Here is a 46595-nt window from a genome sequence, read left to right as displayed (position 1 = left end):
GACTAATTATGAAATGGAACCGAAAAATAAAAAATAAAGGTAACTTAGTTAATGCAGTTTAGATGTTTGACAGCTTAGGCATCTTATACCTAGAAAATAATTTAACAGCGGGCGCTTTTACGCGCGATCGCTTAGAAGTCCTCAACATCATTTCCGCCCAAGCTGCGATCTCCATCGAAAATGCCCGTCTCTATCAAACTTTAGAAGAAAAGGTGCAACAACGCACCGCCCAACTCGCCCAAGCAAACCAGGAAATTAGCAGTCTCAATAACAAACTTAAAGCCGAAAACCTCCGCCTCAGTGCTGAGTTAGAAGTCACGAAACGACTGCAACAAATGATCTTGCCCAAACAATCAGAACTTGATAAAATTAAAGGATTAGAAATAGCTGGATATATGGAACCTGCCGATGAAGTGGGTGGCGACTACTACGACGTGCTAACCCAAAATGATAAGGTAAAAATTACCATCGGCGATGTTACGGGACATGGTTTAGAAAGTGGCGTATTAATGATTATGGCGCAAACCGCCGTCCGCACTCTCCAACAAATGAACGAAACCGATCCGGTGAAGTTTCTTGATGTGTTAAACCGCACCCTTTATGCCAATATCGAGCGCATCGACTCGTCTAAAAACATGACCTTGGCTTTGTTAGATTATCAAGATAGTAACTTTACCCTCAGCGGTCAACATGAAGAAATAATTGTAGTCCGTACTGATGGTAACATCGAACGGATAGATACCACGGAACTCGGCTTTCCTCTGGGATTAGAGGAAGATATTGCTGATTTTGTTTGCCAAGTTGAAGTGCATCTTAATCCAGGGGATGTAGTAGTTCTTTACACAGATGGAATTACCGAAGCTGTAAATATAAATAAAGTGTATTACGGCATAGAAAGATTGTGCCATGTGGCCAAAGAAAATCGCCACAAAACGGCTGAAGAAATTCGACAAGCAGTAATTGATCATCTGCTGCAACATATTGACAAACATAAAGTTTTTGACGACATTACGTTGGTAGTCATAAAACAGAAATAACGCAAGTTGGTAATTGGTAATTGGTAAATTGTTTGAGCGTCCGACGATCGAAACCGACTTCACGCCCAACAATTTTGGAAATGGTGCGCGGACTCATACCAATTTTTTATGAGGCTGCATAGAATTCGATCCCCCCTAGCCAAGAGGGCGGGCACGGGGGCACCGCCCCTACTAAGGGGGGGACCGGAAGCTTCTTGAAGTCAACCCCTACTCCCCTTTTTAAGGGGGATTTAGGGGGATCGATATCTGTGCAACTTCACATTAAATTGGTATCAGGAAGGTGCGATCGAAAGCTGAGCGCCACGTCTGTGCTAAAATCCAAAATTCCTCAAACACATCAACCAACTTGTGGTAAAGTTTTGTGTCGATCGCCCGTTAGCGGAGTCCTCCCAGAGGATCGGTCAAATATCAATGCAAGTTCAGTTAAACGCGCTCACAGCAATGTTTTTGCCAATTTTCCCCCTAGCTCAAACAATCGCCGCACCTCCCGCCCAACAACAACTGCTGATCCAGCCAGAAGCCCCCCTACCCGAAAACCAACTGGATTTACCACCACAGCCAAGCAGCAGCTTGCTAAAAACGATAACTGTGCCCCAACAAGTGCGCGTTTTACCGGGAAAACTCGACAACATCCCGGTTTTCAACAGCAACAGTCCGGAAGTCGTGCAAACCGAAGGCATTTTGCTCTCCACATTTCCCCAGGAATCAAAACAAGTACCTTCGGCTCATTTAAACTTTGCCTTCAAAGGCCGATTTGACATCTTTGCCCACCACATCGCCAGGGCTAAAAATCGCGAAGAAACTCGCACCTTATTTCAAGGAATAATTGTCCACAATCCTAACTCCGAACCTGTTACTTTAAATGTCTTGCAAGGAGCAACTTATTTAACTCGGCCGGATGCCTTGTTTGTCGATTTGCCGTCGTATTTAGAAAATAGATTCGGCACTGTGTTTGCGGGGCCTGGAAGCCGCATCACGAGCGATGTATTGCGGGGGTTCAGACAAGCCATTTTGCCCGCTGCGATCGAGATTCCGGGCAATCAGAGCCGAATGCTGATGAATTTGCCGATACCTGTGGGGAATGTCACGCCTTCTTCCAACGGTCGATCGACCTTAATGCGAATGTCGAGCAGCAATTCGGTTTATGTAGCGTCATTAGCAATGTTTGCTCCTCAAAGTCAAGGAGGAGTCGAACAATATCCGACTTTAGAAGAGTGGGAAAATATTTTAAATACCAAAGGTTTAGCAGGGCCCAGAGATTTAGCACCAACTCCGAAAGGCGAAAATCCGGTGCAAAAAATTTATGGCCGCGTGGCAGGAGTCGCTGAAGGTTCCCAGTGGCAAGCTAAAATTACGGACAATTCGAGAACCGATTATTTAACTATTCCCAAGCGCGGCGAGTCATTTTCCTATGCTTTGAGCACAACGGATACGGGGACTTTTGGCACCGGTCAAATTCAAAGCGCTAAAATGTTAGCTCGCTATCCCGATACTGCTTATTCTGCTCACGGTAATTACGGGATTCAATACAACTTAACTTTTCCGCTTTACAACAAATCTCGTGAATCCCAATCTGTTAGCATTAAAATGCAAACACCCGTCAAGGCAAATACAGAAGCGGGGGGATTGATGTTTTACGATCCTCCTGAAAATCGGATATTTTTCCGAGGTACGGTGCGGGTGATGTTTAAGGATGATACGGGCAAGACTTTGACGCGCTACATTCACATCGTGCAGCGCAGGGGACAGCAGGGGGAACCTTTGGTGAATGTGAATATGAAGCCGGGGGAACGCCGTTTGGTGCAGGTGGATTTCTTGTATCCGCCGGATGCGACGCCGCCCCAAGTTTTGACTGTGCGATCGAGTAATTAGTTATTGGTTGACGGTTGGCTGTTGACGGTTGACGGTTGACTTTTGACTGTTGACTGTTAACCTTTTGGTTTTTGTGTTAATGAGTTAAGAGAAGCATTACAGTGGCTTGCAGCCGCATGAGGTACACTAAGCCAAACATTTTCAACAGCTTGCTGCGAGCTGACCGGTCAGATCGCACATGGGACGGATTTAGCCCAGAACTTATTACTTTTTTCATAAGCCGAAGTGTTTTTTAAGACAAGACCTTAACGCCATCTTTTGCCGCTTGCGAGTGTAAATCATCTTGTTGACAGCCAAGCAGCTTGTCATCTACCATAGGTATGGAATTTGATAGGACTTGAATTACTGGCAAGGTATAGAGAAATATCTGTTAGCTCTGACCAACAGAAGTTTGCCACCGGGTGTTCTATATCTCATTGCCCGAATTTTACATGAACTTTTTTAATATCTGGTTCCACACTAAGCATGGATGAGCTTTGAGCATTCAGTAATCATTAATGCCGTCTGGCAGGTAGAACGTTGAGTTGATATGAATACAGCACCTTTATTCGTGAATCATTATCAGACTAAACTTCAGATTGATAATCCTTTTTTCGATGTTTTTTTGGTAGTTGCTTTAATTGTCTTATTTTTCATTACTTTACGTCCGTCTTTTAATGACGATACACTATCTTCTTTGCAGACGAATCAGTTGAAGGGTTTTGCAATTATTCTGATCCTCTTTAATCACTTATGCTATTACACTGAACCTGCACCCTCTCTGTATGGAATTTGGTCAGAAGCTGGCATGGTTGGAGTTGCTATCTTTTTAATTTTTTCTGGGTATGGATTATCTATATCTATGCAAAATAAAGGAATTAAAGGGTTCTTCTTAAAAAGAGTATCCAGGATATTAATTCCCATAGTATTTGCTCTAGGGTTGCTGCTTTTTTTGAAAATATTATTAGAAGGAGTCGAGCAAAATATTTTGCTTGAGCTTCCACGAATATTATTTTTTATGTATAGCTTAGATGGTAAAACTTGGTTTATAATTTTTATTTTATTCTGGTACTGTCTCCTTTATTTAACTTTCAAATTTGGTCTTTCAAATCAGCATAAATTAATATTTTTATTCTTGATATCGCTGGCGCTAATTTCTATCCCAGAAACTATGTTTTTGGCAAAAGTAAATGCTTTCAGCTTTCCTTTTGGTTGCTGGATGGGACTAAATTCATCCTTGATCAAAGACAAAATTAATAAAATATTGAATGACAAAATATTAAGTTATATAGGTTGTATAGTAGGTAGTATTTTATTGTCCACATTCCTATTTAAGGCATCAGAGATATTCCACTTTCGTGCTTACTCGGCAATTTGGTCAATTTTAGTTTTAACTGTTATACTGTCTGGTTCTTGTATTATCTATCTTAGTGCTTTTAGGAAGGTAAAATTTAATTTGCCTGCAGAATTAATAGCTTGCACTTTTGTCGTTTCAATTTTATATCTAAATTATTTGAGTATGGTTTTTGACCTCGCTATTGAAGGACCAGCAAATATCTATTGGTGTTTAATTCGTAGTATTTTACACATTTCAATAAGTCTCACCTTGCTTTTTTTGATTTCTTTATTGACAAAATTTAAAGTTTACTCTCTATCTCTCTGCTTTTTAGGAGATATTTCTTTTGAATTATTTCTGACTCATAATACGTTCCTTATTCATTTTGACTTTATTTTGTTTAGGGGGCCTGTAGCTATAACCTTGGTCATTTACTTCTTACTTGTTTGTTGTCTTAGTTTGGTTTTAAAGCGACTCAGTGCTAAGACTGTAAGGGCGCTGAGTACAGCCTACCAAAAATAGCTAGACCAGATCGCAGACCTAATCCACCCGTAGATTTTTTCCGTCCTCATTACAGCGCTTTTCAACCGCATGAGGTACAGTAACAGCAATTAACAAACCAATTTTGAATGTCTTTAAGGGAAATAAGATATAAAGCATCTTTAAGGACTATTTCTAAAGAGTCGCGGCTGCTAATAACAAGAGAACGTAAAATTTATTTAAGTTTAGACCAAGAATTTTCAATTGGATTAAAATCAGGAGAATAAGGAGATAAATAAATAACCCTAGCTCCGGCTGCTTCAATGAGTTCTTGAATACCCTTAACTTTATGAGCAGAAAGATTATCCATCACAACAACGCCTCCCGGTCAGAGGCAAGGAACTAATATATCCTTAGTCAACTGCCAACAGTCAACTGTCAACAGTCAACTGCGAACTGTCAACAGTCAACTGTCAACAATTAACTAATTAAAGCGTCAAAGACTGAGGATTTGTCTCAATCAATTTCGCTAAATCTTGCAAGAAAGACGCCGCGTCAGCACCGTAAATAATCCGGTGATCGCAAGTAATATTCACCTGCATTTGCCGCTTCACTCCCATCAAACCATCCTCGTTTGCCACTACTTGCGGCCGCGAAGAGCCGATCGCCAAAATCGAGCCTTGATTCGGCGGCAAAATCGCGTCAAACTTGTCTACTCCAAACATTCCCAAATTGGAAAGAGTGAAAGTTCCCGTGCTGTATTCATCCGGCTTCAACTGCTTGGTGCGGGCGCGATCGACTAAATCCTTCCAAGTGCGGGAGAGCGAATAAATATCGAGGCGATCGGCATTTTGCAACACCGGCGTAATCAAACCGCCGCCATCCATCGCCACCGCTACCGCCACATTAATATCAGCGCGGTGTTGAATACCCGACTCCACATAACAAGCATTCAGCAGAGGATGTTTTTGTAAAGTTACTGCTACAGCCTTCGCCAGCATAGCCGTCATCGTGACGCCCTTGGACTTAATTTGTTTGTAGAGTTTGTCCAGATTATCAGTAGTAATTGTGTAACCCACGCGGAAAGACGGCACGCTCAAACTTGCTTCCATATTCCGCACCACCGCATTTTGCAGCGCATTCATCGGTACTCTTTGGCCCGAAAGTGCGATCGCCGGGACTGGTGCGGGTGCGGGTTTGGCTGCTGCGGGGGCGGGTGCTGCAGATGCCGGTGCGGGTGCTGCGGGAACTGTTACCGCTTGCTGAACCGGAGCTGGTTGAGCTTTGCCGGCTGCTGCTTCCACATCCTCTGCGACAATGCGACCGTTGGGCCCGCTGCCTTTGATAGAATTCAAATCTACTTTAAACTCTTTGGCTAACTTGCGAGCGCGGGGAGAAACGACGCTGCGGCCGTTTTGGCGGCTGACATTTTGCTGCAAACCTGCTGAGGATGTAGCTGCGCTCACAGGAGCGGGGCTGGGAGCGGGGGCGGCGGCTGCGGTTGGGGCGGCGGATCCTTGCTGCTGAGCTGCGGCGATTTCGGCTTCTGTTTCTGCTACCAGGGCGATTGCCGCTCCTACCGGAGCAACTTCGCCCGCCGGTACGATAATTATTGCTAAATAGCCTTCGTAGAAAGACTCGACATCCATGTCGGCTTTGTCGGATTCAACCACTACCACCGTTTCGCCTTTTTCTACTTTGTCTCCGGCGGATTTGACCCAGGAAACAATTTTGCCCTCTGTCATGGTAGAACTCAGGGCTGGCATGAAAACTTCGCGAATCATCTGTAAAAAGTCCTTTTGTGTTGGTAATAGGTAATCGGTATTTGGCAATTGATAATTGGCGATCGGCCACCGGCAATACTTATTATTATGCCAGTCTCTCGCATTCTTGATGTGTGACTGTTGACTCAAAATCAATTGCCAATTACCGATCGCCAATTACCACTTACCAATTTCTAAATATCACCTCGAATTTCTTCGACTATGCCGTCGCGGAGGAGTATTTCTACTTGCATTTTTTGAATCAAGTTTTCTCCGAGCCCGACAGTGAATGTGCCGTCAATTTGACCTTGACTCACTTCTTGTTCCAGGTCTAGCACCTGCACTTGCTGAAGCTGTTGCAGGTTTTGGTTTTTCTGTTCTAGCAGTTCGCTTTTTCTTTGATTCACCTGCACTTGAATGTTTTCTATTTGCTGCATTACTTGCGGGCCTGGGGGCTGCAGATTTTGCTTTTGGATTTCTGAAATCATCCGCTGCCCTTGCATTTCTAACTGTTGTAGCTGAGAGTCTATTTGGTTGATTTGGGCTTGGAGTTGCTGTTGAGCTTCTTCTTTCCAGCGGGGAGTAACGACGACTTTAACGTTAATCGATCGCTTCAAGAGTAATTGTGGTTCCATAAAGTTGTTGCTTGTCAATTAGGAATTAGGCATTAGTCCTGGGCCATTAGTTGGTAAATATGAACTAATGGCCCAGGACTGAGGACTCGGACTCGGGACTCGGGTGTTGGGATAATTTTTTCTTTTCCATTCCCCAAGTCCTGCGAATATTTCAAAACATCCCGTCAATCATATCGCGGTAGTGTTGCGTCACAACCGGGCGCTTAATTTTCAGGGTCTGGGTCAACATTCCATTTTCCATCGAAAATGGCTCCTGAATCAACCGGAACGGGCCGATGCGATCGTCCGCGCGGTATCCGGGGCGATTTTGCACCTCTCGGTTCAATTCTTTTCGGAATAAATCTTGAATAGTCTTGCTATTCCAGTCAATTTCGTGTAATGGGGGATTCTGAGTTTCTGCCCATTTCTGCACGGCTTCTGCATTGGGGACAATTAAGGCGCCGACTGATTTCTGGTCTTGACCTACTAGCATAATTTGGTCGATGTAGGGGCTGCGGAGGCAGGCGTCTTCTATGGGCTGGGGTTCGATGTTTTCGCCGTTGGTGAGGACGATCGTATCTTTGGCCCGCCCGGTCAAGATTAAGTCGTTTCCCGGTGTCAGCCAGCCCAAGTCGCCGGTGTCGAACCAGCCCTCGGAGTCGATCGCCTTGGCAGTCGCTTGGGGATTAAGATAATAGCCCTGCATAATTTGCGGCCCCCGCGCCAATACTAAACCGCGCTGGCCTGTGGGCAGTTGCTGTCTGGTTTCTGGGTCTACTATTTTAATTTCCGTATGGGCTAGAGGCTGTCCTGCGGAACCTTTAAGATTGTGCCAAGGGCGGCGCACAGTTAAAACCGGCGAAGTTTCGGTTAAACCGTATCCCACTAACAAACCGATATTCGCTATTTCAAAGAAATTGTCTATATGCGCGGCCAAAGAACCGCCACCGCTAATCGCCCATTTTAAGCGTCCCCCTGTAGCTTCCCTGACTTTTTGGTAAACCAGTTTTTCGGCGAGGGCGTGTACGGGCGACAACACAATGCTTTTGGTGCGGGCGATTAGTTTTTCGGAAGCAGAAGCCGGTTTCAAACTAAGAGTTAATCCTTGGAAAATGCGGCGGTTCTCGATGTATTGCTGGCTGGCAGATAACAGGAAATCCACCAATTTTTGTTTGTTAGGTGGCTGTTCCCGAAATTGCTTTTGTACGGCCTCATAAATCGATTCCCAGATGCGCGGAACGCTGACCATGTACTGGGGTTTGTAAGTTTTAAAGTCTTGTTTGAAATAGCGAATATTGGTGTAAATTTGCGTGCATCCTTGGGAAAGCAGGAAGTATTCGACGCTGCGTTCGTAGGCGTGCCAACTGGGCAGAATGCTGAGGGCGCCCTCGCCGGCTTCGGGCTGGAGAACAGTGCCCAAGGTGGTGAGTTGGTGCAGCAGGTTCCCGTGAGTCAGCATGACGCCTTTGGGTTTGCCGGTGGTGCCGCTGGTGTAGAGGAGGGTGGCGAGGGTTTGAGGCTTGTGGTTGGTGGGTTTGAGGGGACGGTTTGCCCCTGTGGTCATCACTTGGGAAAATTTGACTGTGTTGAGGGTTTGGCTGGTTTCCGGTTCTTCGTCGGAGAGGAGGACGATGAGTTGGATGGGCAAATCTGGGAGGCGGTGTTGCAGTTTTTTCAGTAATGCCAGGTTTTCGACTACCAAGGCGCTGCTGCCGCTGTCTTGGATGATGTATAGGAGTTCTTGAGGGTCGGCGGTGGCGCCTCGAACAACGTTCGCGGCCCCGGCCATCATGATACCTTGGTCGGCTATCAGCCAGCGGGGGCTGTTGTCTGCGAAGAGGGCGACGCGGGGAGGGACTGCTTCTTCGGGATTTGGTTCAATGCCGAGGGCTTGGAGGCCGGCGGCGAATTGCTGGATTTGTTGGTAGAGGTCGGTGTAGGTGAGTTTGATTTCTGGCTGGCTGTGGGGGTCGTGGAGGGCGACGGTTTGAGGAAATCGCTGTTTGACGATCGCCCAAATTTCGGGTATCGATCGAATGGAACTGTAATCGATTAGCTTGCTGAGGTTCGCGCGTTCGCGATCGGTCATTTGGGATGATGTGTAAGATGCTGGGTTGTTCATAGTTATTTTTGCGAGTTGTGCGAGATTAAAGTGTTTTATCTAAATCTAGTATGAAATGTATCCTAACTGTATCTGCTTGGGTAGGGACAGTTTGCAAATCTGTCTCTACCTTTTAATTTTTATTTTCTCTTATTTGTTGCCTTTTAAGTTGACACTTTTGGTTTAATTTTGTTACAGAAATCGATGAACTGACGGAAAGTAGTCAGTTGTTCGGGCTGAATTTGAATCCTTGTCAATAGTTGTTCCAAATAAAATGGCTTGAGTACATCTCCCGGTCGTTTTTTTGAATAGGTAATATTTTTAGCTTCAAATAACGCTCTCAAATAAGCTCCGTGAAACTGAGCGTGAGTATTAAAGTCTTGATATCTGCCCATATTTTCGGGACAGTTAACTGAAACATCGTAATATTTAGTATAATCTAGCAAAGGTTTGTTTTGAGGATTTCTGGAATAAATCTTCCGATTACCCAACAGCCAAGTTTCCAAGCAGCGATTCTGAAATATCAGCACAAGTTCTGCATTGTATAATTTCAATTTCTGCTCAGTTAAAAAATCATAAATTTCTGTTGTGAGTTCGGCAACAGTATTTTCCTCGGCATCGAGACATACTACAAAATAGCTGTATTTTCCGTTTGAGTTAATTTCGGCGATCGAACGCGGGATAAAATCGTATATTAATGAAGGATATCCTTCACCGCTAATCAAGTAATAATTTTTTTCATTCACATCATCGCAATTATCAACTCGCTGCAATTCCGGTAAAAGATGAGCCAGCCATGCAGGATAAACTTTTCTCTCGGATTGCTTCCCTTCGACTAAAAAATACAGATTCATCAAACTTTAATTCCCTCGCTGTATTCTTCTAGATTAATCAGTTGCGTAAAAGCTTGATGCCTCGATTTTCCCAACTTCAAATCTTTAGCATCTATCACAGTTACAACCCCACCTTTGCGAGTGACTATTTTCCAGTGCTCCATCCCAATATTATTGATTATGTAGGGATGGTGGCTGGTAAGAATGAATTGAATATTTCTATTTTCTACAATTAAATCTGTCACCACATCAATACAGTTAATCCCCAAGCTGTTTTCAAATTCGTCGATCAGGATTACAGTGCCTTCGGGCGACAAGTACAGTTCACTAATATGAATTAGCGTTTTCAGCATTCCTGATGAAATGTTATTTTGAAATATCCAATCAGTGACACCTTTCTCTTTTATCTGAATGGGAAAACTCGTAAATGATGAAGTGTCATCTTCTACCGCTTCTATTTTTACATCTTCAACTTGAGGAAATATTTCTATAAATGTGCGTTTAATGTTATTAAAAACCTCTGAGTAGTCGCGATAAATAAAAGCGAGTTTAATTTGAAGTGGCAAGTTGCTTGCTTTAAGGTTATCCAAGGCAATCTCAATTTTTGAAATTGTTGTCCTCATGATATCGTAAAAACCATCAAGGGAACTCATATTGTTTATAACTATTTGATTAAAAGCCTGGTGAACAGGTGAAATATCTTCCTCTTGATTTAAAATTTCAACAGCACTTTGAAATGGCGATAATTTAGGAGTTTTATTCCCGTTAAGTATAATTTCATTAGCTATTCTGTCTATAATTACATTTCCCTGTCTCCCTAAATATTCTCTAATAATCCTAAATTCATTAGTTTCGTCTTCCTTATCAAGAATCATGGGCAGATTTTTTTTTGTTTCAAATTGACCTTGCCAGCGGTACTCAACATTATTTACTGTCGAGAATGTAATATCCCAACCTAAACCATTTGAGGACTCACCATTGGCTATCTCTTTTAAACGCAAAATTCCTTGCAAAATTTGTGTTTTGCCCACACCAGATACCCCAACTAATAAAGCCAAGTTGGAAAAATATATCGGTTCAAAACGCCACTCTCGTAAATTATCCCAAAAAGCTAATTTTTTAATTCTCATTTCCGCGTCCCCTCAATTATTTGCGTCCCTCAGTATTTATCAGCCTGCATCTGCGGTTAAAAACTCCCCTCAAAAACCGATTCCAGCCCCATCTCCATCAATTCTACTATAGCAATCCTAAATGATTCAGATAAATTTGTAGGGGTAGTGCTACCCCTACTCCCCGTGCCTACCCCCTATCTATCGGGGCAACCACGGGGGGATTGCCCCTACAATAATTAGGCGAATGATTTAGGGTTGCTATAGATGCCGAGCAAACGAGTACATACATCGATGATCGCACTTTAACATAACTGGGTGCTGATGGCGCACCTTACCCCACAATAAAATTGAACTATGAGTGGAACAGGCATCTTGCCTGTTCATGAAACTCGTGCAATATCTCAGATTTAAGCAACATGGCGCGGTGAATCAACCATCGGCGCAGTACCAAACAAATGTCTGAGATAACTGCGACTGAGCTCGCGGTTCCAGCGCCGCAGACGCACCATCACTCGCGTGAATGTAAAAGTCAATTCCACCACCAAAGAAAGCTGTTTGAGACTGAGTGAATTATTAAACACATCATTACCGTGCGTGCGTTCAATCTGATGGTGTTTCAGCAAAGCAATCAAGTTTTTAGTAGAGCCTTTCAGTTGATTGAAATAACTCTGGAAGAAGGCCCAGCGGCTGAAACCCCAAAACTTAGCCAAATGATTGATCTCATCCTGTAAAGGCTGGGAAATTGCCTGTTGCAACGCTCCTGTTGAGTGTACCATCAACCATAAATAAACAGAAGTAGCTCCCCACTCGGTACTCAAGCGACTAATCACGTGTTTGTAGGTATCTTGCCAAGCGTCACCTGTGGATTGACAACCATTAACAGAGTTGGGTTTAACTTGCAGTTTTTCTGCTGTAAGTTGCTGGTAAATTTTTCTAAATGTCGGGCAATGTTGGCGTTCTTCTTTTTCCCAGACACCTATCTCTAGAATGTTGCCGTTGTCATCAAAAATTCCTCCCATAAACCGCGCCATTTGCGGGTAAATATGCTGTAAGTAGCACCAACTTTCTCTACCGTAGCTGTGGATGGGAGCTTCAATTTCTGCCGCACTTGCCAAAATTTGTAAAAATATTTCTGGCTTGACACCAATAATTTGGTCGCGAGTGATTCGTTGCCAATCTATGGGTTCCCAAGGGCGGGGATGCGGGTTGGAAAATTGCTGGGGTAGATCGGAAAGTCGATCGCTCAAAACTTCCAATGACATATAATGGTCGATGAGGGAGTTAATCCTTGCCCGACTTTGCAAGTAGCGAGGGCTTTGATACTGATTTCCAGCCAAATCAATTGTATACACCTTACCAGTAGCTTTCATTGTTTCTGCCTGTTCGTAACTTTTACAGCTATTGTGCAAAAGGCATTTGGGAAGCGGCAATGAGTAAGCTGCAGGCTGCTCAATTACTACGAGTTGCTTGGAGTTAGCCGAACTCAGGTGAAGCGGCATGAAGTAGGGTGAACTACACAACACATGATAGCCGTAATCTGCGCCGAAGAGTAGCTTTCCTCCCATCAATTATCTGCGTGCATCAGCGTTAATCAGCCTACATCTGCGGTTAAAAACCCACATAATTTTGCCGCCACCAAGCGCGCACAAACTTAATCTCCTCAAACGTATAACGTTCTTCCAAAAAATCATAAATTGCTCTCAGTTTTTCATCCCCCATAACTTCAATAGCGTACACTATCGCCTGCTGGCGTTCCGGTTCCACTAACAAATTTATATCAACTTCCCTGCCCATTTCCATCAATTCTATCAGATGCCCCGAAATAGTATTAGGACTCATACCCCGCGCATTCGCTATTCCTTGAACTGTCAAGCCTTGTCGGTATAATTCCCAGGTTTGCATCTGCGAATAAGACGCAATGTTGGGAAGATTGGGAAGATTAGCAACATCAGAAGATGCAGTACCATTCGGCAATCCTTGTTCTTGGCAAAAATTGCGAATGGCCTCCAAGAAAACCTTACCGTACTTATCTCGCTTGTTGCTACCAACGCCGTAAACATCCTCGAATTCTCTGAGATTTTGCGGGCGTTTTTCTGCCATGTCTCGCAAGCTTTTATCAGCAAAAACCACGTAAGGTGGCACAAATTGTTCGTCGGCAATTTGTTTGCGTAGCGTCCGCAGTATGGTAAATAAAGCTTCTACTTCTACTGCCAAAGAACGAACTTTCGCCTGTACTTCCCGCTGCGGTTCAATGGCGATTTCAACTGTGCGCTGACGTTTCATAATTTCCCAACTTTTTTCATTCAGTTTTAAAATGGGAAACCCGTCTGTTCTTTCCTCTAAAAAACCTTGATTTACCAGCGATCGACTCAACTTTTTCCATTCATCAGCACTTCTATCTTTGCCTATTCCGTAAGTAGAAAGTTGGTGGTGCTGGTATTGCAATACTTTTTGATTTTTTGAACCGCGCAGCACGTCTATAATATGATTCATGCCGAATTTTTCTTGGCATCTCGCGACGCAAGAAAGAAATTTCATTGCCTCAATCGTCCAATCTTCTACTGGTTTTTGGTTGCAACAGTTATCGCAAGTACCGCAGTTTCCGGGGAATGAATCGCCAAAATAACTTAACTGGATTGTGCGGCGGCACTCGGTGGATTCTGCATAGTTGATTACTCGCCGCAACTGTTGGCGGGCAATTCGTTGTTCTTGCGGGTCAGGTTTTTGCTCGATGATGTAGTCGATCATTTTGACATCGCCGTAGCCAAAAAATAAGCTGCAATGGGCGGGTTCGTTGTCTCGGCCTGCGCGGCCAGATTCTTGATAGTATCCTTCGAGATTCTTGGGTAAGTCGTAGTGAATTACAAACCGCACGTCTGGTTTGTTAATGCCCATACCGAAGGCTATTGTGGCTACCATTACTTGCACGTCGTCGCGAATGAAGCGGGTTTGATTTGTGGCGCGAGCGACATCGTTCATGCCAGCGTGGTATGGTAAGGCTTGGATGCCGCTTTGTTGCAATTTATAGGCAACTTCGTCAACTTTTTTGCGACTGAGGCAATAGATAATTCCCGAACCGCCTTTTTTTTGGATGATTTGCAAAACTTCGGCAAAACTGTGCTTGGTTTTGGGGCGAACTTCGTAGTATAAATTGGGGCGGTTGAAGCTGGCGACGTGGATGTAGGGATTTCGCAGAGTTAACTGCTGGATTATGTCTTGGCGGACGCGCTCGGTGGCGGTGGCGGTTAGTCCCATAATGGGAATGTCGGGATATCGATCGCGCACTCGCTGCATTTGCCTGTATTCTGGTCGAAAGTCGTGCCCCCATTCCGAAACGCAGTGGGCTTCGTCGATCGCAAATGCCGAAATTCCTAACTTATTTGCTACTATATCTAAAAACGGTAAAAATCTCTCACCCAGCAAGCGTTCGGGTGCAACGTAGAGCAATTTAATCTTACCTTCGAGAATTGCTGTTTCGCGCGATCGGGTTTCCTGAGAGCTCAAAGTGCTGTTGAGAAAAGTCGCCCCAATTCCATTATCCTGCAAAGCCTCCACCTGGTCTTGCATCAGAGCAATTAACGGCGACACAACCACTGTCAATCCCGGTTTCAACAGTGCCGGTAATTGAAAACACAAAGACTTGCCACCGCCAGTCGGCATGACAATCATCATATCCCGTTTTTGTAAAGCAGCTTCGACAATTTCCTGCTGTCCCGGACGGAAAGAGTCATAGCCAAAAAAATGTTTAAGAGCTTGTTCCAGGGACAGTGGCACAGAAGATATTGGCGGATGAGACGCTGACATTTGCAGTAGTTGGTTGTTGGCTTCTCAACTATTCTATGCCTTTTGAGCACAAATACAGTTACAATAATTGAGAATCTCAATTTAAGCAGAAAAACTGATGCCGAAAGCAATTTGGAATGGTGCCGTTTTGGCCGAGAGCGACAAGTGCGAAATTGTAGACAACAACTATTATTTCCCCGCCGATGCCATCAACCGTGAGTATTTCAAGGACAGCAGCACTCACACTACTTGCGGTTGGAAAGGTGTTGCTAGTTACTACAGTGTCGAAGTCGGCGGACAAGTGAATAAAGACGCTGCGTGGTACTATCCTACTCCGAAAGATGCTGCTAAAAATATTGCCGGATATATTGCTTTTTGGAAAGGAGTTAAGGTAGAAGCTTAGGTTTTTTCCGCAGGTTTGTTAGCTGGCGATTCCGACAGGCCGCCAGGGAATTAATTCCCTGGCTCATAGCTGAAGTCGTCTTAAGACGACTGTGGAAATTAGGGAGGAATAGGGAGCATCTCAATGAAAGCAGGCAAGCTAGAAATTGGAGTTTTGAGGCAGGAGGCAGGAGGCAGGAGGCAGGAGGGAAGAGGCAGGAGGGAAGAGGGAAGAGGAAGAAGGAAGGAGCCAGAAGAAGTGTTTTTACAAATATGAGATGCTCCCGAGGAATAACATAAGTTGCGATAAGTTCAAATAGAAATAATATCTAATATCTACTGATAGCGATTGCTCCTCTGATAATTGTCAATGCTTTAAAATATAGGACAGAGCTTAATTAAATTCAATACCATAACCGCTATATTTAACAGTCCTCTTTGAGAGGACTTTCGCTATGAGACGGGGGTTTTGAACCCCCGGCGGACTGTTGGAGAAGCGAAAGCATCCTCAAATTTTAATCTTTTTCCCAAACGGCGACAGCTTCCGCACCCAAACCACGACGAACAACAATCGGTTCGCTTTCTGTCAAATCGAGAATGGTAGAAACTTGATATCCCGGATCGGAACCGTCATCGACAATGACATCTACTAACTTTGAAAAACAGTCAAAAAGTTCAGCTTTGCCAAAACTTTCTCCTTTTCCTGCTGGCACGGGTGCTGCACCTTCATCATCCGTGGTAATGTTAGCGGATGTTGAAATAATTGGATTTCCCAAGGCTTCCAACAGTGTAAAACAAAGCCGCTGGTCGGGAACGCGAATTCCAGTGGTTTTCCGTTTTGGGTTCATTACCAACCGTGGCACTAACTTGGTAGCTGGCAGCAGAAATGTATAAGGCCCAGGTATTAACCGCTTGATAATTCTGTATGCTTCATCGCTGACGACAGCATAGTCGGTGATATTTGACAGAGAGGAACACAGGAACGTTAAAGGCTTATCATTGGATAGTTGCTTGATCTGCCTGACTCGTTCTACAGCAGACTTGGAGTTGAGATCGCAGCCGATCGCGTAAACTGTATCTGTCGGATAAAGCATCACTGCCCCATCTTTCAGAGCTTTTTGAATTTTCTCGATCCGGTCTCTTTGGGGTGCAACTGGATGCACTTCGTAAAAAGTTGCCATGTTAAGATATTGCAGGCTAAGTGGGCGATCGAAATATCGAGTGAAACAATCAATGCTAAAAATTAATTGTTAACAATGAACAAAATAGCTTATTTTGACTGTCCAACCGGCATTGCTGGCGATATGTGCATCGGAGCTCTCATCCACGCCGGCGTTCCTTTAGAATACCTAATCGAAAAACTCAATTTGCTCGGCATTTCGACAGAGTACCAGTTGCGGACGGAATTAGTCCACCGGAATACTCAACAAGCAACTAAATTTTATGTCGATTTAGCTGCGGATTTGTCGTTAAAACCAGAAAATCCCGCTACCGAACTCGATCCCTCGGAAACCGAATCCCCGACTTTCGACGCCCGCCACCACCATCATCACGGGGAAGAACATTCTCACAGTCACGGCGAAGCAGATGCCGAAATTAGCCACAGTCATCACCGCAATTTACCCGAAATTGAGCAAATCATCGTCTCTGCAAAATTGCCTCCGCGCGTGGAAGCCTGGAGTTTGGCCGTATTTGGCAAATTAGCAGAGGCAGAGGCTGCAGTACACGGTATCCCCGCAAGCGAGGTTCACTTTCACGAGGTGGGGGCGACGGATGCAATTATTGATATTGTCGGTACTTGTTTGGGTTTGGATTGGTTGGATATTCAGGAGTTTTACTTTTCGGCGATGCCGACTGGTGGCGGTACGGTGAAGGCGGCCCACGGCCGATTAGCGGTGCCGACGCCGGCGGTGATGCGATTGTGGGAAACGCACCAAGTGCCGGTTTATAGCAATGGGATCGATCGCGAATTGTGCACTCCTACGGGAACTGCGATCGCCTGTACTCTCGCCGCTAGTTTCGGGCCACCACCGTCGATGCAAATTCAGGCGATCGGTTTGGGTGCAGGTTCTCGAAACCTGGCAATTCCTAATATTTTGCGCCTCTGGATTGGGGAGAAGTCAGAAGGGGAGAGGGGGAGAGTGGGAGAGGGGGAGAGTGGGAGAGTGGGAGTGGGGGAGAGTGGAGGAAAGACGGGTAGTCATTCCCAATTCCCGATGCCCCATGCCCGATTCCCAATGCCCAATGCCCCATTCCCAATGCCCAATTCCATAGAAACTATTACGGTGTTGGAAACGCAAATTGATGATTTGAGTCCGCAGGCGATCGGCTATGTTTTTGATGCTTTGTTTACCGCCGGAGCTCTGGATGTTTTTACTGCCCCAATTGTGATGAAAAAGTCGCGGCTGGGGGTTTTGTTAACTGCGATTTGTCATCCAGAATTTCAGGATGCTTGCGAAGCTGTGATCTTTCGCGAGACTACTACTTTGGGAATTAGGATCTCGACTCAACAGAGAACTATTTTACACCGAGAAATCCAGACAGTTAAAACAGAATACGGCGAAGTCAAGATAAAAGTTGCGAAGTCTGGAGAAACGATTGTTAATGTACAGCCGGAATACGAAGATTGCGCGGAAATTGCCCGACTTAAAAATATTAGTTGGCGGGAAGTTCACCGCTTGGCGCTGCAAAGTTGGTACGATCGCACTTAATCCATTACAGGAACTTACATCTTGCAGCATTTTTAGGAACAGGCAAGATGCCTGTTCCACAAGAATTTAATTCAACCAATAAGAAATAACAAATAACTAAAGCCTAGGGTTTGGTAAAATTTGGTGTTGCCATTGCTCGAAAGCGGGGATTTTTGAGCGATCGTCTTGTTCAACGATCGCGACATTAAATTTGCTAAATACCGCCAATTTTCAACACTGCAAGAGTATGTCGTGGTGCAAGTTGAACAGCCCGGAGTAGAAATGTTTCGGCGCAATCAACAGGGGCAATGGGTTCTATTCGAGTATGGTTTAGGCGATTGCTTGCAACTTGAATCGGTGAATATAGAAATTGCGATCGCCGATTTATATCGCCAAGTAGAATTTTCTTAAAAATTTACCTGTTAAGGGATTTGATATTAATTATCCTAGCAATTTTTTTAATCATTTGAACGAACCGCGAAGACACGAAGATCGCGAAGAAAGAACAGTATAGCAATCCTCGCATTATTTGTGAATTTCTTACTCCCTCCCCTTGATAAGGGGAGGGTTGGGGTGGGGTAAAAAATTTACGACTCCTGCAATGATTGCTATATCTTTTTCTTTCTCTTTCTTCGCGTCCGCGTGCCTCGCGGTTCATTTAATCTTACTCCCGATTCGTAAAAAACTCGGTTTCTGGGCCCCGATGCGTAAGTCCAATTTAAACTGAGATATTGCACCATTCTTAATAAGCTTTTTATGAACAGGCAAGATGCCTGTTCCACAAAGAGTGAATTTTCTTGTGGAACAGGCATCTTGCCTGTTCTTGAGAATGGTGCAAGATGTGAGATTTAAACAAACTGGCCCGTTGGAGTCGATCGCACCCGACGAATTCCAATCACCGACGGCATCGGCGATCTGCGCCGATCGTTCTCAATATTACTGGGCCACAAACTGCCGCGAGCAACACTACGAGTCTGATTGAAAACAGCACCGTTCAAATCCAACATTTCAATTTGCCGACTCAGTACAGTACCATCATCGATCGGGCAATCTTCCCCAGGATGCTGCACCGCAAGCAACAGCGTATCTCCCACAAAAGTCGGCCCAGTCATTTCGCACCGATTCGGGCCGTAAGCAAACGGAATTACTGTTCCTGCATTCGGCCCAGAAGTCGGAATATAAAACAGCCAATTGTTGCCGAAAACTCCAGTAAAATCTGACACATTTCCCGTCTTTTTATGGTCGATCGTCGTTGGCTTTCCAGCCGCACCGACATCAAAACCGTTGTGCGTGCTCGTAGACATATCAGTGACGCCCCAAACATTGCCTTGAGTGTCAAAAGCCAAATTATCTACACTAGCAAATCCCGCCCCAGCTACCGAACCCGCTTCTCCGCCTTGAGCCAAACGCTGCCAGCGGAACGTCAAACCTGCACCGTCTGGACTGTCTTCAATTATTTTGTACAGTCCTCCCGACTGCTGGGTGCTGTTGACGGCGCTACCGTATTTAGCAACAGTAAAAATGCGAGAATCTGGATAGCCGTCGCTTCCGGGTGCGGCGTCCGTATAAGCAATGAAAACTTCCTTAGTAGTAGGATTAACTTCCAAATCTTCCGGCCGCGCCGTCGGAGTGCCACCCATCAAATTAGCAGCTAAGAAAGCATCAACTAAAACTGCACCTTGGCTGCTGTAGAAATTAGCCAGAGTTTTATTTTGGTAGCCCGGAATTGCTGTTGCTTCATTGGTTGTATCTACTACAAAAGAACCACCGTCTTCGGTTTGACCCGCAATTCCGGCGCGTTTGGGCAAGCGAGTATTTGCATCTCTTTGAGCTTTGCCAAAACTTGCTAATTCCGCCTCTCCAACTTTAGAAGGACGCACCGGATTTGTCGGGGTATTTAATGTCAGTGGCAGCCATCTTCCAGTACCGTTGCGGTTATATTGGGCCACGTACAAAACCCCATCTTCAAACAATCGGCTGTTGTTTTTATCTGCGGGATTCGTGACAGTACCGTTGCTGACAAATTTCCAGGTGTGTCCGCCGCGTCGATCGTCCCCCATGTACACTACTAATCTGCGGCCTGCTTCAGCGCGAATCGCGACGTTTTCGTGGCGGAAACGGCCCAACCATGTGTGCTTCCGGGGGCGGAAACTCGGATCTAGGGGATCGACTTCTACCATCCAGCCGTATTTTTCGCCGACTAAGCCGAATTCCTCACCGATAGTGCCCTTGGCGTAGCCCGTTTGGCCACCGTTGGGTTTGATGTTTTCCTGAACTCCGACGAAGAATAGTTCGCTACCTTGGAAGTTTTCTTCGGCGGAGAGGATTGTGTCCCAAGGGGTTGTGGCGCCGGAACAGTTGTAAGCTGTACCGATGATGCGGTTGCCGAGTCCGTCGGTGTTGACTTGCGCGAAGACTTGGGTAGCTGCAGGGCCCGTACCTGTAAGATAGTTGTCGTCGCCTTGTCTGGTTCCCCAGGAGGTGACATCTTTGTATTTGTCGGTACGCTGGCTGTTGATGCCGAGCCCGGAAAGTCCGTGGATACGGCGGTTGAGGGAGTCGCCGGCGATCGCCTGAAATCTACCGTTGGCTTGTTTGGTAATGCGGACGATCGAACCACCGAGATTGTACAGAAATTCGCCGAGGGTATCCCGATTCTTTACCGATAAGTCTATACCGAGGACAGCGCGATCGGTTGCTGGAAATGATGCCACATCTGACGGGGCTTCCGGCGCCACTTTCGACATCGGGAAGGATACATACTCGTGGTTAACCCAGAGATAACCGTCCTCATTGCTGCCGCGAAGGCCTACGAAGCCGGTGTAGTCGTTGTTGTAGCCGAAATAGTCTGCCGGATTGGGAAAAACTCGATCGCCCCAGCGGACAATCATGTAACGTTCGTATTCCGGCGGCACAACCACATCGTCAACAACGCTGTAACTCGTTAATCTAGTATCCTGCGAGGCAGCCATCACGGTTCCCTGTCCCCCCGGCGCCATCGCCATGAAGCTGGGCATTTCTCGATAAATCGGCAGCGGGTGGGGAAGTCTTACAGGAGTGAAAGATGTCGGAACTACAGCTTCAGCAGCGCTGGAATTGATGCTGAACAGTTTTTGAGTTAGCCCAGGAGCAAGCACAGTGGTAGCCGCACTGCTGCCGAAGAAAATTAGCAGTTGTCGGCGAGTTATTTTAGACATAAATTCCTTTTCAAACCAACATCTCTAATCTGATGATTCCGTATGAAACTCTATCACTTTTCAATTAAGGGAAGTTTACCTGAAGGTTAATTAAAAGTGGGAGATATTTAGGTTAACAACAAGTTAAATATTGTAATTGGCAATTGGTAATTGGGAATATAGAGAGAGATTCAGGAAAAAATATCTATCCCTGTATCCGTGATTTCCGTGTCGTGCTGTTGGTTATTTGTTATTTGTTACCAATGCCCCATGCCCCATGCCCAATGCCCAATGCCCCATTACCAATATTTCAATCATCTCGAAAACCCGGATCATTTTCTCGGAATGTCGATCGACTAGGCGCAGGTACATTAATCACTTGCGAAAACCCAGAATTTGCGGGCGAAATATTGCCGTCTCTGAATCCCAGCAGCAATTGAGCATCGGCAAAATATCTAGTCCACTGTTCGATTCTCGCATCTTTTTGCCAGTCGTGGCGGGATACTCTCGATCGCAAAACTGGAACTCTTTGTCGGCTGCGATCGGCTGTAATGATGATTGTAACTTCTGTTAATGCCGGATTTTCTTGAAACTCGCGGGCGATCGACTCTTTTGCTAAATCTTCCGCCTGCTGCACTAAACTCGCAAAAGATTGACTGCCGTCCGAATCTAGGGTAAGGTAGCGCTCTTTTGTTTCAGCCAAACCTATTGATATACTTGCTGTTAAGCTAATAATTGCTAGAATGACGGCCGACAATAAGCGTAGGTACAAATTCATTATTTTGGAAACAAAATACTAACACTTGTCAATGATAGTTAATAAAATTTAACATACTGTTAAGCTTAAATTAAAATAATATTTTGTGTTATCAGAATGCGCCAAAAATGCAGGCTTTAGGGGGAAAGTTTCGTAAAAATACAACTTGTATGGGCGGGTTAAACCCGAAATCTGTTTAGGAATCAAAGAATATTGATAAACCCGCGCCGCCTTAATCTTCTCTCTTCCTGACATCCGTTACATCCGTTACATCCGTTACACAATCCGTTGCCGAACCTTCCTTCCTTATGAAATCAACAAAATGTGCGATCGCCCTTGGTAGCAACTTAGGCGACTCCCTCGCCACACTCTCTAGCGCGATCGTAACCCTCAACAACACCCCAGGAATAGCAGTAAAATCCCATTCAAGCTGGTATCAAACCGCCCCCGTTGGGCCGCCGCAACCCGATTACATCAACGCCTGCGCCATCCTAGAAGTGGCACTAGAACCCGAACAATTGCTAGCAGCTTTATTAGAAATTGAAATAAAATTTAATCGAATTCGCCGAGAAAAATGGGGGCCAAGAACCCTAGACCTAGATTTGCTGCTGTACGACAATTTAATCCTAGAAACTCCAACACTGACTCTACCTCATCCCCGGATGACCGAAAGAGCTTTTGTATTAGTACCTTTAGCAGAAATTGCCCCGGATTGGGTGCATCCGGTGACGAAAAGTGCGATCGTCCAACTCCTGCAAACCGCAGACTGTTCCGGAGTGCAAAAATTGCAACTGTAACAATTGAGCAAAATTCACGGATCGTACCAGTTTCCCAAAAAATGCAACCGTAGGTAAGCTCCAAACTGTAATAGTTATCAGTCATTCCCAATCTAAAATCTAAAATCTAAAATCTAAAATCCTATAAGATCGCCTATGATGTCTTAAATCGGTGCACCCTAACATTATTCGCTTGTCGCTTATGTCGATCGGTCAAGAACTACCCCAACTCCTCAAACAACGCCTATTTTACCAAGGGCGCAAATTCAACTTTGACGTAGCCACCCTCCGTCTTCCCAACGGTTCCGAAGGCGAGTGGGAATGTATTCGCCACCCAGGCGGAGCACTTGCAGTTCCCGTCACACCCGAAGGTAAACTCGTCTTGGTACGCCAATATCGCTTTGCCACAAAAGGGCGAATTTTAGAATTTCCCGCTGGTACGGTAGAAATCAATGAAAATCCCGCCGAAACTATCAAACGCGAAATCGAAGAAGAAACCGGATATCGCGCTGGAAAATGGCATAAATTAGGGCAATTTTTTCTCGCCCCCGGTTATTCCGACGAAATCATTTATGCTTTCTTAGCCCAAGATTTGGAAAAACTGGAAAAGCCGCCAGCACAAGACGATGACGAAGACATGGAGACAGTTTTATTCACCCCGGAAGAATTAGAAAAAGCTATCTTAGCTGGGGAACCCATTGATTCAAAATCAATTTCTAGCTTTTTCTTAGCCCGTCCATTTTTAACTTAAATAGGACTGACGGAAAAAACCCGGTTTCTGAAAAAAATCGTGCGTAACACCGATAAATCTTAACTTAGAAACCGGGTTTTTGAACCCGCGTGTGTCCAGGACTGTAAAATCTAAAATCTAAAATCTAAAATCTAAAATCGAATGTCCGATATATCCAATCTAATTTTATTTTGGCACCGCCGCGACTTGCGTATTTCTGACAACATCGGACTGGCAGCAGCGCGCCAGCAAAGCCCGAAAGTAGTCGGAATTTTTTGTCTCGATCGCAATATCATAAATCGGGATGACGTAGCGCCAGCTAGAGTCACCTACATGATCGGCTGCTTGCAAAAACTCTCCTCGCGTTACAGGGATGCAGGCAGCCAATTGCTGATAATTCAAGATGACCCGATTCTAGGAATACCGAGATTAGCAACAGCTATAAATGCTCAAGCAGTATTTTGGAACTGGGATGTAGAACCCTACGCAAAACAGCGCGATCAGTCCGTATCAAACGCCCTCCAACAAGCAGGAATTCAAGTTCACAATTTCTGGGATCAAGTCCTGCACGCCCCGGACGAAATTCGCAGCGGTACAGGGACTCCCTACACAGTTTATACACCATTTTGGAAAAAATGGAACAGTAAACCCAAAGCCCAACCAGTAGAGACACTGCCGATAACTTATCTGGAATTAATGACCGGATTAACCGCCGAAGAACAAGCAATCGCCAACCAAGCAGGTGCAATGGAAACAGTGCCAACAGCCTTGAGTTTGGGATTTATTTGGGAAAACCCATTAGTAATAGAACCCGGAGAAGATGCAGCGCAAAAAAAATTAGAAGAATTTTGCGATCGGGCAATTTACCAATATCAAGAACAGCGCAATTTCCCCGCCATTAACGGCACATCCCAACTCAGCGCCGCCCTCAAATTTGGTGCAATTGGCATCCGCACAGTTTGGCAAGCTACCCAGATAGTAATGGACACTTGCCGCAGCGAAGAAGCGTGCACAAGCATCCGCACTTGGCAACAGGAAATAGCGTGGCGGGAATTTTACCAACACGCCATGTATAACTTCCCAGAATTAGCAGACGGCCCCTACCGTCAAGCATTCAAAGACTTTCCTTGGGAGAACGATGAAAAGCTCTTTCAAGCTTGGTGTAAAGGCAAAACAGGCTATCCTATTATCGATGCAGCAATGCGGCAGTTAAATCAGACAGCTTGGATGCACAATCGCTGCCGCATGATAGTCGCCAGTTTCCTCACCAAAGATTTAATTATTAACTGGCAGTGGGGTGAAAAATACTTCATGCAAAAATTGATAGATGCCGACCTTTCTGCTAACAACGGCGGCTGGCAGTGGAGTGCATCAAGCGGCATGGACCCGAAACCTTTGCGAATATTTAATCCGGCGAGTCAAGCTCAGAAATTCGACCCGGAGGGGGAATATATTCGGCACTGGGTTCCCGAATTGCGCCGCGTTGATACTAAAGTTTTGCTAACAGGAAATCTTTCACCTTTAGAACGCCGACTTCTTCATTATCCCTCTCCGATCGTAGATCACAACGAGCAGCAGCGCAAGTTTAAGGAACTTTTCAAGCAGCAAAAAAACGCAGATTAGACAGCTCGACTTTGGGCGATAGTTACCAGTAAATTAAGTTGAGGGGGCGCTGTACACCCCTCAACTTAAAAGATTGTATCAGTTATAATAAACTTAAAGAAATCGGAGGTTGAAATGGTAACGCTGCAATTAAGGCAAATCAGTGTACCCCCAGGACATAGAGTGCTGTTCCATGATGTCAACTGGCAGGAATTTGAAGCAATTTTAGAAGAGTTGGGAGAACACCGTGGCTCTAGAATAGCTTACAGTCAAGGAACTTTGGAGATTAGGATGCCACTACCAGAACATGAGAAAGCTAAAATCATTATTGGCTATTTAGTGAAAATTCTGTTTGAGGAACTAGAAATCGACTTTGAACCATTTGGTTCGACGACTTTCAAGCGAAAAAGTATGTTACAAGGAATTGAGCCTGATGAATGTTTTTACATTCAGAATTATGCTCTAATGATTGGGAAAAAGCGGATCGACTTAACTGTCGATCCGCCGCCTGACTTAGCAATTGAAGTCGATTTAACTTCCAAAACTCAACTGGACGCTTACGAAGATCTGGGAGTACCTGAAATCTGGCGTTACGAAAATAACAAGCTGATGATTAATTTGCTTGAAGATGGGAAATATGTTGAATCTGCAATTAGTCCAACATTTCCCAATTTGCCAATTATTGAAGCTATTTCTCAATATTGCGAACAAAGCCAAACAGTGGGTACAAGCCAAACTCTCAGATTGTTTCGTAAGTGGGTTAGAGAACAAATCAGGCTTCGATCACTGAAGTCCTCACTACAAAGCTGACTGTTTCCCAATGCCCAATTACCGATACAGACAAGTTATCATAAACTTAAATAAATCGGAGGTTGAAATGGTAACGCTGCAATTAAGGCAAATCAGTGTACCCCCAGGACATAGAGTGCTGTTCCATGATGTCAACTGGCAGGAATTTGAAGCAATTTTAGAAGAGTTGGGAGAACACCGTGGCTCTAGAATAGCTTACAGTCAAGGAACTTTGGAGATTAGGATGCCACTACCAGAACATGAATTCAATAAGGAAATCATTGGCGATATGGTAAAAATATTACTCGAAGAACTTGAAATTGATCGAGAATGTTTTGGTTCGACGACTTTTAAACGAAAAAGTATGTTACAAGGAATTGAACCTGACAACTGCTTTTACATTCAGAATCACGCTCTAATGATTGGCAAAAAGCGCATCGACTTAACTGTCGATCCGCCGCCTGACTTAGCAATTGAAGTCGATATAACTTCCAAAACTCAACTCGATGCTTACGAAGCTTTGGGAGTACCTGAAATCTGGCGCTATGAAAATAAAAAGCTTCAGATTAATGTGCTTCAAGATGGGAAATATGTTGAATCTGCAATTAGTCCAACATTTCCCAATTTGCCAATTATTGAAGCTATTTCCCAATATTGCGAACAAAGTCAAACGGCGGGTACAAGTCAAACTCTCAGATTGTTTCGTAAGTGGGTTAGAGAACAAATCAGGCTTTGAGGACTGAAGTCCTCACTACAAACTTGACCGCTGTGGCTGAGGAGGTGTGCAGCATTTGAGGTGGTTAATTAAATCAGAAATTGGGCTCTGTTCGGGGTGTGCCTCTACGCTGCTGCCCGAATTAATGAGATTTACTCTCAGGCATCCGGGTAAATAAAATCTCTTTCACCGTCGGTTCTAGGGGAAAGCTAAGGCTAGCAATATTGCCTTTGGTATCAGTTAAGAAAGATATAAGTTCTGGTCGATCGCACAACTCAGATTCAACAAAAATGTCATAGTGGTAATGTTCTAATTTATAAATAATTGAATTATGAGTTGCTGTCAAACGCTCGTCATTAATTTCAATTGATAAGATTCCGTATGCTGGATGCTCAAAATAACCTGTGTAATCTTCTAGAGGATGAGAAGGCTGGGTTCCTGTTTTACGAGAGTCAACGGCTATTTGCTCTTTGGCTTTTGCAGTAGATTCTTTGCTTTGAGCATATTTTTCCTTCATTCGTTGATTCCAAGGAGCTTCGTCTAGACCGAGCCAGCGATCGCATATATAATAAGTCACAGTATCTGGTACTGAGTTTAGAGCCATATTAGTCAGAACTACTATACCAATATTGTCTTGAGGCAGCAAAGTTGTCAGTGCAGAAAATCCATCAATATTACCGCCATGCTGAATTAAATTATGACCTCGGTAAGAGGTAATACCCCATCCCAAACCATAAAAATAATAAAAAAGTTCATTATATTCCAGCGGTTGACCGATCGCGATTTGTGGAGCGTGCATCTCGCTCAGATTACTTGGCGAGATAATTTGTTTCTCGCCATACTTACCCCGATCGAGATGGAGTAAAAGCCACTTAGCCATATCAGCAACGTTGGAATTTATCGAACCGGCTGGGCCGCTAACATCGACATTACAAAAGGGTAATCTCTCAACTTTGTCGGATTTTTCTTGATAAGGAAGTGCAAAATCATCAGCTTGTTGGGATGTCTCTACAGAGAAATTACTATCTCTCATTTCTAAAGGATTAAAAATTTCCTGTTGCACAAATTCTTCCCAGCTACTCTCTGCAATTTCACCAACCAAGTAGCCAGCGGTCATGTACATCAAACTTTGATACTGAAAAACAGTACGCAATTCGTGAGTGGGTTCGAGATATTGTAAGCGATCGAATATTTCTTTACGGGTGAAGGGACTTTTATACCACATAGCATCGTGACGGGGTAAGCCAGACCGATGAGTCACGAGGTCGCGGGGTGTCATACGTTCGGTTGCATAGAAGTCATAAAGTTTAAAAGTGGGCAGATAATTTCTGACAGGTCGATCCCAGTCTAATTTGCCGCGGTCTGCCAAAATACCCATCGCCATTGTGGTAAAAGGTTTCGTACAAGAACCGATCGCAAAGAGAGTTTGCGGTGTAACAATTAAATTTTGTTCTACATCTCGCTTTCCAAAGCCTTCACAAAAAATTATTTGGCTATCTTTAACGATTGCGATCGCCAGCCCGGGTATTTTCCACTCTTGCATCGCCTTGTTGATAAATTCACTCAGACCTTGCATGACTTTTCAGTATTGGTATAACTTTAGTTTCGCTTCTGAGAAATAGACAGAGAGTAAGGGTGTTGAGCTTGAGATCGATCGCCCACAAAAATAACATAAGTCCCCTTGTCCCCATAACCAGAAAATTCTACATTCCCCGCAGCAGCATTCGCCGGCAGCACACAGAAACGCCCCCTCGGCCCCTGAATCATCAAACTCGGAGCTCCAGCGGTTTGTACTGCAATCCGCCAGTAAGGCAAATCCTGCGTTACTTCGATGACGTGGTTGGGTGCTTGGGACACAAAACCGCAGTCGCCGCTATTGTTCGGGCCGCCGGAAACTCCAGAAACTCCCAGCGGTTCGGGAAATCCCGGAGCAATTTGTAGCGGTTGGCTCCGAAGGGCACCGGCATCCGCTAAAATCATTGCCAAGGCTAGGGTCACGATCGAGCTAAACCACAGTTTGCCGCGATCGCCCGGATAATTGATCTTCATGTTTCCTCACACAATGGCATTTGGTTCTAGTTCTTTGACGGTAGGGGATAATGGCGGTTCCAAACACCTTAATCTAAACTAACTTCCGAATTTTTTTATGAATCCTCAAAATAACTTCAATTGGCAGCAAGCGATCGGAGAACTAAAAGCTAAAGTAGAACGATCGCCACTCATCACACAAAATTCAGACCGGTATCAAGCCGTCGGAACCTTATACAATCAATTACTCGACAAGTTTCAAAGACTCCCTAAACCGGGGCAGGTGGCAGCCTTTGCCTTGGCAGCGATAATTGTCCTGACAGTCTTCAATAGCATCGTAAAGCTAATTTCCGCCCTGATGACTCTTGCCGTTCTCGGAGTGCTAATCTACATAGCGTTTGACACTCACCGACCGTCCTAAAGGCGAGGTGATTCTTGGCTCCACGACTGACCTTACTACTCACTATCCTTACGGCAATACTTAAACCTTTCAACCGTGGAATACCACCAATTGACGAGCTTAACTTAGTTAATCCCAGAGGGTCTATCTCCCCAAGCGTACTAGGATATGAACCTAGAGTTCAGGCGTGCCCCGCCTTACTTCAGTAGTCAACAAAGTATTTGGTTCTCTGGTATTGGGATATTATTTTTTTTATCCCTAGCTGTTTTAAGAGTTTTCGCCGCTCTTTGCCCCTAAATTTATGCCTGAAAGTGTGTCTCAACTGTTTCACGATGGCAATGGAGTTTCACCCTGACAACTTAATTATAACCTGGTTTGGGGTTGCTTTGCCAAGCGTAAATTCACGCTCATCCAATAGAAAGCCGTCAAGCCAAGGACGGGGTTTTAAACCCAAATTTCTGATAAATTGGCAATATCTCCTGATTCCTCCAACTAACGACTAACAATAGGAAATTATAAATATGGCTAACCCCACCGCGCCCAGCGGGCTCAATCAACCCGATCCGTCTTGGCAAACACAATCCAAGCAAATGCCACTGCTGGTTCGCAGGTGCGGCGCTTGGGCTGTGGAAATTTCGTTAATTGCGGCCAGCGCCCTCGTTCCCTTCAGTATCGGGGCATTGGTCAACAAGGAATCTCAAACCGTACCACTCAATTCCTCAGTAGCAGCAGCATCCGAAACCGTCGCCCGTACTTTGGGCATACCCGTGCGCGATCGCAGCCCCAGAGTCGCACCCCTAACTAATCTATTCTGGTCAGGGGCGCTGCTGGCACCGGCAGTTTTAGCGGGGTGGCAACTGTTTTTGCTCGCCAGAACCGGTCAAACTATCCCCAAACGCTGGTTCGGCGTCAAAGTTGTCACAGCGTCGGGTACTCCTCCGGGTTTTGGACAAGTGCTAATTCGCGAAAGTTTGGGGCGCTGGGGAGTGCCTCTGGGCGTCGCTTACGGCATTTGGCGCTTGACTGGTGCGTTTCCTGATTTGCTGATTTTAGGGGGGCTGAGCGGCTTGGCAGTGCTCGCAGACGGCGCTTTTGCATGGCGCTACAAACGGCAATCTGGACACGATCGCCTCGCCAATACTTTGGTCGTCAACGCTCGATCGAATCAACAGTCTGACAATCCTGTCAAGAGTCCAGATTGGACTGAGGAAGACGCGCAGATTGCGGCTTTGGTTGTGACTCCACAAAGCGGGCTGAAAACAAATGCCAGTTTGTGGAATTGGATGCGCCAACACCCAGGCACAACTTTAGTGATAGTTATCATCGGCAGCGCGGGATTGATTTTAACTTTGTTTGTCGGCACTCTCATCTACACTCAAAGTCAAGCAAATTTGCGGGATTCCCGGCAGCGGAACGACGAATTATTTGTGGCTTTAGTTAGCAAATTGTCTCCCACATCGGCTAGCGGGGCATCGGGCAGGCGATCGGCTATTTTGGCTTTGGGGGCCGTGGAAGACTCCCGCGCCGTACCCCTGCTAGCGGATTTGCTAGCTCAAGAAGACAACCGCGCCATGCTGGACGCGATCCAGCAAGCTTTAGTCAGTAGCGGGCCGAAAGCTTTGCCTGAGTTGCAGCGGTTGAATCAGGCCCTCAGCAACGATCTCGATTCCCTGCGGTTTGGCGGCAAGGCCCCGGAACGCGAGTTAGCGGCCGCCCGCCAGCGAACAGTACAAAGGGCGATCGGCAAAATTCTCACAGTGTATAGCAGCCAACTCAACGGCGTGGATCTGAGCCGCACGGATTTAGCTCAAAGTCCTGCCGGCCCGTCTCAGTTTACTTTAGTTTTAAACAAAGTTGACTTGTCGGGAATTAAGTTGAGAAATGCCAATTTAACCAATGCCAGCTTGCAGGGAGCTCGCTTTTACGGCACCGGCGAAGACAGGCGTCCGGCTACCTTTGACGATTGGATTTCTGACTTGAGCGGCGCTAATTTGGAAGGAGTAAATTTGACCGGGGCGTCTTTGAACAGTGCTGTAATGAACCGCACTACTTTTGTGCGCGCTGTCATGAACAAAGCTAATTTGTCAAACGGCAATTTAAATTCAGCTAATTTCAGCAGTGCTATTTTAATTGGAGCGAATTTGCAGGAAGCACTGTTAAAAAATGCAAGTTTTACCGGAGCAGATATAGGAAGCGCGAATTTGTCAGGAGCGGATTTGTCAGGTGCGCGTTTGGCAAAAGTGAAGGCTCAAGGCGCTCAGTTGTCCTTGACAAATTTGTCTAAATCGGAATGGCAAGGTGCTGATTTGTCTGGTGCTGATTTGAGCGGCGCCAACTTACAAAATGCCAATTTGACTTCGACTAAACTCGCTAACGTGAATTTAAAAGATGCTCGGTTGCAAGATGCGAATTTTCGGAATGCGGAGGTGAGTTCGGTTGATTTTAGGGGCGCGAATTTAGCGGGAGCGGATTTTAAAGGCGCTGTGTTTCTGGGGAAAACAGCTTCGGATCAATTTATTCAAAATCCGACTGGTAGTAAATCCGGTCGATTCCTAGGAGTTGATTTTGCGGAAGCTAAGAATTTAGATAAAAGTCAAATTGCTTACATTTGTTTGCAGGGGGGCATTCATCCGAACTGCCCGCAGAAGAAGTAAGGATTGGTTGTTAACGAGTAGGCTAATACAGTTGATTAAAGAACAGGTAAGGTAATTATGAGCGTTAAGCGAATCATTTATCTCATCCTAGCAATTCTGGGGCTTGTGCTGCCTTGGTACTATAACTTGCAGTTTTTTAGCAATGCTGGCTTGCTCGACTTTGTAAGCGAGAGTTCGGCTAATCTTGCTGCGAAATCGGTAAGTTTAGATTTGTTTATCGCAACTGTAGCAGGAAGCACTTGGATGTACGCTGAGTCAAAACGATGGGATATAAGTTTTGTAGGGCTGTACATACTTCTGGGTTTCCTGGTTTCGTTTTCCTGTGCTTTCCCGCTTTTCTTGTTTGTGCGAGAAACCAAGCTGGAAAAATCAAGCGAAGTCTCAAGTTGAAAAGTTGTTTAACAGATGAGTGCGGCGCAGCAAAATAATTCGGTGCAGGCGATCGAGCTATTATATAATTTCCGGTAAAATCACCGTTATAGGTTTGTAGTGACGACGGAAGTGCTCAGAATTTTATGAGGATTAAAGTCCTCACTACAAACCAACGTGATTGTTGTCCTTCCATGGGAAATAATATTAATACCAATTTCACTCATTTCTTGCTAAAAACTTTTGGCTTGAGTTTGTTCCACCTGCCCAACCTACTATTGCATTGTTTATTGAAATTGAGATTACGCAATAGCATCTGAACTGACAAGATTCTCAAATTGCGCCAATAGCATTCCATCACCATTATTTGCAACTCCAAAAATTTTAGGTAACTGGCCTGTTTGGGCGAGAACTTGTCTCACTTCTCGGTTAGATACATCGGCCATATTTTTGTTATTTAGAATGGCATTAACCGCAGCGATACCCACACCTTGACCAACAGCAGCGTTGAATTCAACAATTCTGCGGGCAGAACAGGCAAACCCTTCAAATCCAGAACACGGACTGACCACTGCCAGGTTAGGAACGTTTTTAATAACCTCTCCTGATTTTCATGTTTTCGAGCTAAATTTCAATGTTTGCCGTCAAACTCTCTGTTTTTCCCAAATCTAGCTCCATCTTTCCTGATTGTTTTGATAAATATTCACACATTCCTGGACGCAGCAACTGGGTTTTTTCCCAAAAATCCTCCGTTGAGGACGATCGATCTCTGTTGAAAAACCCGCTTTCTGAGCGTCTAGAGTCGGTCAGTCTGGTACTCTTGATTGCCATCAGGTGAGATTATCAGGATCTATCCCCAACTCCCGCAATCGCTGAGCTAGTCGATCGGAACGTTGGGCCAATCGATCGGCGCGCTGCGATTCCTGTTGGGCGCGCTGCGCTGATTCTTTCACCTGTTCTTCAGGAGTCAGATAACGTTTTCCATCGGCATCATACCAATACAACCACTCCCTTGTCACCCCAGAATAACTTCCCCTTTCACAACCAATCCCCAAACCAATTTCAGGCATCCAAACTGGATGTCCTGACTGTAACTCGTACTTCCCATTGACTAACTTGTGTACTTCCAAATGAGGTTTACGACGGCGGCGGGAAGAATAAATGACGTAATAAAGTACGCCTAAAGCTTGATAAGTCTCCAATTTTGTGCTGTATTCCTTGCGATAAGTTGGGGAAACAACTTCTAGCACAAAAGTAGGCATAACATTTTCATCCCACAGCACGTAACTGGGACGCAATTCTTCATCATAAAACCTTTCTACACCTAAACTCAAGAAAGCATCTGGGACAATGGGCGGTTCGTCAGGGTGATGATAAATACCCATATCTATGCCAAAAAACCAGTCCATCCGTTCTGCCCAAAGTATGAGCAATATTGCTTTTAACAACCCTGGTATTAATTCTTGCAGTTCGTTATCCACAGGCGTTTCATCTGAGTCTGGTAGTTCATCGGCTGAGGGCCAGTGCCTCGGAAATTTGTAATCTAACATGGCGGCTTTCCTCAAAACTCACTAACATTATACCTTTGATTTGTTTGGCAATAGTATTTATTGAACGAACCGCGAAGACGCGAAGGAAGAGAAGAGAAGATGATAGGTAATTTTGACTTAGTTAATCTGAAGTAATTTTTGTAAAATATTTGCTGAGATTTACGCGATCGACTAAACTATGTCTAACCAGTCGGTTCTAATGGGGAGCAGCCGTTAGAGGAAAGGGGGAAAGTTCGGTGCAAGTCCGGCGCTGTCCCGCAACTGTAATGAGAGTCATGTCGCTTTCTGAGTCAGGATGCCCGCCGATGTGTTAGTTTACCGAAAAATGGGGTCGAAAGCCCTGTCCTTCTAGGACGGCTTTAATTTAGGCAATGTGTAAACAATTGTTAAATATGCAGATTTTGCAAGTAAAAGTTTTTGTAAAAGTAATAGACTGTTGCCATGATAATACTAGAGTTCAAGTTGAAAGGCAAAGCAGAGCAATATCGGATCATTGACGAGATGATTCGGACGGCTCAATTTGTCAGAAACAAAACTCTTAGATACTGGACAGAGAATCAAGGGGTTAAGCTGGTTGACCTGTACAAACAGTGTGCCATTATGGCTAAGGAGTTTGAATGGGCAGGCAAACTTAACTCGACGGCACGTCAAGCTTCGGCGGAGCGTGCCATTTTTGCTATCCAGCGTTTCTTTGCTAATTGCAAAGCTAAAACACCAGGGAAAAAGGGCTACCCACAATACAAAAAACACACTCGTTCTGTCGAATACAAGCAATCGGGTTGGTCACTTTCGGCCGAGAAAAGATGCTTGACATTTAAGGACGGTTTTACTGCTGGAAAATTTAAGTTAATTGGTAGTCGAGATTTGCATTTCTACGCGCCCGACGAGATTAAACGAATTAGAGTTGTGCGTCGTGCCGACGGATATTTCGCCCAGTTTTGCATAAATGTTGAACGCAAAGAGGAACTTATTCCAACTGGCAAAGCCATTGGAATAGATGTAGGGCTAAACCATTTCTATACTGATAGCAATGGCGAAACGGTTCCTAATCCTCGGTATCTCCGTAAAAGCGAAAAAGCTTTGAAAAGATTGCAAAAACGAGTTACTCGAAAAAAGAAAGGTTCTAGCAATCGGAAAAAAGCGATTAATAAGTTAGGAAGAAAACACCTGAAGGTCAGCAGGCAGCGTAAAGACTTCGCCATAAAGACGGCGTTGTGCGCGATAAAATCTAGCGATTTTGTGGCTTACGAAAACCTTCAGGTGATGAACATGGTCAAAAATCACAAGCTTGCTAAATCAATTAGCGACGCGGCGTGGTCACAGTTTGCTCAATGGTTGGAATATTTTGGGAAAGTGTACGGTAAAACTATAATTTCTGTAGCACCTCAGTACACCTCACAAAATTGTTCAACTTGTGGCAATGCTGTTAAGAAAACCCTGTCAACGAGAACCCATATTTGTGGTTGTGGGACGGTGTTAGATCGCGACCATAACGCCGCAAAAAACATTTTGGCGAAAGGGTTGAAGGAAGCAGGAATTAGTTTCAATTTAAATACGGTGGGGCACACCGGAATTAACGCTGGGGGACAGAACGATCTCTACTCTTTGATGGCAGCATCAAGGAGCAAATCGACTGATTTATCCAAGAATCCTCGCGCCTGAAGGCGCCCGGAGTGTCAAATAGTCTCATCTGCGAGGTTCAGCGTGAAGACCAGAAATCGGAAATTGGTCAGCTTGGGATTGATGGCTGGCTTGAGTTGTTATATTGTCCTGGGTTCGGCAACGCCCGCCGCAGCTATGCACATTTCGGAAGGTTTTTTGCCGATGCAATGGGCTGCGTTTTGGTGGATTGTGGCGTTGCCTTTTTTTGCAGTAGGTTTGCGATCGATTACTCGCATTACAAAAGAACACCCGGAACTTAAACTATTGCTTGCTTTAGCGGGTGCGTTTACTTTTGTGCTTTCTGCTTTAAAAATTCCCTCGGTAACGGGCAGTTGTTCTCACCCGACGGGTACAGGTTTGGGCGCAATATTGTTCGGCCCTTCGGTGATGGCGGTACTGGGGGCTTTAGTTTTGTTGTTTCAAACGTTACTGTTAGCGCATGGTGGCTTGACAACGCTGGGAGCGAATATGTTTTCGATGGCGATTGTCGGGCCTTTCGCTGCCTATTTTATCTATCAATTGCTGTTGCGAACGGGTAGCCAGCGGGCGGCATTTTTTTGTGCGGCGGCTTTGGCAGATTTGCTGACTTATGTAACGACTTCGATTCAATTAGCATTAGCTTTTCCGGCAGCAAGTGGCGGTTTTATGGCTTCGTTTCTCAAGTTTGCTGGCATCTTTGCTATCACTCAAGTACCCCTAGCTATTAGTGAAGGATTGCTGACTCTATTGGTTTGGAATTGGCTGCATTCTTACGGGAAGCCGGAGTTGGAAACTTTGAAATTATTGAGACAGGAGTCATAAGCCGTGAGTCAAAAAACTACAAAAAATCACCAATCTACTTCGCGACAAAATTGGCTGTTGGCTGGCGCTGTGATTGTTCTGGCAGCGTTTCCTCTCGTTTTTGTGCGGGGTGAATATGGCGGTGCCGATGACCAAGCTAAGAAAGCAATTACTGAAATTCAACCGGGTTATAAACCTTGGTTCAATCACTTGTTTGAGCCGGCTAGCAGCGAAATTTCCAGTCTATTGTTTGCGTCTCAAGCGGCGATGGGGGCTGGCGTAGTTGGGTACGTCATTGGGTTGTATAAAGGCCGATCGCAATCTCGGCAGCAGTCTGATCATAAATCGTCGGAATGAACCATCAGATTGATAGTCTGGCTTATACCAATCGCTTGCGGGGGTTGCCGCCAATCCACAAGTTATCCTTTGCGATCGCCCTTTTAATTCTGTCTCTAGTTTCTGGGGCGATCGTCCAATTGTCGATCGGCCTGTGGTTGGCCGTCTGGATCGTCGTCTATGCGGGTATTCCGGGGAAACTGTATTTGCGGTTGTTGTCGCTACCGTTGATGTTTTTGCTGACAAGTTTGCCTGCTTTGGCGATGGGTGCGGTTGCGGGCGATCGTATCCAGGAAATTCAGTGGGATATTTGGCAAGGTTGGGGGATTAGCATCGGCACTTTTTATCTGTATGTGAGCCGCACGGGGATATACCAAGTGAGCTTGCTATTTGCCCGCGCCTTCGCATCGACAAGCTGTATGTACTTCATCCTCTTGACGGTGCCATTTACAGAAATCTTGCAGATTCTCAGACAATTACGCTGTCCAGAGTTAGTCACAGAACTGCTATTACTAATGTATCGGTTTATTTTTAGCTTATTGGCGATCGCCGATGAACTTTGGATAGCCCAAAACTCTCGCTGTGGCTACCGCACTTGGAAACTGGGAATGAACAGTTTAAGCATTTTAATCGGGCAATTGCTTCAGCGAACTTTGGAAAATTACCGTCAAGTTTCGTTGAGTTTAGCGTCGCGCGGCTTTAATGGAGAACTGCGCGTTTGGAATTCTTACCCTTACAAACCTTCACGAAGATATACATTGGAAGCCGTGTTTGGTTGCACGGTTTTAACTTTGTTAAGCGCGGTATTTCAAAGTTGAAAAGAAATTAGGAGACGGCAGTGCCCATAGGTGTCAACTTAAGCTGTCAGCCGGCCAAGTCCGTTAGTCATCCCGTGAGTCCGCCAGGGGTTGAAACCCCTGTCTAATAGCTAAAGTCCTCTGAAGAGGACTCAAGAACTCATCAGTCCTCTTCAGAGGACTTTAGCTTTGAGGCAGGGAATTCATTCCCTGCCGGACTACCGGACGGAAAATATGACTTTTATGAACATAATTAATGAATTTAATGAATTGACTCCACAAGATAAGTGTTGAATAATTGTAGTCAACACTTATCTTGTGGAAATCCTATGATAAATAAACGAATCCTCAAAAAAATATTTTTTTTGTTAATGGCTTCATTAAGCCTATTGTTAGTAACAGTAACTCATTCATCCGCCCAACAAGTACCGTTCTACTGGGAGAATATTAACGTTCTAATCGACGTTCAGACTAACGGAGATATGTTAGTTACAGAAACGCAAAAATATGTGTTTACCGCCGACTACAACACTGAACGATATCGCTATATTCCTTTAGATAAGGTCGATGAAATTAAAGATGTGACCGTTCACGAAAATAATCAAATAATTCCGAGTAGCACGGGGATTGAAAACAATGAACTTTGGATTCGTTGGCAACATCGATTAAAAGCGCCAGAATCACATACTTTTGTCATCAAATATCGCGTGGTAGGCGGATTGCAGCTAGATGGTGAGAATACTCTAGTTTATTGGAAAGCTATTGCAGCGGGTCGAAAAGCGCCGATTAATACTGGAAAAGTTACGGTGAAATTACCCAATGCTTTGTCAGGCAAAGTTCTCTCGTTTATAAATTTTGGTACAGCAGCAGTTCGTCGTCAAATAGATCCTAAAACTTTTGATTTTGTGGCAAGTCAGGCTATTCCACCGGAACAAGAATTAGAAGTGCAGATTGCATTTCCACAGGCGATTTTAAATGTACCTCAAGCTGGTTGGCAACAAAGTGGTAAGCAATCTCAATCTACTTCGGGACAAAGCTCTTTGACAAAACCCACGCTTCCTTCTCCAATGCTTTGGATATTTGGAATAATCATTACTATATTCATGATTAATGGCGGTGGCGGTGGCAGTGGCGGTAGTATCGGTGGTGGTAGTTGGGGTGGTGGTGGTGGTTGGGGTGGTGATGGCGGTGATGGCGGTGGTGGTGATGGCGGTGGTGGTGATGGCGGTGGTGGTGGTGATGGCGGTTAATATCAACGGCCCTGGACGCATCACAAGCAAAGAAACCCGGTTTTTACTGAATCTGTGGGCTGTAACGAAGTATTCTGGCAAAAAACCCGGTTTCCGATCGCCCGCGCGTCCAGAAATATTGTTGATAATTCTCCTATTCTCGTTAGTTTAGCGGGCCGGATTTGAATAAGGGCGATCGCACTTTTTTACAGATTGTACGATCGCTTTTAAATATTGGATGGAAATTTTAGTCACTCATTTTGAGATGAAACGATCGCACTTCATGCACAATCCTATTCCAAATATGACTTTTATGAATATAATTAATGACTTTAATGAATTGACTTCAAAAGAAACCTGTTGAATAATTGTAGTCAACACTTATCTTGTGGAAATCCTATGATAAATAAACGAGTCATAAAAAAAATACTTTTTTTGTTAATGGCTTCATTAAGCCTATTGTTGGTAACAGTGACTCATGCAGTCGCCCAACAACTACCGTTCTACTGGGATAACATCAACGTCACAATCGACGTTCAGACGAACGGAGATATGTTAGTTACAGAAAGCCAAAAATATGTGTTTACAGCCGACTACAACACTGAACGATATCGCTATATTCCTTTAGGTAAGGTCGATGAAATTAAAGATGTCATCGTTCAAGAAAATAATCAAATAATTCCGAGTAGCACGGGGATTGAAAACAATGAACTTTGGATTCGTTGGCAACATCAATTAAAAGCGCCCGAATCACATACTTTTGTCATCAAATATCGCGTGGTAGGCGGATTGCAACTAGATGGTGAGAATACTCTAGTTTATTGGAAAGCCATTGCAGCAGGTCGCAAAGCGCCGATTAATAGCGGAAAAGTTACGGTGAAATTACCAGAAGCTTTGTCAGGGAAAGTTGTATCGTTTACGAATTTTGGTACAGCCGCAGTTCCGCGTCAAGTAGATCCTAAAACATTTGAGTTTGTGGCAAGTCAGCCTATTCCACCCGAACAAGAATTAGAAGTGCAGATTGCATTTCCACAGGCGATTTTAAATGTACCTCAAGCTGGTTGGCAACAAACTGGAAACCAAGGAGGGGAAGGCTCTTTCATAAACAACATAATGGGTGTAATCGGTTTTTTGCTAGTTGGTTTGGTATTGTTTGTAGCCTTAGGGTTTTTTCCGTTGATGATTCTTCTCTTTGTGTGGATTTTCAGCGTCATTATTTACCAAGAAATCAAGAAAGCAATCAATAATCGACGCTGCCCTGAGTGTAAAACGCTTAATCTCAAACGGACTTATCAAGTTTTGATTCGTGCAACTACTCGCACTTCAGGAAAGCAGCGAGTTACCTGCAACTGTGGAAACTGCTCCTACCATAACGAGTACGAAGAAGTAATTCCAATCATTATCATTAGCAATGATGGTGGCGGTGGTGGCGGTGGCGGCGGTGGTGGCGGTGGTGGTGGCGGTGGTGGCGGTGGTGGTGGTGGCGGTGGCGGTGGTTAATATCAACGGGAGTTACGCATCACAATCAAAGAAACCGGGTTTTTACAGAATCTGCGGGTTGTAACCAAGTATTCTCGCAAAAAACCCGGTTTCTGAGCACCCGCGCGTCCAGAAATATTGTTGATAATTCTCGTATTCTCGTTAGTTTAGCGGGTCGGATTTGAATAAGGGCGATCGCACTTCCTGCAACAGCTATTACAAATATGACTTTTATGAACTTAATTAATGAATTATATGAATTGACGTGAACAGTAATTGAATGAATAATGACAGTATCAAAATAAAGAGAAAAAATCATGTATCAAGATACTAACAAAAAAAACAGCCCCCCGCCCATTGTTTTTATTGTTGCCCTCGGCTTAATTGGGTTGGGCGCATACAAGTTTATTCCCGGTTTATTGAAAGCGAAAACTGCAAATACACCTACATCTACATCTACACCGGCAACGATCGCATCGGGAGCGATCGCCAATCGCATCAGTTTAGGAAATCAGATATTGGTGACATCCCAAACAACACCTGACAAACAAGCAGGAGTTCAAGCTTTTTCTGAGGGAAATTACCAAGCGGCAGGCGAATCTTTTGAGAAATCGCTGCAACAAAATCGCAACGACCCGGAAACCCTTATCTATTTGAATAATGCCACAGCAAGCAATGGTTCTTCCTTGAAAATTGCTGTCAGCGTCCCCATTGGTAGCAACCCCAATGTTGCCCAAGAAATCCTCCGGGGTGTTGCCCAAGCTCAGGATGAAATCAATACTAGCGGTGGCATCAATGGCGCAAAACTGCAAGTAGAAATTGTCAACGATGACAATAGTCCAGAAGTGGTCAGAGAAGTTGCAAGGACATTGACAAAAGATTCGAGTATACTGGCAGTAATTGGACACAATGCTAGCAACGCATCTCTCGAAGCTGCTCCGATCTATCAGCAAGAAAAACTGGTAATGGTGACACCGACGAGCTTTGCCAATAATCTATCAGGATTTGGCAGCTACATCTTTCGCACAGTACCCAATATTAGCTTAATGGCTGCTCCATTAGCAGAATATGCAGTTAAAACAGCCGGCAAAACTAATATTGCCATTTGTTATGACTCCCAAGCACCGGATAACATATCATTTAAAGATGAATTTGTGGCAGATATTACTGCTGCTGGAGGCAAATTAGTTCCTACTGTTTGCGACTTTTCGTTACCCTCTTTTAATCCCGAAAGTGCGATCGCCGATGCTGTCAGCAAAGGTGCACAAGGATTGATGGTAGCGCCCCACATCGATCGCATTGACCGTGCGATTTCTCTGGCTCGCAGCAATCGAGGCAAATTGCCACTCTACGGCAGCACTACGCTCTACACCTTTCAAACTTTAAAAGACGGACAAAAAGACGTTGACGGGCTTGTTTTGCCCGTTCCCTGGCATCCTGAAACTAATCCCGGTAGCCGTTTCCCAGAAAATGCCCGCCAGCGTTGGGGAGGCATTGTGAATTGGCGAACAGCAACGAGTTTTGACGCGACTCAAGCTGTGATCGCTGGCTTGCGGCAAAGCAATACGCGGGAAGGATTGCAACAAGCACTCAGAAATGCGAGTTTTTCGACAGCAGGATCAAGCGAGGATGTGAAGTTTTTGCCCACGGGCGATCGGGCTGGTAAGCCGATTTTAGTGCAAGTTAAACAAGGAGGAAGCACTGGCTATAACTTTGTCCCGCTGCGGTAAGTTTGTTAAGTGCGATCGCGCGGGCGGGCTCTTCGGCCCAACCCCTACTCCCCACAAGAAAATTCAATCTTTGTGGAACAGGCATCTTGCCTGTTCTTGATGCCAAACTCACGCCCTACAAAAAAATTCCCTCTTTGTGGAACAGGCATCTTGCCTGTTTCTTAGCATGATTAAAATCTACTTTTCTGTTGAATTAGCCAAATTTTTAAGATAAAATGAAATGAGTAGATTAAAGGAGAGCGTTGTGTATGATCGCGCAAGTTGAAACCAAAACCTACACCGCTGAGGAATATCTAGAATTGGAAATCAATTCTCAGGATCGGCATGAATTTATCAATGGGGAGATTGTTCTGATGGCTGGCGGCACACCGGATCACAATGAAATTACCACTAATTTAGTTGTTGCGCTGAAACTGGCGTTAAAAGGGAAACCATATCGGACTTTTAGTTCGGATCAGCGGCTTTGGGTTCCGCAGCTTAATAATTATACTTACCCGGATGTGATGGTGGTAGCGCGCCCGATCGAGCTGCAATCTGGACGGACGGATACAATTACCAATCCGCTGCTAATTGCTGAGGTGCTGTCTAAAGGTACCAAAGCTTATGACCGCGATGAAAAGTTTGCTGCCTATCGCAGTATTCCTAGTTTTCAGGAATATTTATTGATCGATCAATATCGGCTACAGGTCGAGCAATATTCTAAAACTGATGCGAATAAGTGGATTTTTTCGGAATATAGCTGTATGGGCGATCGGCTGAGTTTAACATCTGTTGCTGTGGAAATTTCGCTGACCGATTTGTATGAAAATATTGAGTTTGGTGAATAGGCGGACGCTTTTTTGTCAAATCTCCCAAATAGTGGTAATATCCCCGTATATCGATCGGCTCTGATGGAGAACAGCCATCAGACGTAAGGGGGAAAGTTCGGTGCGAATCCGGCGCTGTCCCGCAACTGTAATGAGATCATTGCATCTCTGAGTCAGGATGCCCGCCGATTTGTTTACAATCATGTTTTTCATCTGCGAGGTATGGATGATGGTGAGTTTATTATTTTTTTTATTATGGGATTGGGTTTTTTTAACCGCAGATATCAGCAGATAAACACAGATGAACGCTGATATAATTCGCTCTGGGTTCGGAAGCGTATCTTATTTTAATGGAAAAGAAATGCGAATCGAAGATAGTGTTTGGCAGGGTAGTTTTGGCTACTGGCAAAACTTGTTTATTCACCAGAATATTTTGCAGATCGGACATACTGCTTGGAATGGCTTTTTGCATCAAGGACGAGGCTTGGTTGCGTGCAAAATCAATACTCCCATTAACGGTTCTGTGAATTGGAGCGTAGATACTATCAAGTACGATCTGCAATTTATTTCCGACTTGGAGGCAACCGTTTATTTGCAACAACTAGAAATAGAGGAGAACACTGTTTCAAATCTGCTCTCTATCATTGATAGCTACGAACCCAAGACAGCAATTATATTTTTGTCGATCGCCAACGGTCAGATTGATATCAATTTGTTGCAAAACTTGGCAATTTCTCCTGTTGAGTGCTATGAACAAGTATGCAAGCGCTGGGAAGAATTTCAACTCTGCCCGAAATCCTAAAACTTACTAAATTTTCCGAATGCCGCAGCCAAAATCAATCGAAATTTCCAAGGTAACTCGCTACCAAAATGCAGCGCTTAATTACTATTTGGGCCTGACAGATTCGCCCTACCTTCACTATGGCTATTGGGAAACTCTACCTGTGCCCGCTGACGAACTAACGATCGCACGATTGCGCCTCGCTCAGCAAGCTTATACTGTAAAACTGTTAGATGCGATCCCCAAAGGCACTCATACGATACTCGATGTGGGTTGCGGGATTGGCGGAAATGCGGCTTATTTGCTCGATCGAGGTTTTGCAGTCGAAGGGCTCGCACCCGATCCGTTCCAACAACAGCGCTTTCTTAAGTGTACGGGCGATCGGGCAATCTTCCACCTCACGAGGTTTGAAGACTTCAAAGCAACCCATTTCTACGATCTTATTCTCTTTAGCGAAAGTAGCCAGTATATGTCGGCTGTTGATATTGCTAACGGTGCCGCCAACATCCTCAATCCCGGCGGTTATGTTTTGCTGGCTGATATGCTGCGATCTGATGCTAATTATAAAGAGGGAATGTTCTCTAATTGTCATGTTGTTACGGAACTTCATGCAGCATTAAAGCAGGCTGGATTCACTTTAGTAAAAAGTGAGGATATTTCCGCCCATATTTTGCCAACAATCGATTTGTATGTCGATACTTTCCGCAGATATGGACTGAATACAATGCTCTATGTTGCAGATTTAATTGCGATCACAGTTCCGCCAGTCCACAAATTCCTGCGCTGGATATTTCGTCGCTGGTTCAAGAAGCTGGTGGTTGAAGGATTGGAGGCAGGCCAACTTTTTGAGCAACATCTCTGTTATGAAATGCAACTTTGGCAGCTACTAGAACCAGATAAACGCTGATACAAACTAACCCTCATAAGTTTGTAGTGAGGATGAAGAGTCCTTTCTTAATCAGGACTAAAGTCCTTACTACGAACCAATTTTATTATGGTAATCCACCGACTACGCTCTAAAAAATAATAAATAATATCAAATCCGGTAGCATCGGAATTAATGTTACCCACAGTCAGGACACGGCAGTGCCATGTCCCTACAATTAATCCCGGTAGGGAAACGGCACTCCCGTGTCCGACATATCATAAAAAGTGCAACCGGAATTGATATAACCAATAACAAATAACCAATAACCAATAACCAATGCCCAATGCCCAATGCCCAATGCCCAATGCCCAATGCCCAATTCTAGAATTCGATCGCACTTCCTACTCCTATCCCTGCGGTTCGCGAGTGGCAATTCAGGGTTTAAATCTCAAAGTCCCCGCTGGGAAACGCTGCGGGCTGATCGGTCAAAATGGCTGTGGCAAAACAACCTTTTTTCTGTTAGCAAATGGCTTATATCAACCGCAACAGGGAATCATTCGCTGGGAAGGTGAACCCTTTCGCTACGATCGCAAATCTTTGATGCAACTGCGCCAACAAATCGGACTCGTCTTTCAAAATCCCGAACATCAATTAGTAGCTTCGACGGTAGAAGAAGATATTTCCTATGGATTGTACAATTTAGGCTTGAGAGAATCCGAAATTGCTCAACAGGTGCAGCAGGCGATCGAGCAATTCGATCTAAGCGAACTCGCCCGCGAACCAATTCACAATCTCAGTTTGGGCCAGAAAAAGCGGGTTTCCATCGCCGATATCATGGTTCTGGAGCCCAAACTTCTGCTGCTAGATGAACCTACCGCCTATCTCGATCCGCGTCACACCCGACAACTGATCGGTTTACTCCAACAAATTCACAGCGCTGGAACCACAATCCTTTTAGCAAGTCACGACCTCGATTTCATCTACCGCTGGGCTGATTGGGTGTTTGTAATGGATCGAGGAAAATTGATTTTAGAAGGAACACCGGAAAGCGTTTTTGCTCAGCGGGATGTGTTGGAACAATTGCAGCTTGGCGTACCGCTGGCGATCGAGCTGATGGAGCAAATAAGGGCGATGTTTCCCACAGACGATCGCTCAAAAATCCCCGCTTTCGAGCAATGGCAACAACAAATTTTACAAGCACGTCGGCTGCTTTAACGGAACTTAGACAATTGATAATTGGCGTTGCTGATTCACGGTATGAATTACCTTTGAATGGAAGTTACAAAACTCACCATACTTGCTTTATAGCAATTGCGAAATCTTGAATTCCTACCTGTCCCCAGCAACGCCGCCCGTGGGGGGAAGTTCAGATTACACATTACCAATCATCAAAAATTGATTTAGGAAAAAGGCGATCGCCCCACTGCCGATCGGTACAGTGAGATTGTCAATTCCCAGCTTGGAAACCGACTCCAAAGTAGCAGCAACTAAAGCTACAACAGCAGACACAGCCCAAGTTTGCCAAATATTGCCTTGAACCGCCAGCAAAATCAAACTGCTAACAGCAAAACTCACCAAATACATAGTTGCAGAACCTTCCCAACTCTTCTGAATTCCCCCAACTCGATAAATATGTTTGCCGTATTTCTGGCCGATGACAGCAGCCAATCCGTCGCCCCAAGTCATGACTAAAATGCCCAAAGCAGCGTACTCCTGATGTTGCAGCGGCCAAAACCAAGCCACGAGAACGCTGATACTAACAGCATAGAAAAAAGTCCCCAAACTCTTGCGGTTGATACTGTTAAGACTGGGCAAAATCGGAACTTGGTAAGAAATTAGGGCGATCGCACCTGCTAAAATTCCCGCCGAAATCCCCACCCAACCGGGTATTTCCAGCCACCACGCCAGCAAAATCACATTTCCACTACCCATGTGCACCACCTTCCGCGATACTTCAGGATCGACAGAAGTAAAGCGATTTAACCCTTCAGCTACCAGTAAAATCAAGCCCAGCCAGACTCCCACGAGGGAAATTTGCAGCCACACAGTCGGAACTTCAGAAAATATAGACACGATATTTAGGAAAAACTTAGATCGGGCACTGTTTACTACTTTAGTGGAAAGCGCGATCGATGTTAGAACCCCGCAGCCTTAAAGTGCTGCGGGGAGCTGGCTGTTATGTTTTTTGAGGTTGGTCTACTTAAAACCTGTGCTATGCTATAAGCAAGTCTAGGGAAAAAGCTATGACTATTTTAGTAGAAGAACTTTTGAATACCTTTGAGCGATTAACAGACTCAGAGCGGTTAGATTTGGTATTGGAAATTTTGAAACGGACTGTTTATTTAGACTTCCCGCCCCTATCTGATGACGATTTAGTTCTCAATGCTGAGGGACTTTTTCTAGAGCTAGATGAGGAAGAATCCGTATATGAATAGTCCAGAGCGTGGTGAAATCTGGTTAGTCGATCTAGGTTATACTGCGAAAGTTAGACCATGTTTGGTCGTGAGTATTCCTGCTCTAAATCAAGACCGGGCATTAGCGACTCTAGGAATGAGAATTAAATAACTTCCACAAGATTGTGGGATGGGCGTCCCGCCCGT

At 44.8% G+C, this 46595-nt stretch carries 44 protein-coding genes, 2 pseudogenes and 2 riboswitches; of the genes and pseudogenes, 29 read left to right on the top strand and 17 right to left on the bottom strand.

Going from position 1 to position 46595, the window contains the following annotated elements; all coding sequences use genetic code 11:
* Positions 1-74 precede the first annotated feature (74 nt).
* The 3 genes and pseudogenes from QUB35_RS26030 to QUB35_RS26020 all read left to right on the top strand — a co-directional run.
* Positions 75-1037: pseudogene (locus tag QUB35_RS26030) on the top strand (PP2C family protein-serine/threonine phosphatase); the annotation flags it as partial.
* A gap of 411 nt (positions 1038-1448) precedes the next feature.
* Entirely contained in the window at positions 1449-2909 is a 1461-nt protein-coding gene (locus QUB35_RS26025) for a DUF3370 domain-containing protein (RefSeq protein WP_333144551.1), read from the top strand.
* A gap of 529 nt (positions 2910-3438) precedes the next feature.
* Positions 3439-4746 carry an acyltransferase family protein gene (locus QUB35_RS26020; protein ID WP_333144550.1) on the top strand — a complete coding sequence of 436 codons (1308 nt, stop codon included), beginning with the start codon at positions 3439-3441 and terminating at the stop codon, positions 4744-4746.
* 196 nt (positions 4747-4942) lie between these two features.
* Here the strand turns inward: QUB35_RS26020 and QUB35_RS26015 are convergent.
* The 8 genes and pseudogenes from QUB35_RS26015 to recQ all read right to left on the bottom strand — a co-directional run.
* Positions 4943-5092: pseudogene (locus tag QUB35_RS26015) on the bottom strand (transposase); the annotation flags it as partial.
* Positions 5093-5192: 100 nt separating this feature from the next.
* Positions 5193-6488, bottom strand: coding sequence for a dihydrolipoamide acetyltransferase family protein (locus QUB35_RS26010; protein WP_333144555.1), 1296 nt, complete (start codon positions 6486-6488; stop codon positions 5193-5195).
* Positions 6489-6661: 173 nt separating this feature from the next.
* Positions 6662-7102 carry a YlqD family protein gene (locus QUB35_RS26005; protein WP_015179467.1) on the bottom strand — a complete coding sequence of 147 codons (441 nt, stop codon included), beginning with the start codon at positions 7100-7102 and terminating at the stop codon, positions 6662-6664.
* 151 nt (positions 7103-7253) lie between these two features.
* Positions 7254-9203, bottom strand: a complete 1950-nt coding sequence (locus QUB35_RS26000; RefSeq protein ID WP_333144549.1) for a long-chain fatty acid--CoA ligase — start codon at positions 9201-9203, stop codon at positions 7254-7256.
* Between the two features lie 143 nt (positions 9204-9346).
* The gene (locus QUB35_RS25995) at positions 9347-10036 is read right to left on the bottom strand and encodes a hypothetical protein (RefSeq protein WP_333144548.1); all 690 of its coding nucleotides are present in this window, start codon (positions 10034-10036) and stop codon (positions 9347-9349) included.
* A complete protein-coding gene (locus tag QUB35_RS25990) occupies positions 10036-11145 on the bottom strand; it encodes an AAA family ATPase (RefSeq protein WP_333144547.1) in 1110 nt (369 codons plus the stop codon). Before QUB35_RS25990 ends, QUB35_RS25995 begins: the two co-directional genes overlap by 1 nt.
* A 389-nt stretch (positions 11146-11534) precedes the next feature.
* Positions 11535-12692: a hypothetical protein gene (locus QUB35_RS25985; RefSeq protein ID WP_333144546.1), complete on the bottom strand. Its 1158-nt coding sequence runs from the start codon at positions 12690-12692 to the stop codon at positions 11535-11537.
* Positions 12693-12735: 43 nt separating this feature from the next.
* A complete protein-coding gene (gene recQ, locus QUB35_RS25980; protein ID WP_333144545.1) occupies positions 12736-14931 on the bottom strand; it encodes a DNA helicase RecQ in 2196 nt (731 codons plus the stop codon).
* Between the two features lie 97 nt (positions 14932-15028).
* On the opposite strand from recQ, the gene QUB35_RS25975 reads away from it, so the two are divergent.
* Positions 15029-15313 carry a DUF427 domain-containing protein gene (locus tag QUB35_RS25975; RefSeq protein WP_190738299.1) on the top strand — a complete coding sequence of 95 codons (285 nt, stop codon included), beginning with the start codon at positions 15029-15031 and terminating at the stop codon, positions 15311-15313.
* Positions 15314-15436: 123 nt separating this feature from the next.
* The gene (locus QUB35_RS25970; protein WP_333144544.1) at positions 15437-15568 is read left to right on the top strand and encodes a hypothetical protein; all 132 of its coding nucleotides are present in this window, start codon (positions 15437-15439) and stop codon (positions 15566-15568) included.
* Positions 15569-15806: 238 nt separating this feature from the next.
* Here QUB35_RS25970 and QUB35_RS25965 read toward each other — a convergent pair whose 3' ends face one another.
* A complete protein-coding gene (locus QUB35_RS25965) occupies positions 15807-16472 on the bottom strand; it encodes an L-threonylcarbamoyladenylate synthase (protein WP_333144543.1) in 666 nt (221 codons plus the stop codon).
* A 75-nt stretch (positions 16473-16547) separates the two neighbouring features.
* Between QUB35_RS25965 and larC the strand changes: the two genes are divergently transcribed.
* Positions 16548-18002, top strand: coding sequence for a nickel pincer cofactor biosynthesis protein LarC (gene larC / locus QUB35_RS25960; protein WP_333144542.1), 1455 nt, complete (start codon positions 16548-16550; stop codon positions 18000-18002).
* Between the two features lie 165 nt (positions 18003-18167).
* A complete protein-coding gene (locus QUB35_RS25955) occupies positions 18168-18392 on the top strand; it encodes a Uma2 family endonuclease (RefSeq protein ID WP_333144541.1) in 225 nt (74 codons plus the stop codon).
* Between the two features lie 197 nt (positions 18393-18589).
* Here the strand turns inward: QUB35_RS25955 and QUB35_RS25950 are convergent, their stop codons facing one another.
* From QUB35_RS25950 to QUB35_RS25940, 3 genes are all read right to left on the bottom strand, one after another.
* Complete coding sequence (locus QUB35_RS25950; protein ID WP_333144540.1) at positions 18590-18793, bottom strand: hypothetical protein; 204 nt, start codon at positions 18791-18793, stop codon at positions 18590-18592.
* A gap of 36 nt (positions 18794-18829) precedes the next feature.
* The gene (locus QUB35_RS25945) at positions 18830-21178 is read right to left on the bottom strand and encodes a PhoX family phosphatase (RefSeq protein WP_333144539.1); all 2349 of its coding nucleotides are present in this window, start codon (positions 21176-21178) and stop codon (positions 18830-18832) included.
* 289 nt (positions 21179-21467) lie between these two features.
* Positions 21468-21935, bottom strand: a complete 468-nt coding sequence (locus QUB35_RS25940) for a hypothetical protein (protein ID WP_333144538.1) — start codon at positions 21933-21935, stop codon at positions 21468-21470.
* A gap of 287 nt (positions 21936-22222) precedes the next feature.
* On the opposite strand from QUB35_RS25940, the gene folK reads away from it, so the two are divergent.
* From folK to QUB35_RS25915, 5 genes are all read left to right on the top strand, one after another.
* A complete protein-coding gene (gene folK, locus QUB35_RS25935) occupies positions 22223-22711 on the top strand; it encodes a 2-amino-4-hydroxy-6-hydroxymethyldihydropteridine diphosphokinase (RefSeq protein ID WP_333144537.1) in 489 nt (162 codons plus the stop codon).
* A 181-nt stretch (positions 22712-22892) separates the two neighbouring features.
* Positions 22893-23441 (top strand): NUDIX hydrolase, encoded by a 549-nt coding sequence (locus QUB35_RS25930; protein WP_333144554.1) that lies wholly within the window; start codon positions 22893-22895, stop codon positions 23439-23441.
* Between the two features lie 150 nt (positions 23442-23591).
* A complete protein-coding gene (locus QUB35_RS25925; RefSeq protein WP_333144553.1) occupies positions 23592-25043 on the top strand; it encodes an FAD-binding domain-containing protein in 1452 nt (483 codons plus the stop codon).
* Between the two features lie 114 nt (positions 25044-25157).
* The gene (locus QUB35_RS25920; protein ID WP_333144536.1) at positions 25158-25832 is read left to right on the top strand and encodes a Uma2 family endonuclease; all 675 of its coding nucleotides are present in this window, start codon (positions 25158-25160) and stop codon (positions 25830-25832) included.
* 67 nt (positions 25833-25899) lie between these two features.
* Positions 25900-26547 carry a Uma2 family endonuclease gene (locus QUB35_RS25915; RefSeq protein WP_333144535.1) on the top strand — a complete coding sequence of 216 codons (648 nt, stop codon included), beginning with the start codon at positions 25900-25902 and terminating at the stop codon, positions 26545-26547.
* A gap of 121 nt (positions 26548-26668) precedes the next feature.
* Here QUB35_RS25915 and QUB35_RS25910 read toward each other — a convergent pair whose 3' ends face one another.
* Both QUB35_RS25910 and QUB35_RS25905 read right to left on the bottom strand, forming a co-directional pair.
* Complete coding sequence (locus tag QUB35_RS25910) at positions 26669-28102, bottom strand: serine hydrolase (RefSeq protein ID WP_333144534.1); 1434 nt, start codon at positions 28100-28102, stop codon at positions 26669-26671.
* A gap of 23 nt (positions 28103-28125) precedes the next feature.
* Positions 28126-28575: a hypothetical protein gene (locus QUB35_RS25905; protein WP_333144533.1), complete on the bottom strand. Its 450-nt coding sequence runs from the start codon at positions 28573-28575 to the stop codon at positions 28126-28128.
* Positions 28576-28672: 97 nt separating this feature from the next.
* Between QUB35_RS25905 and QUB35_RS25900 the strand changes: the two genes are divergently transcribed.
* The 3 genes from QUB35_RS25900 to QUB35_RS25890 all read left to right on the top strand — a co-directional run bounded on the left by QUB35_RS25900 (position 28673) and on the right by QUB35_RS25890 (position 31998).
* Positions 28673-28975 (top strand): hypothetical protein, encoded by a 303-nt coding sequence (locus tag QUB35_RS25900; RefSeq protein ID WP_333144532.1) that lies wholly within the window; start codon positions 28673-28675, stop codon positions 28973-28975.
* Positions 28976-29475: 500 nt separating this feature from the next.
* Positions 29476-31608: a pentapeptide repeat-containing protein gene (locus tag QUB35_RS25895; RefSeq protein ID WP_333144531.1), complete on the top strand. Its 2133-nt coding sequence runs from the start codon at positions 29476-29478 to the stop codon at positions 31606-31608.
* A 57-nt stretch (positions 31609-31665) separates the two neighbouring features.
* The gene (locus QUB35_RS25890) at positions 31666-31998 is read left to right on the top strand and encodes a DUF2834 domain-containing protein (protein WP_333144530.1); all 333 of its coding nucleotides are present in this window, start codon (positions 31666-31668) and stop codon (positions 31996-31998) included.
* Between the two features lie 281 nt (positions 31999-32279).
* Here the strand turns inward: QUB35_RS25890 and QUB35_RS25885 are convergent, their stop codons facing one another.
* Positions 32280-32549, bottom strand: coding sequence for a hypothetical protein (locus QUB35_RS25885; protein WP_333144529.1), 270 nt, complete (start codon positions 32547-32549; stop codon positions 32280-32282).
* Between the two features lie 258 nt (positions 32550-32807).
* Complete coding sequence (locus QUB35_RS25880) at positions 32808-33527, bottom strand: Uma2 family endonuclease (RefSeq protein WP_333144528.1); 720 nt, start codon at positions 33525-33527, stop codon at positions 32808-32810.
* 174 nt (positions 33528-33701) lie between these two features.
* Positions 33702-33848, top strand: a riboswitch (cobalamin riboswitch).
* Between the two features lie 120 nt (positions 33849-33968).
* Here QUB35_RS25880 and QUB35_RS25875 point away from each other — a divergent pair.
* The 12 genes from QUB35_RS25875 (at position 33969) to QUB35_RS25820 (ending at position 45210) form a co-directional block, all read left to right on the top strand.
* On the top strand, positions 33969-35189 hold the full coding sequence (locus QUB35_RS25875; RefSeq protein WP_333144527.1) for a transposase: 1221 nt from the start codon (positions 33969-33971) through the stop codon (positions 35187-35189).
* A gap of 81 nt (positions 35190-35270) precedes the next feature.
* Entirely contained in the window at positions 35271-35990 is a 720-nt protein-coding gene (locus QUB35_RS25870; protein WP_333144552.1) for an energy-coupling factor ABC transporter permease, read from the top strand.
* Positions 35991-35993: 3 nt separating this feature from the next.
* Complete coding sequence (locus QUB35_RS25865) at positions 35994-36326, top strand: energy-coupling factor ABC transporter substrate-binding protein (protein ID WP_333144526.1); 333 nt, start codon at positions 35994-35996, stop codon at positions 36324-36326.
* Positions 36323-37123, top strand: a complete 801-nt coding sequence (gene cbiQ, locus QUB35_RS25860; RefSeq protein ID WP_333144525.1) for a cobalt ECF transporter T component CbiQ — start codon at positions 36323-36325, stop codon at positions 37121-37123. Before QUB35_RS25865 ends, cbiQ begins: the two co-directional genes overlap by 4 nt.
* A gap of 308 nt (positions 37124-37431) precedes the next feature.
* Positions 37432-38352 carry a DUF2207 domain-containing protein gene (locus tag QUB35_RS25855; RefSeq protein WP_333144524.1) on the top strand — a complete coding sequence of 307 codons (921 nt, stop codon included), beginning with the start codon at positions 37432-37434 and terminating at the stop codon, positions 38350-38352.
* Positions 38285-38503 carry a hypothetical protein gene (locus QUB35_RS25850; RefSeq protein ID WP_333144523.1) on the top strand — a complete coding sequence of 73 codons (219 nt, stop codon included), beginning with the start codon at positions 38285-38287 and terminating at the stop codon, positions 38501-38503. Before QUB35_RS25855 ends, QUB35_RS25850 begins: the two co-directional genes overlap by 68 nt.
* A 269-nt stretch (positions 38504-38772) precedes the next feature.
* A complete protein-coding gene (locus QUB35_RS25845; RefSeq protein ID WP_333144522.1) occupies positions 38773-39831 on the top strand; it encodes a DUF2207 domain-containing protein in 1059 nt (352 codons plus the stop codon).
* Positions 39832-40127: 296 nt separating this feature from the next.
* Positions 40128-41540 carry an ABC transporter substrate-binding protein gene (locus tag QUB35_RS25840; RefSeq protein WP_333144521.1) on the top strand — a complete coding sequence of 471 codons (1413 nt, stop codon included), beginning with the start codon at positions 40128-40130 and terminating at the stop codon, positions 41538-41540.
* 248 nt (positions 41541-41788) lie between these two features.
* Entirely contained in the window at positions 41789-42367 is a 579-nt protein-coding gene (locus QUB35_RS25835) for a Uma2 family endonuclease (RefSeq protein ID WP_333144520.1), read from the top strand.
* A 38-nt stretch (positions 42368-42405) separates the two neighbouring features.
* Positions 42406-42550: riboswitch (cobalamin riboswitch) on the top strand.
* Between the two features lie 97 nt (positions 42551-42647).
* Positions 42648-43148: a hypothetical protein gene (locus QUB35_RS25830; RefSeq protein ID WP_333144519.1), complete on the top strand. Its 501-nt coding sequence runs from the start codon at positions 42648-42650 to the stop codon at positions 43146-43148.
* Between the two features lie 19 nt (positions 43149-43167).
* A complete protein-coding gene (locus QUB35_RS25825) occupies positions 43168-44034 on the top strand; it encodes a methyltransferase domain-containing protein (protein ID WP_333144518.1) in 867 nt (288 codons plus the stop codon).
* A 297-nt stretch (positions 44035-44331) separates the two neighbouring features.
* Positions 44332-45210 carry an ABC transporter ATP-binding protein gene (locus QUB35_RS25820; protein WP_333144517.1) on the top strand — a complete coding sequence of 293 codons (879 nt, stop codon included), beginning with the start codon at positions 44332-44334 and terminating at the stop codon, positions 45208-45210.
* Between the two features lie 156 nt (positions 45211-45366).
* On the opposite strand, the gene QUB35_RS25815 is transcribed toward QUB35_RS25820, so the two are convergent.
* On the bottom strand, positions 45367-46068 hold the full coding sequence (locus tag QUB35_RS25815) for a diacylglycerol/polyprenol kinase family protein (RefSeq protein WP_333144516.1): 702 nt from the start codon (positions 46066-46068) through the stop codon (positions 45367-45369).
* Between the two features lie 170 nt (positions 46069-46238).
* Between QUB35_RS25815 and QUB35_RS25810 the strand changes: the two genes are divergently transcribed.
* Together QUB35_RS25810 and QUB35_RS25805 are read left to right on the top strand one after the other, a co-directional pair.
* Positions 46239-46430, top strand: coding sequence for a hypothetical protein (locus QUB35_RS25810; protein ID WP_333144515.1), 192 nt, complete (start codon positions 46239-46241; stop codon positions 46428-46430).
* Complete coding sequence (locus QUB35_RS25805; RefSeq protein ID WP_333144514.1) at positions 46405-46560, top strand: type II toxin-antitoxin system PemK/MazF family toxin; 156 nt, start codon at positions 46405-46407, stop codon at positions 46558-46560. Before QUB35_RS25810 ends, QUB35_RS25805 begins: the two co-directional genes overlap by 26 nt.
* The last annotated feature ends 35 nt before the right edge of the window (positions 46561-46595 follow it).

The sequence above is a fragment of the Microcoleus sp. B13-B6 genome (assembly GCF_036705405.1).
Lineage (GTDB): Bacteria > Cyanobacteriota > Cyanobacteriia > Cyanobacteriales > Microcoleaceae > Microcoleus.
The sequence above is the reverse complement of the archived record's forward strand: the minus strand, read 5'-3'. Positions and strand labels throughout refer to the sequence as shown.

What these genes read in the sequence shown, in the direction of transcription:
- QUB35_RS26025 (WP_333144551.1), top strand. Translation starts at nt 1,449, where the DNA reads ATGCAAGTTCAGTTAAACGCGCTCACAGCAATGTTTTTGCCAATTTTC.
- QUB35_RS26020 (WP_333144550.1), top strand. Translation starts at nt 3,439, where the DNA reads ATGAATACAGCACCTTTATTCGTGAATCATTATCAGACTAAACTTCAG.
- QUB35_RS26010 (WP_333144555.1), bottom strand. Translation starts at nt 6,488, where the DNA reads ATGATTCGCGAAGTTTTCATGCCAGCCCTGAGTTCTACCATGACAGAG.
- QUB35_RS26005 (WP_015179467.1), bottom strand. Translation starts at nt 7,102, where the DNA reads ATGGAACCACAATTACTCTTGAAGCGATCGATTAACGTTAAAGTCGTC.
- QUB35_RS26000 (WP_333144549.1), bottom strand. Translation starts at nt 9,203, where the DNA reads ATGAACAACCCAGCATCTTACACATCATCCCAAATGACCGATCGCGAA.
- QUB35_RS25995 (WP_333144548.1), bottom strand. Translation starts at nt 10,036, where the DNA reads ATGAATCTGTATTTTTTAGTCGAAGGGAAGCAATCCGAGAGAAAAGTT.
- QUB35_RS25990 (WP_333144547.1), bottom strand. Translation starts at nt 11,145, where the DNA reads ATGAGAATTAAAAAATTAGCTTTTTGGGATAATTTACGAGAGTGGCGT.
- QUB35_RS25985 (WP_333144546.1), bottom strand. Translation starts at nt 12,692, where the DNA reads ATGGGAGGAAAGCTACTCTTCGGCGCAGATTACGGCTATCATGTGTTG.
- recQ (WP_333144545.1), bottom strand. Translation starts at nt 14,931, where the DNA reads ATGTCAGCGTCTCATCCGCCAATATCTTCTGTGCCACTGTCCCTGGAA.
- QUB35_RS25975 (WP_190738299.1), top strand. Translation starts at nt 15,029, where the DNA reads ATGCCGAAAGCAATTTGGAATGGTGCCGTTTTGGCCGAGAGCGACAAG.
- QUB35_RS25970 (WP_333144544.1), top strand. Translation starts at nt 15,437, where the DNA reads ATGAAAGCAGGCAAGCTAGAAATTGGAGTTTTGAGGCAGGAGGCAGGA.
- QUB35_RS25965 (WP_333144543.1), bottom strand. Translation starts at nt 16,472, where the DNA reads ATGGCAACTTTTTACGAAGTGCATCCAGTTGCACCCCAAAGAGACCGG.
- larC (WP_333144542.1), top strand. Translation starts at nt 16,548, where the DNA reads ATGAACAAAATAGCTTATTTTGACTGTCCAACCGGCATTGCTGGCGAT.
- QUB35_RS25950 (WP_333144540.1), bottom strand. Translation starts at nt 18,793, where the DNA reads ATGCCTGTTCCACAAGAAAATTCACTCTTTGTGGAACAGGCATCTTGC.
- QUB35_RS25945 (WP_333144539.1), bottom strand. Translation starts at nt 21,178, where the DNA reads ATGTCTAAAATAACTCGCCGACAACTGCTAATTTTCTTCGGCAGCAGT.
- QUB35_RS25940 (WP_333144538.1), bottom strand. Translation starts at nt 21,935, where the DNA reads ATGAATTTGTACCTACGCTTATTGTCGGCCGTCATTCTAGCAATTATT.
- folK (WP_333144537.1), top strand. Translation starts at nt 22,223, where the DNA reads ATGAAATCAACAAAATGTGCGATCGCCCTTGGTAGCAACTTAGGCGAC.
- QUB35_RS25930 (WP_333144554.1), top strand. Translation starts at nt 22,893, where the DNA reads ATGTCGATCGGTCAAGAACTACCCCAACTCCTCAAACAACGCCTATTT.
- QUB35_RS25920 (WP_333144536.1), top strand. Translation starts at nt 25,158, where the DNA reads ATGGTAACGCTGCAATTAAGGCAAATCAGTGTACCCCCAGGACATAGA.
- QUB35_RS25915 (WP_333144535.1), top strand. Translation starts at nt 25,900, where the DNA reads ATGGTAACGCTGCAATTAAGGCAAATCAGTGTACCCCCAGGACATAGA.
- QUB35_RS25910 (WP_333144534.1), bottom strand. Translation starts at nt 28,102, where the DNA reads ATGCAAGGTCTGAGTGAATTTATCAACAAGGCGATGCAAGAGTGGAAA.
- QUB35_RS25905 (WP_333144533.1), bottom strand. Translation starts at nt 28,575, where the DNA reads ATGAAGATCAATTATCCGGGCGATCGCGGCAAACTGTGGTTTAGCTCG.
- QUB35_RS25900 (WP_333144532.1), top strand. Translation starts at nt 28,673, where the DNA reads ATGAATCCTCAAAATAACTTCAATTGGCAGCAAGCGATCGGAGAACTA.
- QUB35_RS25895 (WP_333144531.1), top strand. Translation starts at nt 29,476, where the DNA reads ATGGCTAACCCCACCGCGCCCAGCGGGCTCAATCAACCCGATCCGTCT.
- QUB35_RS25890 (WP_333144530.1), top strand. Translation starts at nt 31,666, where the DNA reads ATGAGCGTTAAGCGAATCATTTATCTCATCCTAGCAATTCTGGGGCTT.
- QUB35_RS25880 (WP_333144528.1), bottom strand. Translation starts at nt 33,527, where the DNA reads ATGTTAGATTACAAATTTCCGAGGCACTGGCCCTCAGCCGATGAACTA.
- QUB35_RS25875 (WP_333144527.1), top strand. Translation starts at nt 33,969, where the DNA reads ATGATAATACTAGAGTTCAAGTTGAAAGGCAAAGCAGAGCAATATCGG.
- QUB35_RS25870 (WP_333144552.1), top strand. Translation starts at nt 35,271, where the DNA reads ATGGCTGGCTTGAGTTGTTATATTGTCCTGGGTTCGGCAACGCCCGCC.
- cbiQ (WP_333144525.1), top strand. Translation starts at nt 36,323, where the DNA reads ATGAACCATCAGATTGATAGTCTGGCTTATACCAATCGCTTGCGGGGG.
- QUB35_RS25855 (WP_333144524.1), top strand. Translation starts at nt 37,432, where the DNA reads ATGATAAATAAACGAATCCTCAAAAAAATATTTTTTTTGTTAATGGCT.
- QUB35_RS25850 (WP_333144523.1), top strand. Translation starts at nt 38,285, where the DNA reads ATGGCGGTGATGGCGGTGGTGGTGATGGCGGTGGTGGTGATGGCGGTG.
- QUB35_RS25845 (WP_333144522.1), top strand. Translation starts at nt 38,773, where the DNA reads ATGGCTTCATTAAGCCTATTGTTGGTAACAGTGACTCATGCAGTCGCC.
- QUB35_RS25840 (WP_333144521.1), top strand. Translation starts at nt 40,128, where the DNA reads ATGTATCAAGATACTAACAAAAAAAACAGCCCCCCGCCCATTGTTTTT.
- QUB35_RS25835 (WP_333144520.1), top strand. Translation starts at nt 41,789, where the DNA reads ATGATCGCGCAAGTTGAAACCAAAACCTACACCGCTGAGGAATATCTA.
- QUB35_RS25830 (WP_333144519.1), top strand. Translation starts at nt 42,648, where the DNA reads ATGAACGCTGATATAATTCGCTCTGGGTTCGGAAGCGTATCTTATTTT.
- QUB35_RS25825 (WP_333144518.1), top strand. Translation starts at nt 43,168, where the DNA reads ATGCCGCAGCCAAAATCAATCGAAATTTCCAAGGTAACTCGCTACCAA.
- QUB35_RS25820 (WP_333144517.1), top strand. Translation starts at nt 44,332, where the DNA reads ATGCCCAATGCCCAATGCCCAATGCCCAATGCCCAATGCCCAATTCTA.
- QUB35_RS25810 (WP_333144515.1), top strand. Translation starts at nt 46,239, where the DNA reads ATGACTATTTTAGTAGAAGAACTTTTGAATACCTTTGAGCGATTAACA.
- QUB35_RS25805 (WP_333144514.1), top strand. Translation starts at nt 46,405, where the DNA reads ATGAGGAAGAATCCGTATATGAATAGTCCAGAGCGTGGTGAAATCTGG.